This is a genomic window from Mesorhizobium opportunistum WSM2075 (assembly GCF_000176035.2).
GTDB lineage: Bacteria > Pseudomonadota > Alphaproteobacteria > Rhizobiales > Rhizobiaceae > Mesorhizobium > Mesorhizobium opportunistum.
This window is the reverse complement of sequence record NC_015675.1, coordinates 6,309,678-6,367,348: the sequence shown is the minus strand read 5'-3', so window position 1 is coordinate 6,367,348 and position 57,671 is coordinate 6,309,678. Positions and strand designations below refer to the sequence as shown.

51 protein-coding genes and 3 pseudogenes (1 of these 54 only partly in view) are annotated in these 57,671 nt (G+C 59.5%); 29 read left to right on the top strand and 25 right to left on the bottom strand.

From position 1 onward, the window contains the following. The first annotated feature begins 150 nt into the window (after positions 1-150). Complete coding sequence (locus MESOP_RS30640; protein ID WP_150111238.1) at positions 151-399, top strand: hypothetical protein; 249 nt, start codon at positions 151-153, stop codon at positions 397-399. A gap of 157 nt (positions 400-556) precedes the next feature. Here MESOP_RS30640 and MESOP_RS34280 read toward each other — a convergent pair whose 3' ends face one another. The 12 genes from MESOP_RS34280 to MESOP_RS30585 all read right to left on the bottom strand — a co-directional run bounded on the left by MESOP_RS34280 (position 557) and on the right by MESOP_RS30585 (position 14,063). Continuing rightward, positions 557-1,378, bottom strand: coding sequence for a 50S ribosomal protein L11 methyltransferase (locus MESOP_RS34280; RefSeq protein ID WP_276325707.1), 822 nt, complete (start codon positions 1,376-1,378; stop codon positions 557-559). Between the two features lie 590 nt (positions 1,379-1,968). Next, positions 1,969-2,772: a dimethylarginine dimethylaminohydrolase family protein gene (locus MESOP_RS30635; RefSeq protein ID WP_013533365.1), complete on the bottom strand. Its 804-nt coding sequence runs from the start codon at positions 2,770-2,772 to the stop codon at positions 1,969-1,971. Between the two features lie 15 nt (positions 2,773-2,787). Further along, the gene (ctlX, locus tag MESOP_RS30630) at positions 2,788-3,774 is read right to left on the bottom strand and encodes a citrulline utilization hydrolase CtlX (protein WP_013533364.1); all 987 of its coding nucleotides are present in this window, start codon (positions 3,772-3,774) and stop codon (positions 2,788-2,790) included. Then, the gene (locus MESOP_RS30625; protein ID WP_013533363.1) at positions 3,771-4,844 is read right to left on the bottom strand and encodes an ornithine cyclodeaminase; all 1,074 of its coding nucleotides are present in this window, start codon (positions 4,842-4,844) and stop codon (positions 3,771-3,773) included. The genes ctlX and MESOP_RS30625 overlap by 4 nt, the downstream gene beginning before the upstream one ends. 3 nt (positions 4,845-4,847) lie before the next feature. Further along, positions 4,848-5,768 carry an arginase gene (gene rocF / locus MESOP_RS30620; protein WP_013533362.1) on the bottom strand — a complete coding sequence of 307 codons (921 nt, stop codon included), beginning with the start codon at positions 5,766-5,768 and terminating at the stop codon, positions 4,848-4,850. A 44-nt stretch (positions 5,769-5,812) separates the two neighbouring features. Beyond that, positions 5,813-6,619 (bottom strand): ABC transporter permease, encoded by an 807-nt coding sequence (locus MESOP_RS30615; RefSeq protein WP_013533361.1) that lies wholly within the window; start codon positions 6,617-6,619, stop codon positions 5,813-5,815. Then, the gene (locus tag MESOP_RS30610) at positions 6,619-7,332 is read right to left on the bottom strand and encodes an ABC transporter permease (RefSeq protein ID WP_172832174.1); all 714 of its coding nucleotides are present in this window, start codon (positions 7,330-7,332) and stop codon (positions 6,619-6,621) included. Before MESOP_RS30610 ends, MESOP_RS30615 begins: the two co-directional genes overlap by 1 nt. A 171-nt stretch (positions 7,333-7,503) precedes the next feature. Further along, the gene (locus MESOP_RS30605) at positions 7,504-8,286 is read right to left on the bottom strand and encodes a transporter substrate-binding domain-containing protein (protein ID WP_013533359.1); all 783 of its coding nucleotides are present in this window, start codon (positions 8,284-8,286) and stop codon (positions 7,504-7,506) included. A 44-nt stretch (positions 8,287-8,330) separates the two neighbouring features. Continuing rightward, a complete protein-coding gene (locus MESOP_RS30600; protein ID WP_013533358.1) occupies positions 8,331-9,143 on the bottom strand; it encodes an ABC transporter ATP-binding protein in 813 nt (270 codons plus the stop codon). Between the two features lie 100 nt (positions 9,144-9,243). Then, positions 9,244-10,434, bottom strand: a complete 1,191-nt coding sequence (gene alr / locus MESOP_RS30595) for an alanine racemase (protein WP_245262914.1) — start codon at positions 10,432-10,434, stop codon at positions 9,244-9,246. A gap of 779 nt (positions 10,435-11,213) precedes the next feature. Further along, positions 11,214-12,659 carry a M20 family metallopeptidase gene (locus MESOP_RS30590; protein ID WP_013533356.1) on the bottom strand — a complete coding sequence of 482 codons (1,446 nt, stop codon included), beginning with the start codon at positions 12,657-12,659 and terminating at the stop codon, positions 11,214-11,216. A 132-nt stretch (positions 12,660-12,791) separates the two neighbouring features. After that, positions 12,792-14,063, bottom strand: coding sequence for a CapA family protein (locus MESOP_RS30585; RefSeq protein WP_013533354.1), 1,272 nt, complete (start codon positions 14,061-14,063; stop codon positions 12,792-12,794). 490 nt (positions 14,064-14,553) lie between these two features. On the opposite strand from MESOP_RS30585, the gene MESOP_RS30580 reads away from it, so the two are divergent. From MESOP_RS30580 to MESOP_RS36630, 13 genes and pseudogenes are all read left to right on the top strand, one after another. Then, positions 14,554-15,519, top strand: a complete 966-nt coding sequence (locus tag MESOP_RS30580; RefSeq protein WP_013533353.1) for a LysR family transcriptional regulator — start codon at positions 14,554-14,556, stop codon at positions 15,517-15,519. Positions 15,520-15,708: 189 nt separating this feature from the next. Beyond that, the gene (locus MESOP_RS30575) at positions 15,709-16,053 is read left to right on the top strand and encodes a hypothetical protein (protein ID WP_013533352.1); all 345 of its coding nucleotides are present in this window, start codon (positions 15,709-15,711) and stop codon (positions 16,051-16,053) included. Between the two features lies 1 nt (position 16,054). Next, positions 16,055-16,621 (top strand): type II toxin-antitoxin system VapC family toxin, encoded by a 567-nt coding sequence (locus MESOP_RS30570; protein ID WP_013533351.1) that lies wholly within the window; start codon positions 16,055-16,057, stop codon positions 16,619-16,621. 2,434 nt (positions 16,622-19,055) lie between these two features. After that, entirely contained in the window at positions 19,056-19,922 is an 867-nt protein-coding gene (locus MESOP_RS34270) for a hypothetical protein (protein WP_013533350.1), read from the top strand. 235 nt (positions 19,923-20,157) lie between these two features. After that, positions 20,158-21,903: a type IV secretion system ATPase VirD4 gene (gene virD4, locus MESOP_RS30560; protein ID WP_013533349.1), complete on the top strand. Its 1,746-nt coding sequence runs from the start codon at positions 20,158-20,160 to the stop codon at positions 21,901-21,903. A 99-nt stretch (positions 21,904-22,002) separates the two neighbouring features. Continuing rightward, positions 22,003-25,185 carry a C48 family peptidase gene (locus MESOP_RS30555; protein ID WP_013533348.1) on the top strand — a complete coding sequence of 1,061 codons (3,183 nt, stop codon included), beginning with the start codon at positions 22,003-22,005 and terminating at the stop codon, positions 25,183-25,185. 5 nt (positions 25,186-25,190) lie between these two features. Then, positions 25,191-25,565 carry a hypothetical protein gene (locus MESOP_RS33095; RefSeq protein ID WP_174299069.1) on the top strand — a complete coding sequence of 125 codons (375 nt, stop codon included), beginning with the start codon at positions 25,191-25,193 and terminating at the stop codon, positions 25,563-25,565. A 65-nt stretch (positions 25,566-25,630) separates the two neighbouring features. Beyond that, a pseudogene (gene tnpB, locus MESOP_RS36835) lies at positions 25,631-25,978 on the top strand (IS66 family insertion sequence element accessory protein TnpB). A gap of 55 nt (positions 25,979-26,033) precedes the next feature. Beyond that, positions 26,034-26,672 (top strand): annotated as a pseudogene (locus tag MESOP_RS36375) (transposase domain-containing protein); the annotation flags it as partial. Further along, entirely contained in the window at positions 26,629-26,820 is a 192-nt protein-coding gene (locus MESOP_RS36830; protein ID WP_420845284.1) for an IS66 family transposase, read from the top strand. The pseudogene MESOP_RS36375 and the gene MESOP_RS36830, both read left to right, overlap by 44 nt. 1 nt (position 26,821) lies before the next feature. Then, the gene (locus MESOP_RS36365) at positions 26,822-27,244 is read left to right on the top strand and encodes an IS66 family transposase (RefSeq protein WP_245262912.1); all 423 of its coding nucleotides are present in this window, start codon (positions 26,822-26,824) and stop codon (positions 27,242-27,244) included. 37 nt (positions 27,245-27,281) lie between these two features. Beyond that, positions 27,282-27,425, top strand: a complete 144-nt coding sequence (locus MESOP_RS36635; protein ID WP_245306699.1) for a transposase domain-containing protein — start codon at positions 27,282-27,284, stop codon at positions 27,423-27,425. A gap of 118 nt (positions 27,426-27,543) precedes the next feature. Continuing rightward, positions 27,544-27,678, top strand: a pseudogene (locus tag MESOP_RS36630) (hypothetical protein); the annotation flags it as partial. Between the two features lie 150 nt (positions 27,679-27,828). Here MESOP_RS36630 and virG read toward each other — a convergent pair. Further along, positions 27,829-28,554, bottom strand: coding sequence for a two-component system response regulator VirG (gene virG, locus MESOP_RS30535; protein ID WP_013533346.1), 726 nt, complete (start codon positions 28,552-28,554; stop codon positions 27,829-27,831). A 1,233-nt stretch (positions 28,555-29,787) separates the two neighbouring features. Here virG and MESOP_RS30530 point away from each other — a divergent pair. From MESOP_RS30530 to virB11, 11 genes are all read left to right on the top strand, one after another. Continuing rightward, on the top strand, positions 29,788-30,561 hold the full coding sequence (locus MESOP_RS30530; protein WP_013533344.1) for a type IV secretion system lytic transglycosylase VirB1: 774 nt from the start codon (positions 29,788-29,790) through the stop codon (positions 30,559-30,561). Positions 30,562-30,635: 74 nt separating this feature from the next. After that, entirely contained in the window at positions 30,636-30,941 is a 306-nt protein-coding gene (gene virB2 / locus MESOP_RS30525) for a pilin major subunit VirB2 (RefSeq protein WP_411908931.1), read from the top strand. Beyond that, positions 30,941-31,267 carry a type IV secretion system protein VirB3 gene (locus MESOP_RS30520; protein WP_013533342.1) on the top strand — a complete coding sequence of 109 codons (327 nt, stop codon included), beginning with the start codon at positions 30,941-30,943 and terminating at the stop codon, positions 31,265-31,267. The genes virB2 and MESOP_RS30520 overlap by 1 nt, the downstream gene beginning before the upstream one ends. Then, the gene (gene virB4 / locus MESOP_RS30515) at positions 31,267-33,636 is read left to right on the top strand and encodes a type IV secretion/conjugal transfer ATPase VirB4 (RefSeq protein ID WP_013533341.1); all 2,370 of its coding nucleotides are present in this window, start codon (positions 31,267-31,269) and stop codon (positions 33,634-33,636) included. The genes MESOP_RS30520 and virB4 overlap by 1 nt, the downstream gene beginning before the upstream one ends. A 12-nt stretch (positions 33,637-33,648) precedes the next feature. Beyond that, entirely contained in the window at positions 33,649-34,332 is a 684-nt protein-coding gene (locus MESOP_RS30510; RefSeq protein WP_013533340.1) for a type IV secretion system protein VirB5, read from the top strand. Positions 34,333-34,390: 58 nt separating this feature from the next. Next, complete coding sequence (locus tag MESOP_RS30505) at positions 34,391-35,278, top strand: type IV secretion system protein (RefSeq protein ID WP_013533339.1); 888 nt, start codon at positions 34,391-34,393, stop codon at positions 35,276-35,278. A gap of 22 nt (positions 35,279-35,300) precedes the next feature. Then, positions 35,301-35,459, top strand: coding sequence for a type IV secretion system lipoprotein VirB7 (locus MESOP_RS30500; RefSeq protein WP_013533338.1), 159 nt, complete (start codon positions 35,301-35,303; stop codon positions 35,457-35,459). Continuing rightward, positions 35,456-36,169, top strand: coding sequence for a type IV secretion system protein VirB8 (locus MESOP_RS30495; protein WP_013533337.1), 714 nt, complete (start codon positions 35,456-35,458; stop codon positions 36,167-36,169). Before MESOP_RS30500 ends, MESOP_RS30495 begins: the two co-directional genes overlap by 4 nt. Next, complete coding sequence (locus MESOP_RS30490) at positions 36,166-37,047, top strand: TrbG/VirB9 family P-type conjugative transfer protein (RefSeq protein WP_013533336.1); 882 nt, start codon at positions 36,166-36,168, stop codon at positions 37,045-37,047. The genes MESOP_RS30495 and MESOP_RS30490 overlap by 4 nt, the downstream gene beginning before the upstream one ends. Beyond that, positions 37,044-38,186: a type IV secretion system protein VirB10 gene (virB10, locus tag MESOP_RS30485; RefSeq protein ID WP_013533335.1), complete on the top strand. Its 1,143-nt coding sequence runs from the start codon at positions 37,044-37,046 to the stop codon at positions 38,184-38,186. The genes MESOP_RS30490 and virB10 overlap by 4 nt, the downstream gene beginning before the upstream one ends. Next, positions 38,170-39,210 (top strand): P-type DNA transfer ATPase VirB11, encoded by a 1,041-nt coding sequence (virB11, locus tag MESOP_RS30480; RefSeq protein WP_013533334.1) that lies wholly within the window; start codon positions 38,170-38,172, stop codon positions 39,208-39,210. The genes virB10 and virB11 overlap by 17 nt, the downstream gene beginning before the upstream one ends. 118 nt (positions 39,211-39,328) lie before the next feature. Here virB11 and MESOP_RS30475 read toward each other — a convergent pair whose 3' ends face one another. Together MESOP_RS30475 and MESOP_RS30470 are read right to left on the bottom strand one after the other, a co-directional pair. After that, positions 39,329-41,773, bottom strand: coding sequence for an ATP-binding protein (locus MESOP_RS30475; protein ID WP_013533333.1), 2,445 nt, complete (start codon positions 41,771-41,773; stop codon positions 39,329-39,331). 171 nt (positions 41,774-41,944) lie between these two features. Then, positions 41,945-42,697 (bottom strand): carbonic anhydrase, encoded by a 753-nt coding sequence (locus MESOP_RS30470; RefSeq protein ID WP_013533332.1) that lies wholly within the window; start codon positions 42,695-42,697, stop codon positions 41,945-41,947. A gap of 983 nt (positions 42,698-43,680) precedes the next feature. Here MESOP_RS30470 and MESOP_RS30465 point away from each other — a divergent pair. Together MESOP_RS30465 and MESOP_RS30460 are read left to right on the top strand one after the other, a co-directional pair. Beyond that, the gene (locus MESOP_RS30465) at positions 43,681-44,013 is read left to right on the top strand and encodes a helix-turn-helix domain-containing protein (RefSeq protein WP_013533331.1); all 333 of its coding nucleotides are present in this window, start codon (positions 43,681-43,683) and stop codon (positions 44,011-44,013) included. Then, the gene (locus MESOP_RS30460) at positions 44,010-45,296 is read left to right on the top strand and encodes a type II toxin-antitoxin system HipA family toxin (protein WP_013533330.1); all 1,287 of its coding nucleotides are present in this window, start codon (positions 44,010-44,012) and stop codon (positions 45,294-45,296) included. Before MESOP_RS30465 ends, MESOP_RS30460 begins: the two co-directional genes overlap by 4 nt. A gap of 75 nt (positions 45,297-45,371) precedes the next feature. On the opposite strand, the gene MESOP_RS30455 is transcribed toward MESOP_RS30460, so the two are convergent. Beyond that, positions 45,372-47,018 carry an MFS transporter gene (locus MESOP_RS30455; protein WP_013533329.1) on the bottom strand — a complete coding sequence of 549 codons (1,647 nt, stop codon included), beginning with the start codon at positions 47,016-47,018 and terminating at the stop codon, positions 45,372-45,374. 184 nt (positions 47,019-47,202) lie between these two features. Here MESOP_RS30455 and MESOP_RS35885 point away from each other — a divergent pair, with 184 nt between their 5' ends. Beyond that, a complete protein-coding gene (locus MESOP_RS35885; RefSeq protein ID WP_155767326.1) occupies positions 47,203-47,343 on the top strand; it encodes a hypothetical protein in 141 nt (46 codons plus the stop codon). A 10-nt stretch (positions 47,344-47,353) separates the two neighbouring features. On the opposite strand, the gene MESOP_RS30450 is transcribed toward MESOP_RS35885, so the two are convergent. The 9 genes from MESOP_RS30450 to MESOP_RS30410 all read right to left on the bottom strand — a co-directional run bounded on the left by MESOP_RS30450 (position 47,354) and on the right by MESOP_RS30410 (position 56,983). Next, on the bottom strand, positions 47,354-48,337 hold the full coding sequence (locus MESOP_RS30450; RefSeq protein ID WP_172832176.1) for a beta-ketoacyl-ACP synthase III: 984 nt from the start codon (positions 48,335-48,337) through the stop codon (positions 47,354-47,356). Continuing rightward, positions 48,334-49,599 (bottom strand): adenosylmethionine--8-amino-7-oxononanoate transaminase, encoded by a 1,266-nt coding sequence (locus MESOP_RS30445; RefSeq protein ID WP_013533327.1) that lies wholly within the window; start codon positions 49,597-49,599, stop codon positions 48,334-48,336. The genes MESOP_RS30450 and MESOP_RS30445 overlap by 4 nt, the downstream gene beginning before the upstream one ends. Further along, entirely contained in the window at positions 49,599-50,234 is a 636-nt protein-coding gene (gene bioD, locus MESOP_RS30440) for a dethiobiotin synthase (RefSeq protein ID WP_013533326.1), read from the bottom strand. Before bioD ends, MESOP_RS30445 begins: the two co-directional genes overlap by 1 nt. After that, positions 50,231-51,370 carry an 8-amino-7-oxononanoate synthase gene (locus MESOP_RS30435; RefSeq protein WP_013533325.1) on the bottom strand — a complete coding sequence of 380 codons (1,140 nt, stop codon included), beginning with the start codon at positions 51,368-51,370 and terminating at the stop codon, positions 50,231-50,233. The genes bioD and MESOP_RS30435 overlap by 4 nt, the downstream gene beginning before the upstream one ends. Beyond that, the gene (gene bioB / locus MESOP_RS30430) at positions 51,367-52,377 is read right to left on the bottom strand and encodes a biotin synthase BioB (RefSeq protein ID WP_013533324.1); all 1,011 of its coding nucleotides are present in this window, start codon (positions 52,375-52,377) and stop codon (positions 51,367-51,369) included. The genes MESOP_RS30435 and bioB overlap by 4 nt, the downstream gene beginning before the upstream one ends. Positions 52,378-52,563: 186 nt before the next feature. Beyond that, on the bottom strand, positions 52,564-53,442 hold the full coding sequence (nadC, locus tag MESOP_RS30425) for a carboxylating nicotinate-nucleotide diphosphorylase (RefSeq protein WP_013533323.1): 879 nt from the start codon (positions 53,440-53,442) through the stop codon (positions 52,564-52,566). 1 nt (position 53,443) lies between these two features. Continuing rightward, positions 53,444-54,985 carry an L-aspartate oxidase gene (locus tag MESOP_RS30420; protein ID WP_013533322.1) on the bottom strand — a complete coding sequence of 514 codons (1,542 nt, stop codon included), beginning with the start codon at positions 54,983-54,985 and terminating at the stop codon, positions 53,444-53,446. Then, positions 54,982-55,956: a quinolinate synthase NadA gene (gene nadA / locus MESOP_RS30415; RefSeq protein ID WP_013533321.1), complete on the bottom strand. Its 975-nt coding sequence runs from the start codon at positions 55,954-55,956 to the stop codon at positions 54,982-54,984. Before nadA ends, MESOP_RS30420 begins: the two co-directional genes overlap by 4 nt. 64 nt (positions 55,957-56,020) lie before the next feature. Next, positions 56,021-56,983, bottom strand: coding sequence for an NUDIX hydrolase (locus MESOP_RS30410; RefSeq protein WP_013533320.1), 963 nt, complete (start codon positions 56,981-56,983; stop codon positions 56,021-56,023). Between the two features lie 174 nt (positions 56,984-57,157). On the opposite strand from MESOP_RS30410, the gene panB reads away from it, so the two are divergent. Beyond that, positions 57,158-57,671, top strand: the 5' portion of a protein-coding gene (panB, locus tag MESOP_RS30405; protein ID WP_013533319.1) for a 3-methyl-2-oxobutanoate hydroxymethyltransferase. The gene runs 323 nt beyond the window's last position; 514 of the gene's 837 nt are visible here — the first part of the coding sequence; it begins with the start codon at positions 57,158-57,160; the stop codon falls past the right edge of the window.

Sequence of the window (57,671 nt, the reverse complement as noted above, 5' to 3'; positions counted from 1 at the left end):
TAATGTAAAAGTTAGGCTAAATCGCAAGTGTAGGCTGCACCTTGAAAATTAACACACTTTGGACATTAATTAATAAGCTGCGCAAGGAGTGTTGGACATCAGTCCACAGTCGTCTGCCCACCTTGGGTGTGCACATTAGTTGCTCACGCGTTGACCGGTGTCGCCCAGTCGAGCTTGCCTGTCCCGGGCAATGATCACATGTCGCCAAAATGGGAAGACACGTCTGTAAAGCCGGTGATCGCTTTGATCTCGCGCGTCAAGATCCCCCGGACCGAAGCCCTGATTGAGCTCGACATCGGAGAAGCGAACGGCGCCTGCATCGCCGACAATCCCAGCATGTTGACCCGTTATCAGCATGTTACCCAAACAGGCGGAGCGGTAGCCGAGTCTGCCCGGTAAAAGGTCCGGTCAGAGGTTGTATCTTCAATACTGGATCGTGATGGCCTGTGCTCACGGGGGATCAGGTAACGTTAGCATCACCAGCCCCCCTGCAGCCGCCCTGTCAGCAGAACCTTCAGCACATGAACCAAGAGCCGCTTGTCGCTTGCCCTGCACTTCATGTCGAAACCAAATCGATCGACCCAGATTTATCACCTCTCAAATAGTATCTCCGCCCAGATTCGACCGGCATAGGTACTCGTAGGGGGTGAAAAGCCGTTCGCCAATGACTCTTCCGCTCTCTAGAAGAGATGAGAAATTTCCCAAAATGGGCGTCAAAATATGAGGTCATTCCATGGCAAAGGCCAGAGCTGTGAACTGTAACTTGATGTTCTACCGGGTCCAGAGCGCTTGGATCTAAATAATCATAGCTCCTGAAAAGAACGGTTGGCGAGAGACATACCGGATCATGTAGCGTCTGGATCACCGAAAAATATGAACGTTCGGCAAACAGGTTAAATCCCGAAAGATCGAATCCGCATTGGTTAAAGACGGAATTGTCCTCAAAGGCTTGCACGTCGGTGCAGAGGAACCCGAATTGCTGAATCCGATCTGGCATCACTACTGTAGCAGGACTGGCGATTTGGCGGATGTCTTCCGCTATCGATTCATATCCCTCACCAACTACCCCAGAATCCAATGTTTCCGTAAAAATTATGTCAGGCGCCGAAGGAAGGTCGCCGTCCTGAATTGCTTGCCTTGAGGACTTTGCAATCACCACGATGCGATCCTGCAAATCGTTGTTCCGGATAATCTCCCGCGCTGCCGCAGCAATTCGCTCATCCATCTCGCATGTGAATACCTTTCGGGCGCCATGCCTGGCGAAGAGCATCGCCGGAAGGCCAGCCCCGGTCCCGATTTCCACGACGGTCTTTCCTCTGAGATTACAGGATGCTATGGCCGCCTCTATTGCTGCATTTCGTGCGGAGTCGCGCATCATTCTGAAATGCCAGTTGGGAACCTGGGAATCTGCGTGAGCGCGGGACGGGATTTTGTGCATTTAATACCCTTCTGAACCCCTGTGGCGGGTGAATAAGCCACTCATCGCGGACGGCGATCGACGACGTCGCGCGGTTTGTAGGGCTCCCTGTCAGCCTCTGAGACGAACGAATGAGTGTTGCGGTTCGCGAAGGGGAGGCAGCAAGAATGGTGCCAAGGCACGCAAGCGCTAAAGACCTCCACCTGCCATTTCCGTCGCCTGCAAGAGAGTGCTCTGATCTCGTTTTTCGGAATGCGCCGGGTACCTGAACTCAGTGCCGATTTGTCGAATCCACGACACGGTCATCTTTCGCTGTCTTACAGCTGGTGGTCGCCTCAAGCTCCAGCGTGTCGCGGAATAGGAGGTCGGCGATGCGACGAGCCGACATGAGATCGACAATTCTCTGGGTAAAATACGGTTTCTAACATAAGTCCGTCGTCGCTTTACCCGGAGAGAAAGCGTGGCGGCGCGACAATCACGATCGAGGGGAAAGCACGAGTTCTGTTTGTCGTCTGGACGTCTGGGGCGGCAACAAGGGGGGTTTGAATGACCTACCTGCAGTCCCGGTACCAGCGCAGCGACATACAGGAGAGCCCGGCATCGATCCTCTCGATCTCGGCGGTCTTCAGAGGCACGACCTTGTAATTCGCCTTTTCGAGCATCTCAATCGTGCGCGGGTAGCCCGCGCTGACCATGACGATGTCGTTGACGCGCAGCACGTTCGCCGCAGGCTCTTCGCCTTCCGGGACGATGAACTGGCGGAATTCCTTGAATACGGAAGCCTTCGCGAGGGCAGCGGTCGAAATCACGGTTTCATCGTCGAGCAGCGAGGAGGCCGTCTTGAAATGCAGAACGCCTTTCGGAGTCTCGGCAATCTGGGCCTTCCCGCCGAGTTGCTCGATACAGGAGACAAGGGCCTCTGCCCCGGCCTTGTCGGTGCGATCGGACAGGCCTATCAGGACGCTATTTGGGGTGTACATGATATCCCCGCCGTCGGCTTGTCCCGGGGTAGGGAGTTCTAGCACGGTGTCGAACATATCGCGCAGGATCGGCGCGAGCTCCGCGGTCTCGGCGACCCGGCTTGGCGCGCCGGGACGGAGCAGGATGGCGCCCCCGGTGAAAACGAGCGCCGGGTCTTCGACAAACAAAGAGTCTGGAAAGGCCTCAAGAGACGGCAGGACGCTCACTTCGACACCTGCATGCCGCAAGGACGCAACGTATGCGTCGTGCTCGCCCTTGACGCCTTCATAGGTAGGACCTCCCCGATCATCGGCGCGTAGGCCGTTGACGACCGAGATCGAGGGTTCGCGAACGATTGCGGAGTTGAACTGATAGACCGATCTGGTTTGCGACATTTCCAATCCTATTTGTCAGTAGTGTTTCGCTGTGCGGCTTGCTTGGGCGGTGAATGGCGTCTGTGCGGGCTGCGCCCTGCGCCTCGACAGGTGAATCCCTGCAAGCATGCACCGGACCGATCCACCCGCGAGTTCGATTGTCGAGACATCGAACGGCAATAGTCGCGCGGACTGCTCGATTGCCGATATCTGCTCCGCCTGCAGCGCCGCGTGTGCTCGCCCGGAAATGGCAACAATGCGACCATCCGTGCCCTCCAGTTCAATGGCATTGCCGGCGAAGTCTTCGATCTGCTCGATCGAAAGCTCCACGATCTGACGACCGGTTTCCTCCAACCTCGCGACGACTTCCCGCCGCCGCCAGGGATCAGGGATCGACTGCGCCCCTAACAACGCGAAATCGGTGCCGACGCACATCAGGACATTGGTGTGATAGATTGCCTTGCCGCTGCGATCGACTGCGTCAAAGATCATTGGCTCGAAATTGAAGTGCGTGCAGAACCGTTCGAGCGCAACCTCGTTGGCCCTGTTGGAACGCACCACGTAGGCGACACGGGCAATGTGGTCGAGCACCATCGCACCGGTCCCTTCGAGGAAGACCCCGTCTTTCTCGAGGCCGGAATAATCGATGACATCCTGAACCCGGTACTCAGCCTTGAGCATCTCGATGATGTCGGTCCGGCGCTCTTGCCTTCGATTCTCCGAGTACATCGGATAGATCGCGACATGCCCGCCAGAATGGGTCGAAAACCAGTTGTTCGGAAAGACGGAGTCGGGTGTTGCGGCCGATTCATCCTCATAGAGGTGGACAGTGATCCCGGCCTCAGCGAGGCCATCGGCCATACGCGTGGCTTCTTGATATGCCAGAGCGACCAGATCATCCGGCTTCCGCTTTTCATCGCGCACCTGGAACGTATTGTCTGCCGCAGTGACCGGATTCGGCGTGAAGTGATGAGGACGGATCATCACGACGGCCCTCGGCGCCTGCATGGATACTTTGCTCATCCCAATGCACCGCTCAGCCGCACTGGAGCCGGTTGGGCGGCGCGCAGGATCATGCCGTACAAGTCGCGGGGTTCATCCGGGTCGGCGAGGAGATCGAGTTCTTCGTAGAGTCCGGTGTCCTTGAGGCGGTCGCGCACATAGCGCAGGGCCGAAAAATCCTCGATCGCGAAGCCCACGGAATCGAACAAAGTGATTTGGCGCTCGTCGCGGCGGCCGGGCGCGTTGCCGGCGATCACCTGCCAGAGCTCGACCACCAAGTGCTCGGGCGCGAGCTGTTGGATTTCGCCTTCGATGCGGGTCTGTGGGGCGTATTCCACGAAGATGTCGGAGCGCAGAAGAATGTCGCGGTGCAGCTCGGTCTTGCCTGGACAGTCGCCGCCGACCGCGTTGATGTGGACGCCGGGGCCAACCATGTTGTCGGTAAGGATGGTGGCACACTGCTTGTCGGCGGTGACGGTGGTAATGATATCGGCGCCTTCCACGGCCTCCTGCGAGGAGGCGCAGGCGGCGATGTCCAGGCCGATGCCGGCGAGGTTCTTCGCGCAGCGGCGCGTTGCGGCAGGATCGACGTCGTAGAGGCGCAGTCGATCGACGCCGACGATGGCCTTGAAGGCGATCGCCTGGAACTCGGACTGTGCGCCGTTGCCGATGATCGCCATGGTGCGAACGCCCTTCGGCGCGAGATGCTTCGCCGCGACCGCCGACATGGCCGCGGTGCGGAGCGCGGTGAGGATGGTCATCTCCGTGAGCAGCATTGGATAGCCGCTTCCGACATCTGCCAGAACGCCGAAGGCGGTGACGGTCTGGCGGCCGGAGCGCGTGTTCTTGGGATGGCCGTTGACATATTTGAAGCCGTAGGTTTCGCCGTCGCTCGTCGGCATCAGCTCGATGACGCCGTCCACGCTGTGGGACGCCACTCGCGGCGTCTTGTCGAACAGCTCCCAGCGGCCGAAGTCTTCCTCGATATAGCCGGCGAGGTCGGTCAGGAAGCGCTCCACGCCGATCGTCAGAACCAGCTTCATCATATTGTCCACGCTCACGAAGGGAACGATGTTTAGCTTCTCGGGCATGGTTCAGTGGTTCCTTGTCGGGCGGTCCATGATGCGGCGGCCCATTAGACTGGCGGTGAGGTCGACCATCAGGATCGCGGTGCGGCCGCGCTCGTCGAGGAAGGGGTTGAGCTCGACGAGATCGAGGCTGGTGACGAGGCCGGAATCGTGCAGCATCTCCATCACCAGATGCGCCTCGCGGAAGGTCGCCCCGCCCGGCACGGTCGTGCCCACGGCCGGGGCGATTGACGGGTCTAGGAAATCGACGTCCAGGCTGACATGAAGCATGCCGTCCTCAGCCAGGATGCGCTGGAGAAAAGCGCGTAGCAGAGGAGCGATCCCGTGCTCATCGATCATGCGCATGTCGTGGACTGTCACCCCGGCGAGTTTCAGCGCCTCACGCTCGGCCGGATCGACGCTGCGGACACCAAGCGTGCAGATGCGCGCCGGATCGACCGCAGCTGGCAGGTCTGGGAAATAGCCGTGAAAGCCTTTTTGCCCGCTGGCGTAGGCGAGCGGGACGCCGTGCAAGTTGCCGCTGACCGTAGTGTCGAGCGTGTGAAAGTCCGGGTGGGCATCCAGCCAAAGCACGAAGAGCGGCCGGCCCAACTCCTTGGCACGACGGGCAACTCCGGACAGCGTGCCGGCAGAGATACTGTGATCGCCGCCGAGAAAGATCGGCATTGCTTCCCGGCTCGCCGCATAGGCAGCTTCGGCGATCGCTCCGGTCCACGCCGAGACCTGCGGCAGCGCCTTCAGGCCGAGGTTCTCATGCGCCACGGGCGGAAGCGGTCCGGGCGCGACCGCCCCTGCGTCCTCCACTTCATGGCCGAGTTCCGTCAGCGCCTGCGCGAGTCCCGCGGCGCGCAAAGCGCTCGGTCCCATATCACAGCCCATGCGTCCGGCCCCGTCCTGGACCGGCGCGCCAACGATCCTACACAGCATGTCGCCGCTCCCTATTGCTGCTGGCAGCGCGCTGGTTCGGCGCGTCACCCCACTCGAACCGGGATGCGAGCCTCGATACGGCTGAAAATCCATACGAGCAATCCCGTGAGAACCATGTATGTCAATGCAAGCAGAAGCAATGGCTCGTATATCACCAATGTATCCTGGCGAACGCGAGCTGAAACTGCATAAAGGTCGACAACCGTGATAGTAGCGACGAGCGGTGTCGATTTGAGTTGCATTACTGTTTCACCAGCCAACGTGGGCAACGCCTTGTGGATTGCCTGCGGCAACCAGACCCTGCGAAAAAGCTTCCAGCGGTTCATACCGAAAGCGCGTCCCGCCTCGAGCTGGCCGCTCGGCACGCCGGCAAAAGCACCGCGCATAACCTCGCCTACATAGCCTGCGAAGGACAGCGTTAGAGCCAGTACAGCGTATGGCCACGCCTGGCGAACGAGAGGCCAGATATCGGATTCGCGAATCCATGGATATTGCGGGAAGAGCGAGCCAAGCCCGTAATAGAGCAGCCAAATTTGCAGAAGCAACGGTGTGCCTCGAATGACGGTGCAGAAAGCTTTCGCTGGAAGACTGAGCCAACTAGGGCCCACTACTTGAGCGAGCCCAAGTGGCAATGCCAGAACGAAGCCGAAGACGCAGGTCACGATGAGGATCCAGATCGAACGCCATAAACCAGCAATCGCAAGCATGTAGTAGTCGGCCAACCAGTCCCAACGCATGAAGACGGCTGCTGCGGTGATCAAGACAAGGCCGATTACGATCAATACGACGCGGTGTGGGTCCAACCGTGCGAATGGGCGGCAGTTTGCCGCAACAGTCGTGAAATAGGCCATCAGCGGCTCTCCGCTATCGGCTGCCGGCCGCGCCTTGCCCAATGCTCGACCCGTCCGATGAGGACGTTGGAGATCAAAGTGAGCAGTAGATAAAGCACGCCAGCGGCCATGAAGAAGGTGAAATAGGCTTTTGTGGTGCCCGCAGCCTGTCGTGTTTCCAGAGTCAGTTCATTGAAGCCCACAACGGCCAGAAGTGCTGTGCCTTTGAATGCAACCAGCCAGAGATTTGCGAGACCCGGGATCGCGAAGGGCAGCATCGCCGGCATAGTAATGCGTCGCATCAGCATCGTTGGGTTCATACCAAAGGCTCGTCCGGCCTCGATTTGGCCTTGCGGCACCGCGAGGATCGCGCCGCGCAGCACCTCCGTTGCGTACGCGCCCTGTACGAAGCCGAGCGCAACGATGCCTGCCATCGGCCCGCTGACGTCGATCCGTCCGTAACCGAGAGTATCGAGGAGGCGGTTGATCAGGTCCGGAACTGCGAAATAGATAAGCAGAATTAGCACAAGTTCCGGTACCGCGCGGATGAGGGTGGTGTAGACTTGAAGCAAGTCGCGGCGCACAGGTCCGCCGTAAAGCTTGCCAAAGGCACCGCCGATGCCAATAAGCAATCCCAAGGCGAATGCGCCGACACCGATCCCAATTGAATTAATGAATCCGCGAACCAGATTTCCACCCCAGCCAGGCGGCGTAGGTGCAAGCAACTCGAACATGCTGGTCTGCGCCAGCGACAAAAAGAATGAATCGGTCAAGAACGCCTCCACCTTGAGGATTGACCCTCGCCAAGAGCCTGCCGTTCACTGGTGCGTGACGAAGGAGGCCGCCTGCCTCCGACTCAACAGGAGAAGTATTGCGAGGGTCTACGTAATAGGAGAATTTCCTCTTCATTCGCCGTAAATGTCGAAGGAGAAGTACTTTTTCGTAATTTCGTTGTACTTCCCGTTCGCGCGAATCCCCTTGATTGCGGCGTTTATCTTTTCCTTGAGCATGGTGTCTCCCTTGCGCAGACCCGCGCCCGCGCCCGGCGCGAAAATCTCGGGGTCATTGGCAACCTTGCCCTTTATCTCGCAACAGGCCTTACCCTGGTCAGTCTTCATGAATTGATCAATGGTAAGCGGGCTAGCCAGAATGGCGTCGATCCTGCCGGCGACCAAGTCCTGGTTGGCCTCATCCTGTGTCTGGTACGTCTTCATCTCGGCCAAGCTGTCTTTGAAATGCTTGCTGGCGTAGACCTCGGCATTGGTGGAGACCTGAATACCGAGAATCCTGCCCTTGAGGCCCTCAGGGGTAGGATCAATTGTAACGCCCTTGGGACCGGCAATCGTGTACCCGTTATCGCTATAGTACTTGTCGGAGAAATCGATCGTCTTCTTGCGCTTCTCTGTGATTGACATCGAACTCATGATGACATCGATTTTCTTGGAAGTTAGGGAAGGAATGATCCCGTCCCAGGCGACCGGAGTGATGACACAATCGAGTTTTGCCTCGGCGCAGATCGCATCGATGATCTCAATCTCCCAGCCGACCCATTTTCCAGAGGCGTCCAGGGACGAGAATGGAGGGTAGGGCTCGGCCGCGATTCCGACCTTCACCTGTTCAGCTTGCGCCATCAAAGTAGATGCGCAGAAGATTGCCGCTGCGGCCGTCAGTTTCGAAAGTATTCTCATTGTTTTCCCCTATAAGTCAGATGGTTTACTCTGTTTTCCCGGCGCTAGCCCACTCTGCGGATGAATTGTTGAAGCCGCTCTGATTTCGGAGATCCGAAGATTGCGTCTGGTGACCCTTCTTCCTCGACGCGGCCCTCGTGGAGAAAAACCACGCGGGTCGCGACCTCGCGGGCAAATTTCATTTCATGCGTGACCAGGATCATGGTGCGACCTTCGCGGGCCAAATCGCCGATTACGCCCAGAACCTCACCGATGAGTTCGGGATCGAGTGATGAAGTCGGTTCGTCAAAGAGCATGACGCGTGGCTGGACCGCGAGAGCGCGTGCGATCGCGCCGCGCTGCTGCTGTCCGCCGGATAGAAATGCCGGGTATACGTGCCGTTTTTCCAGAAGCCCCACTCTTGCAAGCAGTTTCTCGGCTTCGATGATCGCCATTTCACGCTTGACGCCAAGCACATGGACCGGAACCTCGATCACATTTTCGATCAAGGTCATGTGGGTCCAGAGATTGAAGCTCTGAAAGACCATGCCGAGCCGGGAACGTACACGTTCAATCTGCTTTCGGTCCGCCGGGAGGGTGCTGCCATTTCCGTCAGGCTTGAGACGTATTTCCTCGCCGTTCACCCTGATAACGCCGCTGGTGGGGTTTTCCAGGCAGTTGATGCAGCGAAGTAAAGTGGATTTGCCGGAGCCGCTGCCCCCGATAATCGCCACCACATCGCCGTCGCGTGCAGATAGCGAGACCCCCTTCAACACATGAAGGGCGCCAAATTTCTTGTGCAAGTCCTGGACATGGATCGCCTCCGCGGCCGTGTCCGTCACCGCGTGGCGAGGAATTGCCATGATCGTGGCCGTCATTGCTGTGCGCCCGTATTGCCGAGCACAACATGAAAGGGCGAGAGCAACAGCACTGTTCTGGGCGCCTTCATTTCGTTTCCTCTATTTCTGCGCCAATGTCTCAGACATAGACGCGCGGGATGTGGTCGCGGAGCTGGGCATAGAGACCGATGAGGTCTGTGCCCCATTGAGCGGCGACTTCCTCGTGACTGATGGTCTGGTGCGCTTGCTGTCCGAGCAGGAGCACTTGGTCGCCAAATCTCGCATCAGGCACGTCCGTCAGATCAATGCGCAGGTGCTCGAGATGCGCGGGAGGGAGCAGGCGCGCGCGCTGCCCCCTCACCAGCGCCTCGGCCTGGGCTGGCACGTGACGCGGAAGGCCATCCCCCCATCCCATACCTAGGACGCCGATGGTCATTCCCGACCGAAAACCGGGTATGTCTGGTATAGGGCCGAGAGAAGCATCGATCCGCTTGACGGAAACGAGGCATGTCGAAATGGCCTTGAGCGCCGGCCGCAGAGTGACGGCCCGCATGGGTCGATCCGTCTCGGGAAGACCGATAAACAGGGCCCCGGGATCGACGGCATCGAGATCCATCGCGGGATGCCGAAGCACACCTGCAGTACTCGACATCATAATGATCGGGGGACGGGTGCCGGACGCCTCGGCATCCTGTAGAATCCGCTGCAGGCGGGAAAATTGCTCGCTAGCATCCGAAGTTACTGATGTGGGCAGCTCGCTGAGATGGGCGTAGAGCCCCTGTACTTCAACGTCGCTGCAGACGTGCGCGGCTGCGAGAAGCCGGCCTATCTCCTGCGGCGTGGCCCCAGCCCTGAAGAACCCGAGATCCGCCTTGACGAAAATACGGGTGACGCTCATGGCGGCGCGCCAGGACTCCAGCTCATCGAGGCTGGAAACGGTAACGGTGAGTCCGAGCGCTTCAATTGTTTTCGCCGATGTCGGTAGAGGACCGGGATAAAGCAAAACCGGGAGATCGATGCCCATTTCCCGGATGGCCATAGCATCGGGCAAGGTTGCGACAGCAAAGCCGTCAGCCCCCTCTGTTGCCAGTGTGCGGGCGACAGGTCCCGCTCCACAGCCATATGCATTGCGCTTTAAGCAGGCGAAAATCTTCACTGTCCGGGGAAGATGCCTACGCAGCTGACGGTAATTGTGCCTGATCGCGCCGAGGTCGATCTCGTACCAGGCCTCCCGGGACGCCGCCTTTTTGCTCTGCACCGGCGCAATAGACGTTAACGCGCACATAGGTTCTGACGTTTTTCCCAACCGCTTTTTATTGCTTGTTTGCATGCGAAACGATGGGAGGAATCGCCAAAACCGTCAATTTATTAAGTTTTTGTGACACCCTATTAATTTTACTGATATGGCCACACACACGAGGCAGGCAAATGGCTGGATGACGAACCGCGATGCAGGGCTGCTGCCTGGCAGGCCTGATCAGCAGCCTGCAAGCATCTTTGAGCGACGGCTTGCCGACATCTTGCTTGGTTCCTCATTATGGACGCGGCGCTTCGGACCCGCCTGGCCGGGTCATCCAGCCAGGCGGTGCTGTGGGCGATCAGAATGGACTGGGGCCTGCGCTAGGTGCTGGTGGTCGAGCTGGCTATGGGAGTGGCAGCACCATTACTGGCGAGCGTTCGCGACAGGGCTCAAGCAGCGCGGACTTGCCAATGTCGAGTTCGCGGTCTCCGACGGCCATCCGGCCGTCAGGGCAGGTTTAGGACGTGCGCCCCACGACTTAGCCTAGCGCTGTGATCGCCAAGCGGAGGACCAAAAACTCGAAGCTTGGCGCAGAGCTGGGGTGAGAAATTCATGAGAGGTGGCCGAGGCGAACCGCTGGCTCAATGCAGACCATTTGCGCGAGCGCAGAGAAGGAGGGTCTGGGGACATTCATCGCTGAACGCGCTGCGTTTTCCCTGCTCTGCTAACCCCCGGGGCGCGGCAGACAGTCGATGTCATTGCGACGCTATTCGCGGAACTTGATGAACGCAACTGTGATCGAGCGTTGTCCGCCATAAATATAGTGAAACTCTGCAAGCGAGGCCGCCGAGCGTAAGGACTTCTTGCACCTATGCAAAAGCCGCTGCCTTAGCGCGCAGGTTGTCGACCGTGATCTCGGGCGGAATTGGGCAAGTGTAGCGCCGCCCGCCAGTACGCTCCTTCAATTCCGCTTTCGCCCGGGCGATAAGATCGGGATTGCGCAGGCAATCTGCCGCGGTGGTCGCCATTGCTTTCGCCGCGAGCACCATTCCCTTATGGGCTGCAGGCAGATTCCCTTGCGTGACGAGCTGCCAAGTGTGGAACGGCGTACCTATAGCGAAGCAGGCAGTGCTGCACTGAACCGTGGGCACGATCCAGCTCACGTCGCCGACGTCAGTGCTGCCCATCATCATCCCTTCGCGCGCAGGCATGGGAAGTAGCCCGTCATGCAGCACCTGGCTCGCCAGCGAACGGTCGTAGAGCGCAACGCTCGCCACAATCTCCTCGTTCGTAAACGCGTTCTTCCGCAGTTGTTCGGCGAAGGCATAATCCGTATCGTCGAAGCCCGGGCCGCCCAGGCGACTCATGTTTTCGTACATAACCTCCTGCAGCACTTTGTTAGGCAGAACGTTCGAGTTTGCATCCATGATCTGCACCTCAACGGTGGTTTCCGTCATCAGCGCGGCGCCATCGGCGATCTTCTTGACGCGCTGGAAGAGGTGCTCCGCATCCGGCAAATGCGGCGAACGCACCAGGTAGAGTGATTCCGCAAAAGCCTGTACCACGTTTGGCGCATCGCCACCCGTATTCGTAATGGCATAGTGGACGCGCGCATCCGACGCCATGTGCTCGCGCATGTAATTTACGCCCACATTCATCAGCTCCACCGCGTCGAGCGCGCTGCGGCCAAGATGGGGAGAAACCGCCGCATGCGACGCCTGACCCGTGAAGCGGAAGCTAGCCTGAATGCACGCGAGAAACGAGGTGGACTGCACCTCGTTGACGACGTTTGGATGCCAGCAGAAGGCGGCATCGAGATCATCGAAGAGACCGGCCCGTGCCATGAAAGTCTTGCCCGATCCGCTCTCCTCCGCCGGGCAGCCGTAATAGCGCACCGTGCCCGCGATGGCGCCCGATGCAAGCGCATCCTTCAAGGCCACGGCTGCGAGCGCAGATCCGGAACCGAGAAGATTGTGCCCGCAACCATGCCCAGATGCGCCCTCCGCGGTAGGCATGCGCTCGGTTATGCCCGAAACTTGCCCGAGAGCCGGCAGCGCATCGAACTCCCCCAGAAAACCGACTGTTGGGCTACCGCTTCCATGTTCCGCCACGAAGGCAGTTGCCATGCCGCAGAGCTTTTTGGTGATGCGAAAGCCTTCGTGCTCCAGCAAGGCGATCTGCTCAGCGACCGCGCGATGCTCCTCGAAGGCGAGTTCCGGCATGGCCCAGATGCGGTCGCTGAGCGCACAGTAGTCGGCGCTCTTGGTGTCCACGCGCCGGGCGATTTCATAGACGCCCAGCCCATCGTTATGCATGTTCGGTTCTCCTCATTGTCCAAGTGCGCATTTGGATCCGTTCGGCTGTAAGGGGGCGCCCGGTCATCAGTGCATTGGCACTATACGACACGATCATCAGGATGCGGGCCAGGTTGACGTGCATGGACGACGTTACCTGCTGGCGGCGACCTCGACGCTGCGGGAATTAGCTTTTGGCAGAAGAACGCGAGCATCTTCCAGCACTATTTCGGTTCCATACTTTTGCGAGCGTCGAGATAGGTCTTCGAGCATTGAACCGGCCAGCTCTTTTGATGCGGGCACGGGCACAAGACGCTCATGATACCTGTTGCTGCTCAGCCGCTGCTCCCCTCCAATCACGATTGGAGCGAGGTAGATCGACTCCAAGTGGTTGTTGCCATCGAAGCTGCACGTCGCGACGATACTTTTCCAGATATCCGGTGAGCTCCATTCGTCCTCACCTTCGGGTAGATGAAACAGGAAATTTCCCAATCCGTAGAAGATCGGAGCCCCGCGGTAGATTTCGATCGGCTGCAGCACCGGTGCGCCGTGGCTGGCGAACGCATTCGCTCCCGCATCAATGCAGGATCGCGCGAAGAATTGAACCCATTCGGGAACCTCGCGCCAATCTGGTTCCCAATGATGATGATGAAGATAGGCGATGACAAAGGCACCGGCCAACGAGGCCTTCCGGATTGCGGCGAGCTGACCTCGTAAACTTTGCTCGTTGAAGATGATCCTTCGGCAGTTCTCGGAGGATCGGCGAAAAATGGTTCCGTAAAAGTCGATTTCATCGGACGATGTCAGTTCGCGAGGATCGTCCGGCTGCGTGTAGGTTCCGCGCTCCATAGAGTTGCTTAAAAACGTTTCCTGAATGGAACGCAGGTTCGCGAATTTCTCATCGTCAACCTCGAATACCCGCGAGACATCGAGTTTGTTCACCCCCGGTCGAGCGGGACGGGTACCTGCCGCATTTTCAGCGTACATTGTGGCTGGCCCTGGTCCGGCATCCATCGCGATGAGGGCGACCTTCCTCTTGCCGAGTTGCTTGATGCCGGCTTTGCTCGCGTCACTGGCGTCAACGCCAATTCCTGCACGCAGAAACTCACGCTCGTCTACTTCCTCAAGTGTCGAAAGCACTCCTGCGGGCCCAAGATCGAACGCATGATTATTGGAAAGAGCCAGTGCGCTAAAGCCAATATCCTTCAAATTATCTAACACGACAGGTGGAGAGCACTGGAAATAGGTGCCTTTCATCGGCCACCCACCATGCCGGCCGAGTATCGTGGTTTCTAAATTCGTGAATGAGGCATCGGCTTGCCGGATCAGTTCTTTGATCGTGGCGAAGCCGTCGTCCGATACATGCCGAATATCGTGGTAGATGAGGGACTGTCCGGTGAGGGCGAGGGTGAACGGCGAAGGCATGATTGAGTATCAACCCCTGTATAGGCAAATGTCATTAGCGGCCACTTTTTGTGGCAACCGATCGACTGCGGAGAAAGTGTTGGCTAGTTCCTTGATCCGGTAAGGATCGGCCGTACGGATTTACGACAAGCGCGGGTAGTTGGTTGCGGGTGCGCAACGTCCGAGCTGGGGTCGGTACAGTTCCTGCCAGAGGCACGGAAATACGAATGCCGCATATGTGCTTTTCTAACGTTATAGTGCGCAATTTTTAGAGCTGTGTCCCCTGTGTTCGATTGTGAACTATCCGCTCTGCCAGGGGATAGGTGTTGCTGCATGCGTCACGTCAGCGTTCTCTCTGATGCGTCTGATCCACTGGTTTTGTTACGCCAGACGATGGGGAGAATCGGGAAAACGGTCAATTTATTAAGTTTTTGTGACACCCTATTAATTTTACTGATATAGCGGCCAAACGGAGCCTCTGGCTCCGCGGCCACCAATTCGGACAAAGGCAATGGAAGAGATTTCCGGCCGAAACAGCAAGGCTGGGTTCAGGTCCGCTCAGATTTTTCGGGAGATCATGAGGACCGGTTCTACGAGGCGGGCCGCCCGAGAACTCGGGATTACCCAGTCGGCCGTAAGCCAGCATCTCAAGCTGTTTGAAGAAGCTGTTGGTGAGAAGCTTTTTGCGCGAGATCCCCGCGGCCTTGTTCCAACCACGCGAGCCATCGAAATTTACAACCGCATAGACAGATATTTTGAGACGCTAGGGCACATCGAGAGGGAAATCACCGACTCTTTCAGCGCCAAGAGAAACCTCCTGACGATTGCCGCACCGCATATATTCTCGTTGAGACTCATCCCCAAAATAATTCTTGCGCTAAATAGTCTAGATTCGACTCTAGAATTTCATTATAGGGCGCAGCGATACGACGAGATAGCACAAAGCGTTGTGACGGGAGCGGCCGATATCGGGATTTCCCGGCTGCCGTTAGATGAACGCTTCTTTGAGTGGAAGATAGTCGCCGAAAGCAAGAGTGTCTGCGTGTTGCAACCCGACCATCGCCTTGCTGAAAAGGACATCATAACTGTTGACGACCTCTCAGGGGAGCCCCTTATCGTTCTAGAGAGAGAATACACTTCTAACAAATTGGGTCTATTGACATACGGGCGGAGAGAACTTCCTTTATTGCCGAAGGTTCATTCGGACACAATAGGATTGGATGCTTCTTTTGTCGCATATGGTTTAGGCATTGCAATAGATAATGAATTTGTTGCACAGCAATATCAAATGTTTGATGTGAAAGTCGTGCCTTTTGAGCCGTCAGCGAGATACAATTACGTGGTATTTTGGCGCCGCGGCAGCGATAATATTTCGCAAACGTCGCCAATTGTGGATACTTTCGTGGAGGTGATCCACCGTGAACAATCGTTCGGGCGCGAAGGGCCCAAGGCGGCTTTCCACCCCCATAGCATCTAATGCCGGAAAAATTGTACCTGAGTTGCTTTCGGTCGATTGCAGCCGTGACATCCCTCCTTTTGGAGAGCTTCAGCACGCAACGTCCGGGTGCCAACAACCGCCCTTTGTCTTGGGGTATTTGAAAAATTCACCTTGCCTGCTATGTTGTCTAGAATCCATTTTTGTTAAACGGATCTGCGGGGAACCCCGATGACGAAGACAGCTGTACGGATGCGTCGCGGCCAAGGGCCAGTGGGCAAGCGGACGAGAACCCATCCCAAACTGGCTGAGAAATTGCAGATGCGTAGATTGGCCAGGATTAACGCCGTCCTGCAGAGGGCGGAAGAATCCGGCCTGCGCGCTGAGAAGGACGGCAGGATTGCGGGGCGGGTGAGTGCTGATCTAATCAAGAGGGCCAAGGCTCGAACCGGATTGACGTCTGATACCGAGCTCGTCGAATTTGCATTGGCCAATGTGGCTCTGGAAGACAACTTCGCCGAGACCTTCAGGAAAACACGGGGGACTGTGGATCCGACGCTGAAGCTCGGATTCTGAATTGGCCGATTTCGACTTTGGTGCGGCCTTAAGGTGGTCGCGATTTGATCCTCAAAAAACCTTGAGCCGCCGCCCCGACACGGAGCTGCCGATCATCGGCAACCTCGTCGGGGCGGGGCAAGAACTGCTGCTGGACACCTGCGTCTATATCGACGGTTTGCAAGGCCGGGCGCCTGACGCAGTTGCCGACCTCCTCGATGTCAGGCAGGTCAACCATAGCACCGTAGCGATCCAGGAGCTGGTGCACACTGTAGGCGTGCTTGATCCGAAACACTCGGGCACGAGTAAAGCTGTCAAGCAGATCGGGAGCATGATCAAGGACATGCCGTCCCATCGGGTTTTTGCACCAGATCCCGATGTCTTGGGCCGAGCCGCCCTTCTCTCAGGAATGCTGTGTCGCCTCCAGGGCTACAAGCACGATTCCAAGCTTCGGGCGCTTCAGGACTGCGTGCTGTTCCTGCATGCGCAGAAAATGGGATTTTCCGTTCTAACGGGCAACGTCAGTGATTTCGACTATTTGCTGCAGTTAATTCCGACGGGTCGGGTTTTGATGTATCGGCCAATCTGAGTATAGCCGCCTTCCGCGCTTCTGGGCGAAGGCGGCAATGACTTGGCCATCTTCCGCAGTCGCCTGACCCGGGACTCCTATTCGCCATGCAGGACGGCTCGAAGACCTGCGGAAGCCCTGGTCCGTTCCAAAAGCTCAATGCCAGACTTTCGTTATCGACAGGCAGGCCGCGCCATGATTTGGATGGGTCAAAGCGTCCAGATTGTCCATAGCCGATCTTAACTGTTCTTCCCAATCAATGTGACGAGAGACAATTCGGTCAGAAACTCCAATCCTCTCGCTGACAGGAGCTAGTGCCATCGAACTGGTCACACAACGCGGCCTTGGCCCGGTGATGAAAATCGCCGGGCGTGTTGCATAAGGCTGCAAGATTGGAGCGCATGACTTCTGCTTCGGATCCGCATGTCCTGATAGACGTGTGTTGTTCGGTCGAGCCGCGCCGGCTGGCTTGCTGTGGCGTCTCCCCCTTCACCACGCGGAATCGACATTGCGCGTTTTCCCCTCCTGCACCCGGCGCCTAATCAGGCGACTATTTTCACAGCCAGGATAGCCTCCCATCTGCAGAGCTCCCGCCAGGCCCGGCAGCGCTAGGCGCTTTCCGAAACGTCCAGTCACGTTTTCAACGCGCGTGTTGGAAACGGTGAATCGGCGACACATTTCCGCCACGGTTTAGCCGCGCCGAAGCCACAATTTCCCACGACATAGCCGGCGTTGCCCTAGACGGTTCGGTCCGGCACCGGCTCAACAAGCCCCCCCGCCCTAGGGTCAGTGCCGGATCGAACCACCCTCTTCTTGAGGGACACAGGTCCGAGCCTGAATGTGCTCAGCAGAAGTAAGCTGGTCCACTTCATGGCGAGGCGGTCTCCCAATCGCACAGGGCTGCAAACACCTGCACAGCAATAATGGTTTGCGGCGCGCGTCGGCTTGAGGCGACTTAGGCCAGCTCTACGATGCCTTAGTGTGAGCGACTCATTCAAAGTAGCAAAACTGACGCTAGTCACCAAGCAAGCTTGCATGCCGGTCGCCGCTGTCGATGCTGCCATAATATTTGGTGCCCTCAACCGTGCCTGATGATCCTACGATCTCGTAATGTTGCAGTGATCTGTTAGATCTCGTCACTGCGACTTGGCTGTGGCTGCAGATCCGCTCACTGTTGCCATAGGCTGCGGCCGAAATAACGTTGGAACCGCGTTCGCGACTTCCCCACGTGAAAACACGCTGACCGTCTATGTTGCTCTCTGCGTCGGGTCGCCCGCCCAGGATGTGAAATGCAGCTTTGCAGGATCGAAGGCGCGGGCCACGCAATGTATCCCTCTCATGTTCGTCCCTGCGATTGCTCTCCCTAAGTGTGCGTGCTCAGAGCGTAATAGCGCCCCGATCGCGACGGTAACCTGAAAACTCCTTGAGCCTTGATAAGGCGCTCAATTCGAGCTTGTGCCCAAGAACAGGCCTGGCGTCGGCCAGGATGGCTGCGTGCGCGAGTCATGCCATCGCGTCTGCGCTTCGGCGCCACTTGAACCCTCCTTTATCCCCTTGCATCCGATCGAGGTGCAGCTGAAGAAACTGACCGTCTTTGCGTAGTTGAAGTTTTCCTGAGCCCTGCACCGTCGTGGGGCGGGGAAGGAGAGGGGATGTTGCAGCCAAGCAAGTAATGTCGATGGCGCGCCTGCATCATGGCGTTGGAGCGGAAGGCTGCGTGGCCATTGCAGCCGGTCATGTTGCTGCGGAGCTGGCGCTGAATAGGCCGTCCGTTCCGGGGTGACTGCGCCAGGCGACCTCCCGTTGAGAAACCCCCGGGCACTAAGGCGTTGAACATGTCGCTGTCGCCCAGCTGACGGTTGGCTCGCCAGCGGCTGGGGCTAACGACCGGGCACTCATAGGCGACAGGCGGCCGGGCCGAGGACGGGGCGGCATTGCGCGATGCCGTGCTGCCCGCCAGCGCGATCTTTCCCGCCCGTCCTTTGCACCTCGCCTGTCACCGGCCCCGTGGCGAGATTACCATGAGTCTGCAGCAGGAAGTCCCTGGATGGTGGCAAGGCACGGTGGTGCTATTGGCGGCCGCGCAAATTGCCGGTCAGGTCGGACTGATTTCCCTGCCAGGCAGGCATGAGAGCTCGGCCGCGGCTGATCAGCCGGAGCGGGCGATGGTCGTCGTAGCAACCCTCGATCATCCCCCCCCTGCGCTCAAAGGAGAAGCTGCCGCGAGGATATCATCCCGGGCTCTTACAACGACCGGAAGGAGGAGGCGACAGAGCCGGGGCGTACCATTCATGCGCTTTGGCAGAAGTCACTCACAGCATTTGATGCCAGCCTCGTCATCTTGGCTGGGACGGGACCGGAACCTTCTGCCAGACTACAACTGTAACACCATATCGGTTCAGCAGGTCAGGCTTGGGTGATAACCTCATAGAATAACGACTTTGGAGACCGAGCAATGGATCGCGATAACAAACGGGCACGCGCAGCTGCAAGTTCATCCCAAGCCAGGGAACAAGCCAGGGAACCCTCTACCATCCTGTCCCTTACAGAGGGGCCATTAACGCAGGTGGCAGAACGGCTGGTAACCGCTAACCCGCGCGATACAGCGCGAAATCTTGCAGGCTTCAAAGGCCTCGGGAAGGAAGCGCGAACAGCCATTCGGGGCAGTCAACCCGGGCAAGAAACTGAACTCGCAAAATTTGAAAGGCGCGGCAATCAGCTCGGACGATCAGCCGTCGAGCTGACCTGGAAGCTGACATCCGAATTGGGGTACCAGCCGGACAACGTTGCATTGGAGCAAGTCAGAGCGGTCAGCAATATAGCCAATTACCTAACGCCACACATGCAAGATGCTGTTGTCAATCGCATTGGCAACATGGATCCGGCCTCGCAAGCTCTCGGAGCTCTTAACGTTGCGCCCAATTTCGGCAAGTTCAATAACGAAAACCAATCTCGCATTCTTGATCAAGCCGTTGAATTGATGTCTGATCCGAACGGCAACATCAGGATGGTGGCACAGAATGCTATTTTTCAGGCGTATCACCAGATGGATCCAAATCAACAGGCCCAAGCTCACGCAGTTCCCGGCCTGGAACCCATCTTGCGGCAAATGCCTCCGCCGCAGCATGCACAGGAACGGCATGCGGATCTGGACGCCCACATAGCAGGGCTTGAGGCTGCGGTTCATGCGACAGGCACGCAAATCTCCTATGAACAGCTGCAGCGGGGTGGTCTAATAGGGCAGGCCATAAACCGCAGCTACAGTCAGGCCCGAGCGGACCTGCAGGAGTCCACCAGAAACAGGGATCGCGGGGGTCGTTGAGGTCTCGGCAACGGTATAGACGCTTTGTCTCCCGAATTCCGTTCACGGCCTGGCTGTTTCCAAGTCGCTGGCCGTTGACGCACTAACTTGTGTAACTTTCAAAAAACCACGTCTGCCGGGTGGTGCGATGCAGCCATTGCGCCACCTGCCTCGGCATCGATCTGTCGAGCGGCGACATCGCGACGTCGGTTCGGTGTCTGAGGCCGCACCATGAGCTGCGGCAGGCAATGGAACAATGCCTTCAACCAAAACGACGACCCCCAACCTAGCCGTTAGCATCGCCTGCTCGCTCGCCGTGGGCTTCTGTGCGGCAAGTCTGTACGCAACCTTCCGCCACGGCGGTGGCGGCGAGGCCTTGATGGCGTTTGATGTCCGTGCCTTTTGGTTTGAGACGCCCTTCTATCTGGGTTTCGCAACCCCCGTCTTCTATCGGGGCGCGGCTATCGTGCTCTCGACATCCGTGGTCGTCTTGCTGATTCAGCAGGTCGTGTTGCGCCGCAAGCTCGAACACCACGGGACGGCTCGTTGGGCTCGAGTGGATGAAATGCGACGCACCGGATATCTGCGACGATACCGTGGCGTGAAAGGACCGGTATTTGGGAAGACGAGTGGCCCTTTCTGGCCTGGCTACTACCTGACCAATGGCGAGCAGCCTCACAGCCTCATCGTTGCACCGACCCGCGCTGGCAAGGGCGTCGGCGTAGTCATTCCAACGCTACTTACATTCAAAGGCTCAGTGATAGCTCTGGACGTCAAGGGGGAGCTCTTTGAGCTCACCTCGAGGGCGCGCAAAGCCGCAGGCGATGACGTGTTCAAATTCGCGCCGCTGGATTCGGAGCGGCGCACGAACTGCTACAATCCACTGTTGGACCTTATAGCGCTGCCTCCACAGCTCCAATTCACGGAAGCCCGCCGCTTGGCCGCAAACCTGATTACGGCCAAGGGGGAAGGCGCGGAAGGTTTCATCAGCGGCGCGCGAGATATCTTTGTCGCGGGGATCCTTGCCTGCATCGAGCGGGGTACGCCGACAATCGGCGCCGTCTATGATCTCTTCGCCCAGCCGGGGGAGAAGTTTAAGCTCTTCGCGCAACTCGCGATGGAGACCCGGAACAAAGAGGCTCAACGCATCTTCGACGACATGGCGGGGAACGACACAAAAATACTGACCTCCTACACGTCAGTGCTCGGCGATGGCGGGCTCAATCTCTGGGCGGATCCCGCTGTTAAGGCGGCCACAAGTCGCTCGGACTTTTCGGTGTATGATCTTCGCCGTCGCAGAACGTGCATCTATCTTTGCGTTGGTCCGAACGACCTTGAGGTGATCGCGCCTTTGATACGCTTGTTTTTTCAGCAGATCGTTTCAATTCTACAGCGGTCGCTGCCCCGCCCGGAGGAAAAGCACGAGGTTCTCTTCCTGCTCGATGAGTTCAAGCACTTGGGTAAGCTGGAGGCGATCGAGACCGCAATTACGACTATCGCGGGCTACAAGGGGCGTTTCATGCTCATCATCCAAAGCCTTTCGGCACTGACAGGGGCTTATGGAGAGGCTGGCAAGCAGAATTTTCTCAGCAATACCGGCCTGCAAGTGTTCATGGCAACGGCCGATGACGAGACCCCAAATTACATTTCCAAAGCCATCGGTGAATACACGTTTGAAGCCAAATCGATTTCCTACAGCCAGGCGCGAAGATTCGATTGGAACATTCAGAATTCGCATCAAGGTGCACCGCTGTTGCGTCCCGAACAGGTTCGGCTGCTCGACGACGACTACGAGATCGTTCTCATCAAAGGTCTGCCACCATTGCAATTGAGGAAGGTGCGATATTTTTCGGACCGCATTCTGAAACGCATCTTTGAAGGCCAGACAGGCGCCCTCCCGGAGCCGGCACCGTTGACGGAAGCAGAGGAGGAACTCTCCACAGACTTTCGACTCGATGAGCCGCCGCGTGGATTGGCGCAGGAATTTAACGATACCGTTTGATGTGAGGCTAGTGTGGACCCGCGAAAAAATCCATCCCGTGCAACAGCTTTGCCGCAGGACGCCGGCTTGGAAGGGCGGCAAGCGGGCGAGGCCCGGCGAGTGAGCGTGGAGCAGCAAGTGGCCGAGGCGTTCCGGCCGATGTTCGATGATCGAGCCGACGAGGCGCACAATGAAGGGGCCGTTCTGCGAGTGGAACAGGGGCTCCGCGACGTGCTTCACCAAGAGCAGAATGATCAAGCCGCTCAGCCAATCGTAGCTGCCAGCCAACAGCAGATCCGACCCTTGTCGGATGCGCTTGACCAGGGCAACCACCGGCCACAGTTGGTCATCGTCAATGGTGAACATTTCACAGCGCTGTGGCCAGCGGAGAGGCTGGCGGCCCTGAATGCGCGGCAAGCCGTCGCCCTTCACCAGCAGCCGAGCCAAATCGGCCATTCGGGCGGCCGCGTGCCGATGCAGCCCCTCATGCAGCGGTTGGCTGAATTGCCATTGGCAGGGCTACCAGTTCAAGGCGCAAGGGCCGAACACATCAGAAGGATGCATGTGCAGGCCGCGCCCTCCGCAAAATTTGAAGCGCCCTCCGCTGCTATCGGGAGCTCCATTACCGTCTCGTTCGCCCTCCCCAAAGGCGTCTCCCATGGAACTCAACGCGTCCCACAGGCGATGCTCTCTTCCTCGGACCGCGATGGCCGCTTGCCTGATGCGGGTCCGGCCCGGCAAGTGGGCATTGAGCAGCACGTGGCCGCGCCGCGCCGCTCCAATCCGGCTCCTGTCGCGCCTCGAGTACGTCGTGACCCCAGCTATCGCCATGTGTCCGACGAACACTGGAACGTTATTGATAAGGCGATCGCCCAGGCTGCGGATTCTCAGCAAGGCTATAGCAAGAGTAGGCTTCAAGCTTACACTTATTCGCTTCGCCGATTGGCGAATCATTTCGGCGAGCGCGGCCAAGCGAATGATCTAACAAATCACCAATCCCTGGTCGACCACCTCGATACTTTCTTTTCGGACTACCCTGATATGAAGCCGGCGTTGAACGTCCTGCGTGCGTATCATGAGCCGGACTATTCAGTTGCTGACCGGCCGGTGCCCGCAAAGGCAGACGCGCACCTCCTGGAACAAGCGGCCGGTGACAGCGGGTTGGCTTCAGGCACCCGTGTTATCTATAGTCGTAGTCTTCGCAAATTTTCTGCGGCGCTTGACAAACAGGGTCAGACGATCACTGGGCTGGATCACGATGAGCGGGCGAAAATCGCCGAGAGCTTGTACCCAGACGATCGCTATCTCAGCTACGCGCTAGAGCGGATTCGCAAAGCGGACTCATACGCGCTTGCCAAGGCGAACCTATCGCTGTTCGTTGATCGAGCCGACGTGGTGCCAACCAATACAGAGGCGCTTGTGCGAATCGAGCAGGGGTTGCTCGACGCGCTTCAGGAAGGGCAGAATGATCAAGCCGCCTCGTCTTTTTTCAACAATCAAAGCATGCCCGCTGGACGGGATAACCTCAACACAAGCATGTCGGACGCTTTCGCAAGCTCTGGATGGGCCGGAGTTCAGGCCGCCGCTCCGCCAGTCCTAGCTGCCAGCCAACAGCAGATACAGCCCTTGCCGGATGCGCTTGATCAGGGCGCCCACCGGGCACCCCGGGGGGTCGTCACCAACAATGAACATTCCACAGCGCTGTGGCCAGCGGAGAGGCTGACGGCCCTGAATACGCCGCAAGTCGTCGCCTTTCAGCAGCAGCCGAGCCAAATCGGCAATTCAGGCGGCCGCGTGCCAATGCAGCCCCCCATGCAGCAGTTCGGTGAATTGCCCTTGGCTGGGGTACCCGTTCCAGGCACAGGGGCCGAGCCCATCAGAAGGATGCAGCGGGCCGCGCCCTCCGCAAGGTCTGAGGCGCCCCCCGCGGCGATCGAGGACCTTATAGACCTTTCGTCCGCCGTCCCCAACGGCTTCTCCCATGGGACTCAACGCGTCCCAGAGGCGATGCTCCCTTTTCTCAATCACCATGGCCTCTTGCCGGATGCCGACAAGCCGGAATGGAACTTCGATATCAAAGGTCACGGCTACACCGCCCTGATGCCGGAGGGCGGCAACGCCGTTTGGCTCGTCCATCGCGGTGCGATCAGGGAAGCTGCAGCGGCAGCAGTACCGGCAAGGGCTCCAGAACCCGCCTTGCCAGCGACGCAGTCAGACACCTATCGCGGTGTTCCGTTGGTCGATCTGACCACCTCCTCCGAGGCTCACATCGCAGCCCTTCCGTCAGGCTCGTTCAACCTCCCCGAAGGGGCGGTGCTCGGCCCCGACCTGCTGGGTGACGCCCATATCAGCAGGGATTACCAGTTGCTGGCGCAGAGCCTGCAGATGCACCACCCAGCACTCGCCGCCCGAACGCGGCTAGTGGATTCCTTGGTCTCCCAGCAACTGCGCCGTCACGACCGGGACCCGAACCCTATAGTGCTGTCCATCTATCATCAAAACGACGTCGCAGCCGACTTCGTGTTCCTGCCTGTGAACAGTGGCGATCCCATCGCTACGGCGGAGAATGATGGACGCAACGAGCATTGGTCGCTGCTGCTCGTAGATCGCAGCGATCCGGATAAAGCGGTTGCCTATCACTACGACTCCATCCGTCGTGGCGATGGACTGCCATACAATGACGCGCCTGCACGAGAGCTCGCAGCCAGACTGGAAGTGACCACCGTGGTGACACCCGCCATGGCCCTGCAGAACAACGGTGTTGATTGCGGCGTGTTCGTGGTGGACGGCACGCGCTCGCTGGTTGAGAGATTGGCGAACCAAGACTTGCCAGACCCGCAGCGGCCGCTGCACCTCGAGGCCCTCGTCCCCGATCGGCAGGCGCTGCAAAACCGACTGTGGCAGGGGCGCTTGCCCCACGAGCTTGCAAGCCCCGCGGAAGCGTTTGGAGCAGCCGGGTCGCAGGTGCGACACGCGGTGTTGCAAGCGCAGCAAGCCCGACAAGTCGCGCCAGCCTCGTTTGAACGGCACGTGAGCAGGACTCGCCACGCCCAGGCCGAGCTGACGAGTGCACTTGAAAGGAGCAACCGCGTGAACAGCGGGGGCGTCATCATAAACAATGAACACTACACAGCGCTGTTGACACCGGCGAAGAGGCAGAGGACTGAAAATCCGCAAATCCTCAGCACGGGGCCGCAAGCGAGTGCAGCAAACACGTCGTCCATCAGGCAAGACCCCGATCAAGCCCGAGCGGACCTCATGACTTCCTACAGAAGCAGAGAGCGCTCCGACGCGGGGCGTTGAGCTCGATGGCCGCGATGAAGCAGAACAGCTCTTTTGGCGACCACGTCCCAACAGCTGGCTGCGCAGGCCGGCTCGAGGTTCTGGACGGTCCGACGGGACGGCGGGTTCGCTCGGAGGCCGACAGAGCCCGGATTGCCGCCGAGAGCCTGATGCCGGAGGTGCAGGTGGCGGCGGTCGCCCGCAAGCATGGCGCGACCCGCCGATTGGCGGCGTCGCCTTCGTCAGGGACAACTGGCACTGCAGAAAGCATGGCGCCGATGTTCGCGCCGCTGATGGTGGACGAATCGTCGGCGCCTCAGCGGACGATGAGGCCACCGAATCGGCGCAAGCGCGAGGGTGGAAATTGTGATCGACGACATGGTGATCCGAACGACGGTTGACCTCGAGCAGCTGTCGCAAGTGATCCGAGCGGTTCGGGCCTCGCGATGATTGCACGGGCGCCGAACTGAAGATCTACGTGGCGACCCGGCCGGTTGACTTCCGGCGCGCCATGGACGGATTGGCATTGGCTGTGCAGGAGATGCTAGGCCTCGACCCCTACTGCGGGGGCGGCCTTCGTCTTCCGGGCCAAAAGGGCTGACAGGATCAAGATTTTGGTCTGGGATCGCACCGGCCTTGTGCTCATTCACAAGCGGCTCGAGGCTCGAAGTTCGTCTGGCCGCAGGTTCGCGACGGGGTGATGCGCATGTCGCCGGCGATGTCCCCGGCATTGTTAGAAGGGCTGGACTGGAGACTGGTTCGGCCCCGAGCGGGCACGGCGTCCGCAATTGGCCGGATGAGTGTGGCACGGTGACTCAGCTGCGTTGTCTCCGTGGCGTTCTCGGAGATCACGTGGTTGATTTCAGTGCATGAATCTGACGGTTCTCCAGGAAGAGAACGAGCGTTTGAAGGCGCTCCTGGCCCAGACGCAAGCGACCCTGGCCGAGCACCAGGCTGCCTTGGCTGAATCCGAAGAGGCGCGGCGTCGCCTGGAGACCATCGTCGGTCAACTCAATCACGAGAAGTTCGGCGCCAGGTCCGAGAAGCTGCATCCCGATCAATACCACCTGCCGCTCGAAGACGTGGAGATCGCGCAGGGCGTGCTCGACGCCGCGCAGGAAAGGGCGCAGCGGGTCATCCAGGGTCGTTCGGACGGCGCGTCCGGTTCACGCCCGCGCAACCGTGGTCACTTGCCGGCTCATCTGCCGCGAGTGGAACGGATCATCGAGCCCACAGCACGCTGTGCCCCTGCGGCTGCGGCGAGATGGCTAAGGATCGGCGAGGATGTCAGCGAGCGGCTCGACGCGATCCCGGCGCAGTTGCGCGTGCTGGTCACGCGCCGCCCGAAATACGCTTGCCGGCGCTGCTCGAGCGCGGTCGTGCAGGCGCATGCGCCCGAGCATATCGTGCCCGGCGGTCTGCCGACCGAGGCGCTAATCGCCCAGGTCATCGTCGCCAAGGTCGGTGATCATTTGCCGTTCTACCGGCAGGCCGAAATCTACGCCCGCCAGGGGCATCCAACTGGATCGCGCCACACTGGGCAATTGGGCAGGCCGGGCCTGCTTCGATCTCAAGCCGATAGCCGAGCACATGCGCCGGCGTCTGGCTGACGCGGATCGCCTGTTCATTGACCCTGTGAGGGCTATGACCGGCTGACATGCCTGGAACGGCCGCAAGGACCGTGACTGCTCGTCCATTGCTGGAGCCGCCTGCGCCGACGGTTTGCGAGCTGGCGCGTAACACCAAGTCCCCGATCGCCGAAGCGGCGATACGCCGGATCGCGGCGTTCCACGCTATCGAGGCAACAGTGCGCGGCGCATCGCCTCAAGCCCGGCTTGCCGCTCGACAGGATTATTCCGCGCCGATCATCGCCGCCCTGAAACCATGGTTGGACAAGCAACTGTCGATGATCTCCTCCGGCTCCAGGTTGGCCGAAGACATCCGCTATGGGCTCGCTCACTGGGAGGGGCTCACCCGCTTCCTCGACGACGGCTGGCTCGAGCTCGACATCAACCCAGTCGAAAACGCCATCCGTCCAGTATGCTTTGATCAGAAAAAATGCTCTGTTTGCTGGCCATGAATTTGCGCCCGAAAACTGGGCACTGCTCGCATCCGTCGTGGCCACCTGCAGGCTCAACGACGTCAATCCCGTTGCCTACCTCGCCGAAACTCTCGACGCCATCATCAACGGCCATCCGCAGAGCCAGATCGAGGAACTCATGCCCTGGCGATTCCGGAAAACGTCAAGCCCAAATCCATAGGCGATCGGCGAGGCGCTTACGCTCGACAAGGCGATTCACACTTCTCAAATTGGGTCTCTCGCGCTTCGTTGGGAGGGTCGCATCGCGATCGGCAGCAACACCGTCGAGCGCTCAATCCGTGCGATCGGGCTCAAACGACAAGAACGCGCTCTTCGCTGGCTCGAACTGCGGTGCCCAAACAAGGGGCGATGATTGCATCGCTGAGACCCGCAAGCTCAATGGTGTCCAGCCACTCGGCTATCTCGCCGCCGTCCTCACCAGCATCGTCAACAGCCATCCCAACAGCCAGATCGACGACCTACGCCTTTGGCCTGTACCCCGGCGCCGAGCTAAAGGCCGTGGCCTGAGAACACCGCTTTGGCTTGATCACCCTCCTCGTCAGCAATTGCCAGAATCGCCCCTGTCACGCGGCCAAGGTGCCTCCGTAGCTAACGTCCACGTCAGCGTTGAAGAAGTACCCCGCACCACGACTCGTCTTGACCAGGCGAGGATTGGCCGCATCAGCCTCGAGCTTCCGGCGCAAGCGCAAGATCAGGACATCGATACTTCGATCGTAGACCTCTTCACCACGCACACGGCTCGCGAGCAAAAGCCGTTCTCTGGATAGTACACTGCGGGGGTTCTCCAGGAACGCGATCAGGAGATTGAACTCACATGCGGTAAGCTTGACCTCGCCACGCTCTGCACAGATCAGCCGCCGCTGTTTGACGCTGAGCTTCCAAGCTCCAAACCGGAATGAGCGATGATCTTTCGTTCGCGGACTGGAAATGCGCTGGCGTAGCGCTACGCGAATGCGGGCCAGGAACTCGCGCAGGCCGAAAGGCTTGGGAATGAAATCGGTTGCGCCGAGCTCCAGTGCAACGACTTTTTCGGCCTCATCGAGCCGGTCGCCGCTGATCACTATGATAGGCAAATCCGATTTTGTCGCCAGCTTGCGGACGATCGCAAGCCCATCCTCACGGCCCAGGTTGAGGTCAACGACCACGAGGTCGACCGGCTCATGAGATAGAACGTGGTTGAACTGCTTGCTATCGTTGACTGCAGTCACCTTCAACGCATGCATCATGAGATACTCGGCGATGAGGCGTCGCATTGCGGCATCATCGTCAATGACAAGAACATGTTTCAACGGCTCACCTTCAATCTTGAATCCCCTTGATTCCAAAGCTGTTGCCCGGCAACCTTCTGGACCAACCCACCACAGCTGCCCCTGCTGCCACGCGCCGTTGCGTGCGGCCAATGTGAGGCCGTTGCTCGTCCTGGTCTTTCATCCACAGCCAAATGACCGCATCAAGTCAGTCCGTGACCAGGAGACCAGGTCCAGTCGCCGGCATGACCCTGCCGTGCGATCCTTCAGCTCTAGCTCGAGCTCACCTGCTGGCCCGGCAACAGCACTCGACTTCGACGGCACGGACGCCCAGTTTCCTGCCGTGTCCTTGAGTCGCCGCGGTTCTGGCGATGGCGGAGCTGCATCAACTCGAAATCCTGCCGCTCGTGCGTCCGGCTCCGAAGCGGTGGCGGAGCGCGGCGTTTGATTGATCGCAGAGGCGGTGGGCGCAAGAGCGGCCGTGTCGCTGCTGTAGCCTTGGGCCATGGTATGTCTCCTTCCAAGCGAGTTCTTCCCGGGGGGAGGGGCCGGCGTTCCAAACCCTGGTCCGCGCGACCGGCAGGTCGGTTGCGGTTACGGTTCCGAGCTAGCATTATCAGTTGAACGCGACACCTCCCTTTGAGCTGGTCACTATTCTTGTCGGCAGCGGCCTCGGACGCCGCCAAATGGGGTGCGGCTCGCCGAACAGCTGAATCAGGCTCGCACCAAGATGGGCTGCGCTGCTGCGTTTCCGCGCCCCGCGGACGGCCCCCTCCAGCCAGCGCAGACGAGCTCGCGATGTCAACCGATGGACCTGCCCGTGCAGGGCCACGCATGGCTGTCTCTTAAAGAACTGGCAGCATACCGCAACGTGGGGACTGGCGCCTTCTTCGGCCCTCTCGCTGGACCGACCCACGGCATCCGCAGCCTGGACTAGCCTCGATGCTCTCCTTGATTCGACCTTGGCAGAAGATTCCATCACCATCCTGCCGCCGAAGCCGCGGCTTACAGTCCAAAAGCAACAGGCGACCGGGACGGGCAATCCCGCACAGGACTCGTCGCACCAAGATCCTTTGCATGTCGCTGCTGGCTAATCGGATCCGCCAACCCGCGCTTGCGCAAGATGCTCACCCACACTGCCACGATCAAGGTCTTTGTTTCAGTTGAAGCCGAAAAGCTGAACTTGAACATCACACAGTAACAAACCGCCCCGATAAGCGTGTTCCGGACAGGGCCAGAACCCGTCGGGCAGCTTGGAAAGGTAGGTGATAGGGAATGTTTATTGCAGTTTGGCCGCTGGCCATCGTTCTGTTGACATCCATGTCACTCCCAGCCGAGCCCGCCCCACTTTCGCCCCGTGAGTTCCACCGCCTGTCACGCAAATGCGCTCCCTGGGTCGCGCCGTCCACCCTTGCCGCGATTGCCAAGATTGAAAGTGGCTTTGAAACGCTGGTGGCTCATGACAACACCACAGGTGAGCAGCTTCGCTGGATAGACCACCTGCAAGCCACGCGGGGCATCAAGGACCGACTCGAAGCACAACATTCCGTCGATGTTGGATTGATGCAGATAAACAGCAACAACTTTCCCACGCTCAATCTCACGCCGGAAAAGGCTTTCGAGCCCTGCGCCTCGCTTTCGGCCGCCGCCCACTTGCTTGAAAGCCGGTATGCCGGCGGCGCGACTGCCCCGGCGCAGCAACTGGCGCTTCGCCGTGCCATCTCGGCCTATAACACGGGTGACGTCACGCGTGGCTTTGCCAACGGTTATGTACGCAAGGTCGAGTTGGCCGCAAAGGACATGTCAGAGACAACGCAGGAGCCGACCGCCCAAGATGCGCCACACCTTGAGGCACCGGGTCGGAAAGCAGTGCCGCCTCTGCTCCAACTGAACCAAAAGGCCAACCAAAAGCAGCCCCGCCAAAATTCCTGGGCCATCTGGGGCTCCTATCAGACAAACCGCTCCGGGGCCGATCCCTCCGGTCCGACAGACAGCCAGGCTGCCGATGAGCGGGAACCCTCGAATCCGAACAAACTCGTATTCGATTGAAACATGGAGATACAATGATCAAGCCACTCAAAATACTTCGTGCGCTTAAAACGCGTGTTCCTTCGCCTTTTTCCATGCTGCGAATGGCGGCTGAATACGCGCCGGCCGCTGCTGCGGGCGTGGCGTGGACGGTCTTCTCCAGCGGGCCGGCCGCGGCACAGGTGACCGGAGGGACGGATCCCGCCAAGATGGTCCAGAATATCTGCACCTTCATACTTGGTCCCTTCGGACAATCACTGGCCGTGCTCGGACTCGTGGCCATCGGGATCTCCTGGATGTTCGGTCGTGCTTCACTTGGCCTGGTTGCGGGTGTCGTTGGAGGAATCGTCATCATGTTTGGCGCCAGCTTCCTGGGCAAGGCGCTGATAGGCGCTGGCTGATGAGCGACCGGCTGGAAGTGAGCACCCTCTATGTGGCGGCGACACGCCCCGCACTGTTTTTGGGGGTGCCGCTGACGCTGGCCGGAGCGCTCATGATGTTGGCGGGACTCGTCATCATCATCCTTAAGAACCCGCTCTATGAAGTCGTGCTCGTGCCACTCTGGTTCGGAGCACGGCTGATTGTTGAGCGCGACTATAACGCCGCAAGCGTGGCGTTTCTCTATTTGCAGACCGCCGGCAGAAGCGTGGATGGGTCGGTCTGGGGCGGGGCGAGCGTCAGCGCCAATCCGATCAGAGTGCCGAAGCGCGGAAGAGGAATGGTGTGATGTTTGGCGCCAGTGGCAGGACCGAGAGATCTGGCGAGATCTACCTTCCGTATGTCGGTCATCTGAGCGACCAGGTTGTCCTTCTGGAAGATGGATCGATTATGGCCATGGCACATCTGAACGGGCTGCCATTTGATTTGGAAGACGCTGAGATGCGCAACTCGCGCTGCCGCGCGTTCAACACTCTCTTGCGCAACATCGCCGACGACAATGTCACGCTGTACGCCCATCTTGTGCGAAACAACGATGTGCCGGAGCCGGCATCGCGCCAGTTTCAAAGTGCATTCGCTGGCAGTCTGAGCGAGGCGTATGAGAGCCGTGTGCTGTCGGGCAAGCTATTTCGCAACGACCATTTCCTCACTGTCGTCGTGTTCCCCCGCACCGCAATCGGCAAGATCGGCTGGCGTAGCGCCAAATCGTCCAGAGGCAATGACAACGATCTGGCCACACAAATGCGAAGCTTGGAGGACCTCTGGCAGATCATTGCTGGCTCACTGGGCGGTTACGGTCTGCGCCGGTTGGGCATTCGTGAGAAAGGCGACGTGCTCTTCACGGAAATCGGTGAGGCGCTTCGGTTGATAATGACGTGCCGGTTTCTTCCGGTTCCGATGGTTAGCGGCTCACTCGGCGCCTCGATCTACACTGACCAGGTCATCTGCGGGAAGCGGGCGCTTGAGATTCGACGGCCCGGGGGCAGCTCGGTGGGGTCATTGTTTTCGTTCCGTGAATATCCGGCGACGACGCGGCCCGGCATGCTAAATCCCTTGCTGTCGGCCAACTTCCCGCTTGTGCTCAGCCAGAGCTTTTCCTTCCTCACTCGGCCCCAAGCTCATGCGAAGCTTAGCCTTAAGTCCAGCCAGATGACGAGCGCCGGCGACAAGGCTCTCACCCAGATCAATGAACTTGCCGAAGCAGAGGACGCACTGGCAAGCAACCAGTTCGTCATGGGTTCGCATCATCTGAGCCTGTGCGTCTATGCCGAGAGCCTCAACAGCCTTGCAGATCGCGCAGCAAATGCCCGCGGAAGGCTGGCCGATGCGGGCGCCGTTATCGTCCAAGAGGGTATCGGTATGGAGGCCGCGTACTGGTCCCAACTTCCGGGGAACAACAGGTGGCGCACACGCCCCGGGGCGATCACCTCGCACAATTTTGCCGGGCTCGTGTCATTTGAGAACTTCCCAAACGGTTCCGCATCCGGCCACTGGGGCAAAGCTGTTGCGCGCTTTCGCACGAACGGTGGAACTTCTTTCGACTACATCCCCCATGAGAATGACGTTGGCATGACGGCGATATTCGGGCCCGTCGGCAAAGGCAAGACGACGCTGATGACCTTTATCCTCGCGATGCTTGAGCAAAGCGTGGTCGATCGCGATGGTGCCATCGTCTTTTTCGATAAGGACCGGGGTGGTGAACTGCTGGTGCGGGCCACGGGGGGGACATATCTAGCCTTGCGCAGAGGCGCTCCGAGCGGCTTGGCCCCTCTGCGTGGACTGGACAACACCTCCGCCTCGTTGGACTTTCTGCGCGAATGGTTGATGGCCCTTATCGAGAGTGACGGCCGCGGTCCGATCTCGCCGGAGGAAAGCCGCCGACTAGAACGTGGCATTGTTCGTCAACTTTCGTTCGAACCCGTGATGCGCTCAATTGCGGGCCTGCGCGAATTCCTGCTGCACGGCCCCTCCGAGGGCGCAGGAGCACGGCTGCAGCGGTGGTGTAGAGGGAATGCGCTTGGATGGGCCTTTGACGGCGATGTCGACGAAGTAAGGCTTGATGCCTCCATCACCGGCTTCGACATGACGCAGCTCCTGGAATATGAGGAGGTCTGTGCGCCGGCCGCCGCATATCTTCTGCACCGCGTGGGCGCCGTTGTCGATGGCCGTCGGTTCGTCATGAGCTGCGACGAATTTCGCTTCTATCTGCTCAACCCGCAGTTCTCGGCTGTTATCGACAAGTTCTTGCTCACCGTCCGCAAGAACAACGGGATGTTGATACTTGCAACGCAGCAGCCCGAACACGTGCTGGAATCGCCGCTGGGAGCCAGTCTCGTTGCACAATGCATGACGAAGATTTTCTACCCGTCACCGACTGCGGACCGGGCCGCGTATGTCGATGGCTTGAAGTGCACCACGCAGGAGTTCGAGGCGATCCGCCACGGAATGGCAATTGGCAGCCGCAAGTTTTTGCTCAAGCGCGACAGCGGGAGTGTTGTTTGCGAATTCGACCTTGGCCAGATGCGCGAGTACGTAGCCGTACTCTCGGGGCGGGCCAACACCGTGCGCTTTGCCGACCAGCTTCGTGACCAGCACGGAGATGCCCCAAGCGGGTGGCTCGACGAGTTCATGGCTCGTTACCACGAAGTTCAAGACTGAAGGAGCATATTCATGAGATTTGCCAAACTTGTAGTGACGACGTTTGCTGTTTCCTTTCTGCTTAGCACACAGGCCAGGTCGCAATTAATCGTCACCGACCCGGCAGTGACAGTACAAGCGGGCCTAACAGCGGGTTCCACAGCGGCGATGCTTATAAAGTCAGCTCAGACGCTCGCTACCACGATCGAAATGGTAGAGATACTGAAGTCGTCATTTGCTGTCACGGGTCTGCTGGGCGCACTGAACCAGGGAAACCACTACCCATCGAGCAATAAGCTGGAGGGGCAGATGTTTGATGCTCGGGCGCCGGTTTCGACCATGGCGCGTACCATTGTGCAAGACCCAACCCGGAGAGTCACCGGCACCGATTCAGAAGCGAAACTGTTAGAGGGGCAAATCACTGGTGCCGCCAATGCGGCAGCTCTTGCAGCCGACACTCTGGACACAATGGACAAGCGCCTTAAGGCTAACGACAACACGCCTGGTCAGCTTTCGCGCTCGCGAAATATTGTGCAGGCCACCGTGACCAACGGTCTGGTCCTCAAGCAGATTCACGATGCGGTCATCCAAAATGTCGAGGCCACGAGTCTGCTGACGATGACCACTGCACAAGGCAGCCTTCACGCCGTGGAGGAGGCCGCCACGCAGCGTCGCGAGCGCCAGGACACCGCCAAGATGTTTGGCACACTGCCGTGAACCACGCAGAGTTCGTCCGGCTCAACTGGGCTGATCAGGGACAAATCAGGCTCAGGCCATGAATTTCAAGATTGCCGCGCCATTCACGGCCATACACACGATCTTTGATCTGGCCTTTACCTCAGGGCTGCACAACGTGCTTGAAAAGATCCAAGAGGCGGTCAGCGCACCTCTGGTTGCGTGTGTAACGCTTTGGATAATAATACAAGGCTGTCTGGTCATGCGTGGTCAAGTCGATGCGCGCGGGAGTATCTCGCGCGTAATCATGGTGTCGATTGTCGTTGCCCTGATCTTGGACCAGTCTAACTACCAGCAGTACATTGAAGCGTTCTTCGACGACACGATTCCAAGATTTGCTCACAAGATAAGTAGCAGCGACTTGCCATTCGTCGATATTCCTCGGAAGCTAGACTTTATGTTTGCTGCAAGCCAGTATGCTTTTCAGATGATTGCTTCCGAAATTGGGACAATGAATGGCCAGGACATACTTGCCTTCCAGGGAGCGCAATGGATTTTCTACGGCTCGCTGTGGACGGCGTTCGAGATCTACGATGCCGTTGGAATTCTGACGAAGCTGCTCTTGGCGATCGGCCCCCTGGTCCTTGTCGGCTACCTTTTTGATCGCACGCGAGACATGGCCACCAGATGGATCGGCCAACTGCTCTCGTACGGGCTGCTGCTTCTCCTTCTCAACATCGTTGCGACGATAGTTATTGCGGCCGAAGCAGTCTCGCTGACAGCAATGCTTATCATAATCAAAATGTCGGGCACGACAGCAGCCAAGATCATCGGGCTTTACGAGCTCGATATGCTCTTCCTCGCTGGCGACGCTCTGATCATCGCGCTTCCGACGATCGCCAGCAGCATCGCCGGCGGCTCTTTGGCAGGCGAGAACCGACCTCTTAGCAACCTCAACCGCTACTTTGCCAAAACGGCGGGTGGTTAATCAATCAACCGGTGCCAAAAACATGAAACGCTATCTACTGTTGCTAATCCTCGCTTTGGCGGCCTGCAAGACAACCGATCGGCTTGCGACCTGCACGGGTACGCCATTCCAACTGAACGCGGGACAATGGGAAACCACTCCTGAGGATCTTCAGGTCGAGTGCGCGGAAGAGCCCAAGTGAAATTTCCTGAACATGCCCTTCTGGTGGAGAGAGAAACGCTAGCCGCTCACTATAAGAAGGTGGAAGCGTTTCAAACTTCTCGAGCGAAGTCTGCGCGGCGCTTGTCAAAGGCGCTTATAGCCTTTGCCGCAGCGGCGGTCCTGGGAAATGTCGCCCAGGCATTTACCATCGCTGCCATGGTCCCGTTGGCCAAGCTCGTACCTGTGTTCCTCTGGGTGCGGCCGGACGGTACCGTTGACAGCGAAGTGTCAATCTCTCGACTGCCGGCAACCCAAGACCGAGCCGTCATAAACGCTTCGCTATGGGAATATGTACGCCTTCGCGAGGGCTACACGGCAGATACAGCCCAATACGCCTATGACCTCGTCTCCAGTTTCAGCGCACCTTCTGTGCAACAGCAATATCAAGATTTCTTCAACTATCCCAACCCCACCTCGCCGCAGGTCACGGTTGGGAAGCGCGGCAAGCTCGAGGTCGGGCATATTTCATCAAATGACATCAGTCCCGACGTTCAGCAGATCCGATACAAACGTACGCTTGTTATCGATGGGCAGACGCCGATAGTGACCTCCTGGACTGCTACCATCCGCTACGAGCGCTTGACGGGTCTGCCTGGGCAATCGAGGCTCACCAATCCGGGAGGTCTACTCGTCACATCCTATCAAGCCTCGCAAGACACCGTATCGAACCTGGGCTTCGTGCAGCCATGACAAAAAGAGCATTTCTGGCGCTGGCCTGTTCACTCTTCCTGACGATGGAAGCGTGCGCCGAAGACACGCCACTTGCCGGCAAGCATGATGCTCGGATGCGCTACCTGGCTTACCGCCCCGACGAAGTGGTGCGCCTATCGACCGCAGTTGGGGCAACGCTGGTTGTCACATTCGCGGCCAACGAGACCGTCGCAGCCGTGGCCGTTTCCAATAGCAAAGACCTGGCTGCGCTCCCGCGCGCCAATTATCTCTTTTTCAAGGCTAGCCGGATGCTGTCGCCGCAGCCGGTCGTCGTGCTGGCCGAGAGCGAGTCCGGTACCCGCAGATACGTCTTCAGCATTTCAACGAAAGCGATGCCAAAACTCGATGAGAAGCAACCAGATCTATACTACAGTGTGCAGTTCACCTATCCTGCTGATGAGGCTGCTGCTCGGAGAAAGGAAGCAGAAAGGCGCTCAATTCTTGGCCAGGCCCGGGCGAGAGTGCTGCAAGACGAAAGAGTTCGGGATTTGTTGAATCGGCCCGCCGCAGCTGCCAGTCCGGACGACAGCAATTTTCACTACGTCGCAAAGGGCGATCGGTCGCTCGCGCCGTTGGAAGTCTTCGATAATGGCTTTACGACCGTATTTGGATTCGCAAGCAATTCCCGCATACCCTCCCTCTACGTTATCAATCCCGACGGCAAGGAAGCCGCTGCCAATTACACGGTCAAAGGCGACTATGTTGAAGTATCCGCCGTCGCCCGGGAATGGCGTCTGAGAGATGGCAACACGGTCTTGTCCATTTTCAACAGAGCTTATGACCCTGTGGGACGAGCGCCAGCGACCGGTACAGTGACACCCGACGTGTGGCGTGTTTTGAAAGGCTCGGGACGATGAATGAAACCGGTCCACAGGCGGGACATGATGTCCATGCATCCGGATCGATGGTCTCGGAGCCGGCCCGCCGGCATGTTTCGGGATCGCAGAAGTTGGCCGTCGCTGCTCTTGTTCTCATCTCGTCTCTATCGCTCATCTGGCTCGGAGGTCGTTCCAGCACACAAGACGAACCATCTCAGCCAAAACCGCCAATTGACGCCAACGTCGAGCCATTCCGTCCCGTGCCAATCGAGGTTGCTCCCGAACCTCCAGCACCCGCAGAGGCGGCCAAGGCGGCAGAGCCTGCGCCATCCACGCCGCCCCTACCAGCGGCAGATGATCCGCCGCCGGAGGAATCACCAATTTTCGCCTACAGCGGCAGCGGTCAAATGCCCAATGACGATCAGCGGAGCGAAGACAAGCAAAATGATGCTCCGGCGACCGCAGATGAGATTTCAAACGGTGGCGATCTGTCAGGCCGATTGAAGCCAGATATACAGGAGCCGAGCCGGGCCACACTTTTGCCGCACCCTGATCTCGTGATTACTCAAGGAACGATCATTCCCTGCATTTTGCAAACTGCGGTCGACACAAATTTACCCGGCTATGTGAAGTGCGTCTTACCTAAAGCCGTCCGAGGCGCCACCAACAACGTCGTGCTCTTGGATCGCGGGACAACCGTGATTGGCGAGATCCAGCGCGGTCTCCAGCAGGGGGATGCGCGTGTATTCGTGCTGTGGACGCGCATCGAAACACCCGACCATGCCCTCGTTTCGATAGCATCGCCGGGGGCTGACGAGCTCGGCCGCTCCGGAATGCCTGGCACGGTGGACAATCACTTCCGGGAACGCTTTGGCGGAGCGATTCTGATGAGCGTCATCCAAGGCGCGTTTCAGGCGGCTGGTCAATATGCGGCCAGCTCTGGCGGAGGAAGCGGCACCAACAGCTTCCAGAGCAATGGTGGACAAGCCGTCGAGACGACATTGAGAGCGACGATCAACCTTCCCCCAACCCTGAAGAAAAACCAAGGAGACGCCGTATCCATCTTTGTGGCTCGGGACCTCGACTTCTCGGATGTATACGATCTTAGAGCGACTGCCGCAGCGCCATCCCCCCAACATCGCGAACGCCGGAGAAACAACAATGCAATCGGAGGCTGATCCTCAATTGCGTTTGCTTCTCGATCCCGTTCTGAAATGGCTTGAGGAGCCAAGAACCGAAGAGGTCGCTATCAACCGGCCTGGGGAAGCCTTTGTCCGACAGGCCGGCGTTTTCACGAAACATCCACTGCCGCTGTCTTATGACGATCTGGAGGACATCGCGATCCTCGCCGGAGCGCTGCGCAAGCAAGATGTCGGACCGCAAAGCCCCCTCTGCGCGACTGAGTTGCCGAACGGAGAGCGGCTGCAGATCTGTTTGCCCCCCGCAGTACCCTCAGGAACAATAAGCCTGACGATACGGCGTCCCTCAAGTCGTGTGACCGAACTCAAGGAAGTTTCTTCTCGCTACGAGTATTCGCGTTGGAATCAATGGCGGTCACGAAAAGAGCGCCAAGAGCGGCAGGACGAAACGATTCTTCAGCACTACGACCATGGTGACTTGGAGCAATTTTTGCGAGCCTGCGTCTGCGGGCGGCTCACAATGCTGCTTTGCGGACCTACTGGAAGCGGCAAAACGACAATGAGCAAGACTTTGATCAACGCTATACCCCCGCATGAGAGGTTGATCAGCATCGAGGACACGCTCGAACTTGCAATCCCGCACGAGAACCATGTCCGCTTACTCTATCCAAAGGACCGAGCAGGCGCAGGGGCGGTGACGGCCGAGCAACTGTTGCAAGCCAGCTTGCGCATGCGCCCTGATCGAATATTGCTTGGCGAGATGCGCGATGACGCCGCTTGGGCCTACCTTAGTGAAGTCGTCTCCGGCCATGCGGGATCGATATCAACGATTCATGGGGCTGATCCGGTACAAGGTTTCAAGAAGCTCTTTTCACTCGTCAAGAGCAGCGCGCAAGGAGCCGCTGTCGAAGACCGCACGCTTCTTGACATGCTGTCGGCCGCCATTGACGTCATCATACCGTTCCGTACCCAAGGCGACGTGTATGAGGTAGGAGAGGTATGGCTCGCCGCCGATGCCCGGCGACGGGGAGAGACAGTAGCCGACCTTCTCAACAAGCACTAAGGCTGGAACAACGTCTCGGGATCGGTAAGCCGGTGTCGACGCGTCATTCTGTTCTGCTTCGATATCTTTTTGACGGGCCTTCTCGCAGTGGTTGGATAGGCTGAGCGATTCGGCGGTATCATGCCATCATCATTGTACGAACCGCATGCGCCATTGTCCGGGACGAGACCGGCTTCGCTAGCCAAAGGACGAGGGCCTGATTAGCGGATATGACCGGCATGGAGTCGATTTGGCCGACGACTATGACAGGCACCGTCATGAGGGTGGGGCATACGGATTCGGCCTGTCCTCGCTCCAGGAAAGGCGTTCTACCTAAAATCACCAGGTCTGCTGCCTTCCCGCTTTCGGTCCACTCGCAAAGACCTTCGAGGGTCGCGAAGCCGACCGGCTCATAACCCAGCGCGGCGATCTGGTCCCTGTAGATCTCCAACTCTGCTGGATCGGGCTCCACGACTGCAACGATTTCTCCGTTGCCAAGTGATCCGTCGTACCGACCGAAAGCGATGTCAGCGCTGACTGGCTCCTCGTCGGAGGCCGGTAGGTAGATATCAAACCGCGTCCCTCGGCCAACAGCCGACGTGACATCAAGGCATCCTGCGAGCGCGCTCACGTGCCTGTCAACCGCAGCAAGACCCAGCCCGGTCCCGCCGACGACAGAGCGCGTGGTAAAAAAGGGCTCAAAGACATGCGGAAGTATCGAACTTGCGATTCCTGGGCCATCGTCGCTGATGGAGAGGAGAACGTAATCTCCAGGTCTCAGGGTGCCCTGAGCCAGCGACTTGGTTTGGCGCACCTGGGCGCGAGAAACGCTGACCTCGACACGGCCCTCGTTCAAGACAGCCTCCGACGCGTTCTTGCATAGATTCATGAGGATCTGCTGTATCTCGGTTGGGCTGCCCTCGACCACGGTTTGCCACTCGTTGACCTTGAAGTTCAACTGAACATCCGACCGAACTGTGACCCGCAGCAATGGCGCAAGATCCATGACAATTTCGGAGACGTTGAATGGCACTGCCACGCGCTGTCGGTTTCGGCTTAGTGACAGAATCTGGTCGACGATCAGCTTGGCTCGGTGTCCAGCTAAAATGATCTGGTCGATGTGATTACGGATTCTGGAGGGGCGACGCACAAGGCTTTGGGCAATCTCTGAATAGCCGATTATTGCCCCTAAAATGTTGTTGAACTCATGTGTAACGCCGCTTGCGATCGTGCCCACGGTCCTCAGCCTTTCCACATGCTCCCATCGACTCACCAGAAGGTCGCGTTCCGTATTTATACGTTGCAGTTCAAGATGGTTGCTCAAACGCACAATGGCGCTGGCAAGAACCCGCAGGTCGTCTGCTGAGGGGAGTGAGCGATCTCCTTCAAAAACAAGGATGCAAACCACAACCTGCTGATCGGAAGCCCTGCAGGCAACAATTTGAAAAACACCGGAAAGCCCTAGGGCGGTCCGAACGACGCGAAACACTGGCCGTCCGGCTCGGACAAGTGAAACGACTTCATCAATAAGCGCCACGTTCCAGACGGGTGTGTACGTGTTCGCCACAAAGCACTCGGTATGCCTGCTGAGACTCGGATCCACCAGTGCGAGCGCGCATTGATCCGCATCGAAAACGCGTTGAACGACTCTGAGCGCTTCTTCGGTGGAAAAGCGCGCCGAGGCGTCCTTTGCTTTACTTTCGTTGAGCCGAGTTTCGATCTCACTCATTGCCTCTTCAAGCTCCAACCGCCTTTTCAGCCGGTTCGTCCGCAGAGGCTGCCTGGAGAACCGAATGATCGCAAATATGCAGAGGCACATGGACACCAAACCGAAGAAAAGTCGCGTGCGCTGCGCTTGCGCGCTGGCCAAGCTGTAGCCTTCCAGGTGCTCTCGCTCCAGTTCGGCGGCCTTGGAGAACGTGTCCGGAGATGCGATCTGATCGGCAGCTTCGTCCAACCTCCATGAAGAAGATAAGGCAGCTCCAGCCTTGCTCAGAACGAGCCTCGGTTCAGCCGAAAGCACGATCAGCATCGAAAGTTCAACCATGCTCGACGGTGCCCCCCCAAGGCGACCAATCGAGCGAGCTAGCTGCGCAAGACAGCTTTGCATGAGCTGATTTTGTTCGACCAAGACTGAGACGGCAGCCTTTTTGCTTTCGATCGAGTTTATGAGCTGCGCGAGCAATCTGGATTGCTCTGATCTCTCATCGGAGGAAATCTCGAAAGAACGTTGCAAGTTTTCACGAGTCTTTTGCAATGCCTGTCCGGTAGAAGCAACCGAACGGTAGTCCAATGTCATATCCGTCCCAGCGCGGACGACGTCGCGCCGGAGCAATGCGTCATTGATCTGAATCGTTCGCAGCTGGCTTAGAACCGCGTGATCGATCTGCGGGGGCTGGCCCTGCGTCCCGACCAAGAGCGCAATCGAGGTGGCTAGGGCGATCATAATTGCTTTGTCGGAACTGAGCCATGTTTCCCAGGGAAACGGCGTTTGATCCGCGATGGACCCCTTGCGAAGGTCTGACATGAATTCCAGTTCATGGGCTCGGTATGCGGCCGGATGCTGCTGGAACAGGAAAGCCACGCCTACCTCTCCCCCTTATGAGAATGGCTTAACACCGTTACCGAACTTGGTCCTGGTCCGCTTCCAGCGCGAAATAAGCGCCCAAAGCGCCTACGCGACGCGGAGCACATCCTTATGATCTTGAAAGCAGATCAACATGACGCGCAGGCGGTGCTTCGACCTGTTACGGCGTCAGCTTAGGCCCAGGATGAAGCGCCGATTGGGCGCGCGGATAGGGCGCGTGTTTCCGGGATATAGCGAGGTAAATCGCTCTATATCTGCTGGGTCGACATCAACCGGTTCCGTCGCCACCATCCAGTCGACGTTTTCCGTGCATGGCGGCGTCGTCAAAGATCCTTCATATGTCCAGTAGCCAAGAGAAGCCGGCAGAAGCTCGTTGGGGTCGACGTCATCGACGGCTGCCTCTTCGCCTGACGTTGCAGGAAATGCGGCAGCAAGCCTGGCAAAGCTGGCATTTGTGGCGCCTGGCTTCAGAAACACGCCCAAAACACCCACAGTATCGCTGTTGCGGTCCTTATGGACAAAATGCGCTTCCATCGGGAAACTCTTACCTGCGACGTGGTGCTCGCTTGGTGCATGGAAATGGAACTCTAGCAGCTCATAGACACGATCCCCCCGAGTGAGCGTGCTGCCTTGCGGCAGGTTGATCTGAATGGTGTGGCCGTTGTTCACCATTCTGCCGCCGCCCCGGTGCCAACCTATGGCGATGTGCGGAATATCCGCTTTGACCGCGCCCCTGATATCGACCGGCGATTGCTGCATGCCCGCCGAGCAGACCAAATTCGTCTGGTCCAGATGCCCCCATTGTTCGGGGCCGACCGGGCCGGCATATCCCCATTCGGTGCTGGCCGCCCGCGCGGCTTCAGCGCAAATGGGACAAGCGCCGAGTGCAACGAATCCTTTGATCAGATTACGACGGTGCATATTGCTGTGGCTCCTACTGAACACTTCAATTTGGCGTGGCATGGGAACTGCGGGCGCAGCTGTAATGTGGGCGACAGGGCCGAACAGTTCGGCACGCCACCATCGCGGCCTCAGGGGCGACCGACGGTCCCGCGCACGGCCGTGCTCGCCGGCTACATGCGGTTGTCGCAGCTATTTTCCCCCGGTAGAGGATAGTCCCAGCTACCCGGCTGTATCCATGCTCATTGTCTCCACGACCGCCTTTTGCCGTTCGGCTGCAGATCACATTGGCAACTCCACCGAAGATGGCAGCACCCGGGCCGCACTGGGCAAGCGATTCCACTCAACAACTCCGATGGCCCCACCAGGCCAACTGACGCTTCATATTCATCATCGAACAGCCAGAGAAATCGATTGCTTAGATAAAGAAGCATCCATGACGTGGATGCATACATTGCCATTGCCCAATTTGCGGTGCTGCTTGGGACGCGCCGGCTACGGAAAGGAGGGTCCGCCATTTCCCGACGACAACAACGCGGCTGAGAACTGGGCGAGGTGGAAAGAAATTTGAGTAGACCTTATGAGGTCTTAAGTGGTCCGATTTCGGTCTCCTGGCCCGTCCAAGTCTTAAACGTGACACGCGTGTTGCTCTGCCAGGTCGGCCGAACTTCCGCGGTTCGTCTAGTCGCATAAGGGGTCGACATCTTCGATGCCGACAGCTTTTGTTCGCGATGAAAGGTCACGACAGCGTGCCCGCTCAGGGCGAGCAATCTGGAATTGAGCCAAGCATGGCCCGCTCGGTTCGCACCGGCACATGCGCATCGTCCGCAGCTCACCTAACGCCGAATGGGGATCGGGTGATGTATGCTCACGAGATTGGCGCATCTGGTGCAGGACGATATCTTTTGGGGGGCGGGTACAGTCTGGCCAACTCTCGACAAATCCCGAATTCGGACTTATATAAAAGACCTAAAACTAGTTAAGGTCGTTTTTATGAGACAAAAATGCGCTCGACGGTGACCGACACATTGCCTCCCAAAGTCAAGCGGGCGCTCGGCAAGCTGGGCGCCGACATCGCGCTCGCCCGTAAAAAGCGCAGTTTGACCGTAATGATGATGGCGGAACGACTCGGCATCGCAAAGAGCACCTATCTGAAGATCGAAAAAGGAGACCCGACAGTTGCTATGGGGGCTTATGCCATGTCCTTTTTTGTTCTGGGTTTTGACGACGCTCTGACTAAAATCGTCGACACCCAGCGCGACGAACAAGGCCTGCTCCTCGACGCCGAACGTTTGCCCAAAAGGGTAAGGGTGCGGAAGTCGACCGGTGCAACATGAGACGTTCTATTGCTGTTCACCTCGACGAGGAAGCGACGCCACTGGGCACGTTGCGCTATGATCAGCAGGGTTCGCGCGAGAGCGCTGCTTTTGAATACGATGCGAGCTGGCTGAAAGCAGCGGACGGATTCTCGATCGAACCCGGTCTGCCACTCGTCACTGGCCCTCAATTCCATCGAAAGAGCGGCGACGGATCCGTGTTCCACAACGCGATCGCCGACACTGAGCCGGACGGATGGGGTCGGCGTGTCATCCAGCGCGACCACGCCAAGCGTCGCCAAGAGGCGCGCCGGGCGGGAAATGTCGCGGAAACTCGGCCTCTGAATGCGATGGATTACCTCTTGGCGGTGGACGACATGAGCCGCATTGGTGCGTTGCGGTTGAAGGACGAAGAAGGGCGCTACCAAAGAGCGGCGGAAGAGGGTCGACGCACCACGCCGCCCCTCATCGAGATCGGTCAACTCCTCGCAGCTACGCACGCCGTCGAGACCAACACCGAGACGGCGACGGATCTCGCCTATTTGCGTGGACGTGGCACGTCCCTAGGGGGCCTTCGCCCGAAATGCTGTGTCGTCGACGATGACGGACGCCTCGCTATCGGTAAGTTTCCGAGCGTTGCCGATGATCGATCTGTCACAAAAGGCGAGGTGCTCGCCATGATTCTGGCCAGAAAAGCCGGCGTAGAGGCTGCTGAAACACGTTTGATCGACAGCGACGGCGCTCCTGTCGCGCTCATCCGGCGCTTCGACCGGACCCCGAACGGAAATCGACTCATGTATGTCTCCGCCGCCACCATGATCGGCGCGGAGTCAGGGGACGCTGGCGAGCATAGCTATACTGAACTCGTCGATATGCTTCGTCGGCACGGCAGCCAGCCAGCCGCCGACATAGAAGAGCTTTGGCGGCGTATCGCCTTCTCAATCCTTATCACCAATGTCGATGACCACCTCCACAATCACGGCTTTATCCATGTGGATCGCGGGCAATGGCGCTTGGCGCCTGCCTTCGACATCAACCCATTCCCCGAGCGTGTGCGAGACCTGAAAACCTGGATATCGGAGGAAACCGGGCCTGAAGCGAAGATCGACGCGTTGATGTCCGTCATTGCTTATTTCCGGATCAAGACCGATCGAGCAAAGACCATCCTCGCAGAAGTCGAGAGGGCGGTCTCCACATGGCGTGAGGAGGGGCGGGCGCTTGGGATGACCCACCAAGAACTCGATAGCTTCGCTGACGCGTTCGAACATCGCGAAAGGCAAGCCGCCCAAAGGGCGCTGCAATAACGGGTGAATGCGCCCTTGTTCCTCGGGAACTGTGCCTCAAGTCGTCTGCTCCGATCCGCTCGTTTTGTGCTCACGTCACCTCGGAGGGCGAGAAAAGAGTGTTGGGGAACGGGTACGCGCGGCCTCAGTCGTGCGTTCGATGGAAAGCACTGTGTGAGGAGAATCCTCCCCATCATGCAGTGACAGGAGATGATCACCGATTTCCTTATCCGCTGCCGTGAGCCGATGATTCAGGCGTAGAAAGTCCATCCAGGTTGGCGTGCGGAATGTCTCTGTCCAAATCGAAGGCGTTTGAAGATTGCGCTGCAGTGTCCAGTTTCGCGCACCGGCACGGCTCTGAACATGCCGCCTGGCGCGCATGTAGCCCAGAAAGGTCTCGATATTCTCTTCGGGTATCCGATACTCCACCTTGACCACTATGGGTCCACTTCTGGGCTTCAAGTCGAGTGCCAGCTCCGGCGGGCGAAAATCCGAACTTTCCTGATCCGTTTCCTCCCATGGACCGACGGGAAACAGCATTCCCGCAGCCGCAACCAGCAACAGAGCGCCTGCGGCGCCCTCCAAAGCCCAGCCTAAGGAGTAGTTCTGTGCGACAGTACCCCAGATCCAGCTGCCAGCCGCCATCCCGCCTGCGCTCAAGGCGTAGTAGATCGACAATGTGCGGCCGACCACCCATCTGGGGCTTGCCAGTTGCACCGACACGTCGATCCCAGTCCAGGTGATGAGCCAACCCGCGCCGCCAAGTGCCAGCGAAACGGCCGCCACGGGGACCGATGATGTGAGTGCAAGCGAAAGGCAACATGCCGCACAAGCGACGGAGGCGAAGGACACCAGCCTGTTTTGAGACGTGATCCGCCTTAGAAAGCTATTGCTCATGCCCGCAATGAAAGCACCCATCCCGAAGCCGGCCAGCAAGATGCCGTAGATAATCGGGCCGCTCTTCAGCTGGTCCCGGACAAATAGAGGCAGCAATGCAAGGATGGAGATGCTTGCCAGGCCGAAAAGGGTTGCACGGGCAATCGCTGCCCTGATCTCCAGGGACATCACAGTGAAGCGCACTCCGTCGTGAATTGCCATCGTCATGCGTTCACGAGGGAGAGGGGAAGTGCGAACGTTCCATCGTGTGCGCCATATCGCGGTTAGCGGCGCCAGATCACTCAGCGCTGCCAAGGCGAAAGCGGCAAGCGGTCCAAGAAATGCCAAGACCACGCCCCCCAAAGCCGGACCAACGCTGCGCACAATGTTGTATCCTACGGACATCAGGGTGACCGCGGCCGGGATGTCCCTTTTGTGAAGGATATCGCCAACAGATGCGTGCCAGGCCGGATCATTCAAGGCAAAGCCGCAGCCGGCCAGGAAACCCAATGCGAGAATTAGCCATGGACTGGCAAATCCCAGACCCACGGATATCATCAGCGTCGTTGAAGCCAATGCTATCAGGCAGTGCCCCGCAAACATCACCCATCGGCGGCTGAAATTGTCGGCAATGGCTCCGGCAACGATTGAGAGGAGGAACACCGGCAAGGTGGATGCAGCCTGCACGAGCGCAACCATCAGGTCCGAAGCGGAAATAGTGGCCATCAGCCAACTGATGGCCACCGTTTGCACGAGCCAGCCCAGGCTGGAAATTTGTGTGGCGGTCCAGATCGAGCGAAACACCGGGTTTCGAAAGGGAGCGAGCGTTGCTGAGGCAGGCAGATGGGTATTGTTTTCGGACTGCATGATCATTGCCTTCGAGGGGCCGCTTGTTCAATTCTCGGCTGCCGGTGCTGCCGCTACAATATTGATCTATGGACCAGAAGGGCCGGACTTATCGACCAGGAGGACTTCGTCGAGGTGAGGAGGGGTGATGAACTCTGCTGGCTCCGCTCTCCCATGCTGGCGCCGACAACCCGGAAAGACAGCATTGCCGATCGTGCTGATCGACAGAATCGTCTGCAACTTTGATCGCTCTGGCCTGACCACGCCAGCGCCCATGAAGCTTGCCGGCGACCATTTTTTCGTGCGCCCGTTCGTTCGTGTCATCGGTGACGGATCCTGTGCATGACCGCGTACGGCTAAATTCCTATGACGAGTGCGCCTCCGCTGAGACCGGCACCGGCCGCCGCAAGAAGAATCTTTTCGCCTGGCCGAAACGGCTGCACCCGATGCGAAAGCGAGAGCGAGAGCGGGATCGTCGCGGCCGAAGAGTTGCCGTAGTCGGCAATCGTCTTGATAATTGCATCATCCGCTATGCCCAGATTCCTGCCGACCGCATCGAAGATGCGGGCATTGGCCTGGTGCGGCACGAAACGATCGATCTGGTGCGGCGGCATTTGGGCGGCCCCGAGCGCACCTCTCGAGCAGTCAGTCATCATCTCTACAGCCCTGGCGAACACTTCACGCCCGTCACTGATGGTCATCCGGGTTTGCTCGAGGTCCAGCTCGCCATGAAACGGCGTGTTGCTTCCGCCGGCGGGAATCTGGATCAGCCCGTAGCGCGAGCCGTCCGAGGCCAGCGCCGCGCCGAGAATGCCTCGGTCCGGCTCTTTGCACGGGGCAACCACCACCGCGCCGGCGGCATCCGCAAACAGCACCGCGCTTGCGCGCTCGGCCGGATTGATCCGGCGGCTGAGGATATTGGCGGCAATCACCAAGCTCGCTTTGCCATGGAGGCGGGTGAACCCATCCGCCAACATCAAGGCATAGATGAAGCCGGCGCAGGCGCCCGTCAGGTCAACCGCACCGGCGCGGTCGAGTCCCAGCCGGTGGGCCACCAGCGGCGCGCTCGGCGGCAGTAGATGGTCGGGCGTGGACGTCGCCAGCAACAGCAGGCCGATATCGTCACGCTCGACACCGGCATTCGCCAGCGCCATGTCGCCGGCGCGCGCGGCAAGGCTCGATAATGTGTCTTCGCCCGTTGCCCAGAAGCGCGACCGTATCCCGGTGCGCCGCTCGATCCAGCCGGGTTCGAGCCCGAGACGACCTTCGATTTCCGCGTTCTCGACCTTGCGCGCCGGCGCGTGATGACCGAAGCCGACGATGCGCGACGACCGGTTCATGATCGCGAACCGAAGCATTCGCCGGCCTCCTCTATGGCGTCATAGAGCCCGTCCAGTTCGTCGCCGGTGATGCAATAGGGCGGCAAAAGATAGAGGACATTTCCGAGCGGGCGCACCAGCATGCCACGCTCGAGGAAAAAAGCGCGCAGTTTCGGCCCGATCTCCGCCAGATATCCGGCCGAGCCGGTGCGCAGATCGAGAGCTAGGATCGTGCCGTTCGCTCGGCTCTCGGTGAAGAAGGGATTGTTTTGGAAGCGTTGCAGGCCAGCGGCCTGTCTCGCACTTAAGGCCGCAATCCGCTCGGCGACCGGCTCGCATCGCCAGACCTCGACATTGGCAAGTGCGGCCGCGCAGGCGATCGGATTGGCGGTGTAGGAACTTGAGTGGAAAAAGGTCTTCTTTCGGTCCACGCAATAGTGGGCCTGGAAGATGGCATCGCTGGCGAGCGTGGCTGCCAGCGGGACGGCGCCGCCAGTCAAGCCCTTCGAGGTGCACAATATGTCCGGTGAGATCGATGCCTGCTCGCAGGCGAATATGGTTCCGGTGCGCCCCCAGCCGGTCATCACTTCGTCGGCGATCAAGAGCGTGCCGGACGCTTCAGCGATCCGCTTCAATTCCGCCAGCACCCAGGCCGGATACATCAGCATGCCGCCGGCGCCAAGCACGAGCGGCTCGATGATGAGCGCGGCGGCGCGGCGGTCAAGAGACAGGGTCTCGAAACGATCCAGCGTTTCCTGCTCGCGCCCCGCGGCCGGAAAAGGAATGGTGTCGACCTCGAACAATAGCGGTTCGTAGGCGGCATTGAACACGCCCCGGGCGCCGACGCTCATCGTGCCGATCGTGTCGCCATGATAGCTGTGTTCCATGGCGATGATGCGCGAGCGCGGCGCGCCTATGTTGCGGAAATAGCCGAGTGCCATCTTCAGCGCGACTTCAACGCTCGTGGAGCCGCTGTCGGAATAAAAGACCCAGTCGAGGCCTGGCGGTACCATTTCGATCAGCGCCGAGGCCAATTGCTCTGCCGGCTGATGGGTGAGGCCGGCGAAGATCACCTGGTCAAGCATCCCGGTCGCGATCCGGATCGCTTCCATGATCCGTGGCTGGCGGTGGCCGTGTGTGACCACCCACCAGGAGGAGATTGCATCAAGGATACGCCGTCCGTCATTCGTCTGTAGCCAAGCTCCGTCGGTGCTGACGATCGACGGGATGGGCGGCTCGATCGCATGCTGGGTGAATGGATGCCAGACGCGCGACCGCGACATCATTCGCCTCCGGCAATCTGGGCGAGGTCGAAGCCGGCAACCATCGCCTCTCGCAGAGTTTCGCGCGTGAGTGGAGCCAGGTGCGGCAGTCTGCCGAGCCGACGCACCGCGCCGAACTCGGTGATTGTCCTTTGCGTATCGGCCGCCTCTTCACCGATGAAGACAACGCCGATCAGCGGGATGGAGCGAGCCCGCAGGGCTTCGATGGACAGCAGAGTGTGGTTGATGGTGCCGAGCTCGGTGCGGGCGCACAGGATCACCGGCAGCCGCCATTCAGCGAAGATGTCAATGAATCTTGTCTGTCGGTTGATCGGCACCATCAGTCCGCCGGCGCCTTCGATCACCAGCGGTGTGGGCAGGACCGGAAATGCAAGATCGGCAGCCTCGATCGAGACACCGTCGATCTCGGCTGAACGGTGCGGCGACAGCGGGCTCTTCAAGCGGTGGGCTTCCGGCAGCACGCGCCCAGATGGCAGGCCCGCGAGCCGTTCGACCACCTCACTGTCGGTCTCCTCATCGAGACCCGATTGCACCGGCTTCCAGTAGAAGCCGTCGAGCAGACCTGCGAGCCCCGCGGCGAAAACCGTTTTGCCAATTCCGGTATCGGTTCCGGTGACGACGATGCGTTTGCTCATGCCGTGGCCAACACTTCGGCAAGCGTCTCGACCATCGCCGCAATGTCAGCCTCGCCGACATTGAGCGTCAGCGAAATGCGCAGCCGCGAGGTACCCTCCGGCACCGTCGGCGGACGAATGCCGCGTAAGTCGAAGCCGCGAGCCTGCAGAGCCGCCGCGATCGCCATGGTGCGCGCCACGTCTCCAATGACAAATGGCTGTATCTGCGAACCGCTGGGCTTGGCTCCGCAATGCTCGGCCAGTTGCCGGCTTGCAAAAGCAACGTGCTCGTGCAACTCAACGCGGCGCATCGGCTCGTCGACCAGCATTGCGAGCGCTTCGCGCGCAGCCACTGCCATCAGCGGCGATGGTGCGGTGGCATAGATGAACGGCCGGCAGCGATTGACAATATACTCACACAGCACTCGCGGCCCGGTGACGAGCGCGCCCGATGCACCGAGTGCCTTGCCGCATGTATGGAGAGCCATGATGTTGTCGCGGCCCTCGAACGACGCGGCCAGCCCGCGGCCCCCCGGTCCCCAGACCCCGGTGGCATGTGCCTCGTCGACCAGTATGAAGGCCTCGTGCCGATCGGCAAGCTCAATCAGGCTCTCCATCGGCGCACAGTCGCCGTCCATGCTGTAGAGGCTTTCGACCGCGATCCAGATACGGCCAATGCCGCCCTCGGCGCGCCAGCGCCGGATCGCATCCTCAAAAGCATCAATGTCATTGTGCGCCACCAGCCTGAACTCGGCGCGTCCGGCCCGCGCCCCTTCATGCATGCTGGCGTGCGCGAGTTCATCGAGGATCAAGAGGTCGCCCTTTTTCACCAGGGTGCTTAGCAGGGCGAAGTTGGCGATGTAGCCGCTGCCGAAGAACAGCGCCCGCTCGGCACCGAAGAAGGCGGCAGCGTCTGACTCCAACGCCTCATGCTCCGGCGCGTTGCCGCGTAGAAGCCGCGATCCGGTAGCGCCGACCGGGGTGCCCCGCTGGATTGCCGCCGCGACTGCATCGCCAAGCCTCTTTGAGGCGGCAAGCCCGAGATAATCGTTGGACGAGAAGTCGAACCCGACCCGCGGCGCCATTGCGCGCAGCCGGTCCTTGCGTGCCAGCCTCTGCAAGGTGGCTTCATAGCGGGCGAGCGGTGGCTCGTTCATTTCGCCTCGCATTGCATCGGTTCGATGCCCAGACGCTTAAATAGACGCGTATCCTTGTCCTCTCCGGGATTGTCTGCAGTCAGCAGCGTGTCACCGACAAAAATGGAATTGGCGCCGGCAAAGAAACACAGCGCCTGGGTCTCGTCGCTCATACTTGTCCTGCCGGCGGAGAGCCTTACATAGGACTTCGGCATCATGACGCGGGCGAGCGCAATCGTGCGGATGAAATCGATCGGATCGATGGGGTCGGCATCGGCAAGCGGTGTCCCCCTGATGGGGATCAGCATGTTGATTGGTACGCTTTCCGGCGGCTCGGGTAGGTTCGCCAGCGTTACCAGCATGTCGATGCGATCGGCCCTTTCCTCTCCCATCCCGACAATGCCGCCGCAGCAGACCTTGATCCCAGCCTCGCGCACGCGCCCAAGCGTTTCCAGACGGTCGGCAAAGGTCCTGGTCGAAACGACCTTGCCGTAATAGCGCGCGGACGTGTCGATGTTGTGGTTGTAGTAGTCGAGACCGGCCGCTTTCAGGCGCTGCGCCTGGCTGAAGTCGAGCATGCCGAGCGTCATGCAGGTCTCCATGCCGAGCGCCTTCACGCCTTCGATCATGGCGAGCACGGCGTCCATGTCGCGGTCTTTAGGACTGCGCCAGGCAGCGCCCATGCAATAGCGGGTTGCTCCAGCATCTCGTGCCTTGGTCGCCTCCTCGATCACATGATTGACCTCCATCAGCTTCGATGCCTTCAGGCCGGTTTGGTGATGCGCAGACTGGCTGCAATAGCCGCAATCCTCCGGGCATCCGCCGGTCTTGATGCTGAGCAGCCGCGACAGCTGCACCCGGTTGCGATCGAAGTTCTGGCGATGGATGGTCTGGGCCAGGAAGAGCAGATCGTTGAACGGCATGCCGTATATAGCCTCGGCCTCTTTGCGGCTCCATCGGGCTAGTGCTTCCTGCATCGACTGCGTGGCATAGTCCGAGTCGCATTCCTCGTTCATTCCCGTCATCATCGTCAAAGCCTCTATTGCTGATCAGCGATCGCACTCACCAGTCCGCCAGTGGCGAGCCCCTTCCGAAAGGCTGTCGGCGCAACATTCGGACACCGGAAATATTGAAGGGTGACCCATGTAGCGTGCTCTTTCGCGCCTCTTTGATACGCGTGTAGCCCGAGCGCGTTGCTCCTCATTGTGTCTCCGTTAGTTCAAATGGGTGCTGATATTACCGCGAGCCGGCATATCCAGGCCGATGTCGAGAATGGGCGCGCTGTGTGTCAGCCAACCGACCGAGATGAGGTCAACACCCGTGGCAGCAATCGCCGGAGCCATTTTCGGTGTCACCCGACCGGAAGCCTCGGTGATGGCGCGGCCGCCGACCATTGCCACGGCGCGGGCAAGGTCCTCAACCGACATATTGTCGAGCAGCACCGCGTCGACTCCCAGCGTGAGCGCTGTATCGAGCTGCTCAAGGGTCTCGACCTCGACCTCGATCTTCACCATGTGCCCCGCGGCGGCGCGCGCCCGCTCTATTGTCGTGCGAATGTCGCCGGCGATCGCGATGTGGTTGTCCTTGATCAGGAAGGCGTCGTCGAGCCCGAAGCGGTGATTGGCGCCGCCGCCGACGCGTACCGCATATTTCTCCAGCGCGCGCAGGCCGGGCGTCGTCTTTCGCGTGCACACGATCCTCGCCTTGTGGCCGCGCACGGCTTCGACCATCGCTGCCGTGGCAGTGGCAATGCCGCTCAGATGACACAGAAAATTGAGCGCCGTACGCTCGGCGGTGAGCAGGCCCCGCGCCGGTCCGCACAGCATGGCGATGATTTCGCCCCCCGCGACATCGCTGCCGTCAACTCGCCAGATTTGCATGTCGATCGCAGGTTCGACGAGCATGAAGGCGAAGGCGGCCAGATCGAGGCCGGCAACGATCCCCGTTTGTCGCGACTTCAGCACTAATGTGGCGGTGCGATCGCGCGGGATCACGGCGTCGCTGGTCAGATCGCCGCATCTGCCCAGGTCTTCGAGAAGAGCGCCGCGCACGATCGGTTCGATCAGGGTTGAGGGAAGCGGTGAGAACTTCATGTCAGGTGCTCCGCATCGGTGCTCGCCAGCTGAGTGCGACGGCGGTCTGTATTGCGCTGCGCAGTGTCAGCCGCGACAGGCGCACGTCCGCATCGCGTCCGGCGAAATCGGAACGATAGTGCGAGCCGCGGCTCTCTTCGCGCCGCAGAGCCGCAAGGGCGATCATCAGCGCGACCATGGCGGGGTCGGAGGCGGCGCTGTCGTGAGCTGCAATCGGCAACAGGGTCGCCACCCCGTCGCGTAGCGTCTCGCCATCGCGGACGATGCCGAGCGCGGCGGAGACGATTGGACGGATGCCGGAGGCGTCCGGCCGTTGAGGCACGAATGCCGAACACACGCGCGGTCGGCGGGTGTGTGACACGTCGGCGACGCTTTCAGCAACCCAGCTCGCCGTCACCATCGCTTCGATAAGCGAGTTGCTGGCGAGCCGGTTCGCGCCGTGCAGACCCGTGCAAGCGACCTCGCCGCATGCCCACAGTCCGTCGATGGAGCTCCGGCCCGCAGCGTCTACTGCAACACCGCCCATGTGGTAATGTGCGGCCGGGCGCACCGGGATCGGTTCGGTCGCGGGATCGATGCCGGCCTCGCGGCACAAATCGGCGATCGCCGGAAAGCGCTTGTCAAATCTGAGGCCAAGACATTGCCTGGCGTCAAGGAACACACGGCGTCCGAGAGCGAGCTGGCGCCAAACCGCGCGGGCAACCACGTCGCGAGGCGCAAGCTCGCCCCCTGGGGTATCAGCCAGGAAACGCTCTCCCCGCTCGTCGACGAGCACAGCACCCTCGCCACGCACCGCTTCGCTCACCAGCGGCATCGGCCGCCGCGGGCCCTCAAGAGCGGTCGGGTGGAACTGCACGAATTCCAGGTCGGCGAACTCCGCCCCGGCACAAGCGGCGAGCGCGAGCCCCTGTCCGCATGAGCCGGGCGGGTTTGTCGTATCGCTGAACAAGGCGCCGATGCCGCCGGTCGCCAGCACCGCGCGGCGCGTTGGCAAGGCGATTGCGCCCGTGCACCCGGCCGCCACCACGGCGATGATCGCCCCGTCTTCAACGACAAGCCGGCGGGCCTCGACGTTCTCCAGGACAGTGATGGAGGCTGTGCGCCGTGCTGCCGCGACCAGCGCGCGCACCAGTTCGCGACCGGTGGCATCGCCCGCCGCATGCACGATCCGCCGCTGCGAGTGCGCCGCCTCAAGCCCGAGCCGCAACGCACCGTCAGCGCGTCGGTCGAATGCGACTCCAAACCGCTCTAGAGTCCTGATCGCTTCAGGTGCAGCTCGGACCACCCGCCGCACCGTCGCCTCGTCGCAGAGGCCGTCACCGGCCGCCAGGGTGTCACAAAGATGAAGTTCGGGACTGTCCTCGCCGCCGACACTTGCCGCAAGACCGCCTTGGGCGAGCTCGCTGCAGGCTCCGGTTCCCAGCTCCGCATTGGATAGAAGCACAACCGGTTCCGGCGCCAGATGGAGCGCTGTCATCAGACCTGCCAAACCAGAGCCGATGATCACCGGTGCCCCGCCAATGTCACGAACGTCGAGGCTCATAGGGAAAGCATTCGCTCGACTGAGCGGCGCGCGCGCCCTGCAATCCCGGCAGCGATCCGAACCTCATGCCGGTTCTCCTCGAGCGCGGCGCGGATGTTGGCCAAGGTGATGCGCTTCATGTGCGGGCAAAGATTGCAAGGCCGAATGAACTCGATTTCGGGATGCGCGACCGCGACATTGTCGCTCATCGAACATTCGGTTAGCAGGACGACGCGCACCGGTTTCTCCCGCTCGACATAATCCAACATGGCCGCAGTCGAGCCGGAGAATTCCGCCTGTGCGACAATCTCGGGCGGGCATTCGGGATGGGCGAGAATGATGACCCCAGGATGTGCATCGCGCAATTCCCGGATGTCGGCCGACGTGAAGCGCTCATGCACTTCGCAGTGGCCCCTCCAGGCGATGATCTCGACATCCGTGTCCGCCGCAACGTTTATCGCCAGATATTCATCGGGCACCATGATCACACGCGGCACGCCGAGCGATTCCACCACCGCCCGGGCGTTGCCCGACGTGCAGCAGATGTCCGACTCCGCTTTTACGGCCGCGGAAGTGTTGACGTAGGTGACAACCGGAACCCCCGGATAGCGCTGCCGTAGCAGCCGCACGTCCTCTGCCGTGATCGAATCAGCGAGCGAGCAACCGGCGCCGAGGTCCGGAATGAGGACCATCTTGTTCGGATTGAGCAGCTTGGCCGTCTCAGCCATGAAATGCACGCCGGCAACCACGATGACCTGCGCCTCGACCGTGGCCGCCTTGCGGGCCAGTGCGAGGCTGTCGCCGACGATGTCGGCCACGCAATGGAAGATCTCCGGCGTTTGGTAGTTGTGCGCAAGGATCACCGCGTTTCGATCGCGCTTCAGCGCTAGGATGGCTTCAATGTCGTTGGTAAACGCCGGCCATTCGACTGGCGGAATCACCCGCCGGACGCGCTCGTACAGGGACGCAGCCGTAGGTAACGCCCCAGTCATCAGCGCCTCCGCTTATATTCGATCTGACAATAAGGGGAATATGTCTACCTTGACTATAAGTATGTCAAGCCCGCGCGAGCGGCAATTTTGTCCCAGCCACAGCCCTGTCGTCGAGGACGGCATGCCGGAACCGATAGAGCTTTGCCGGTCGCCCGCCCGTCTCGAGAGAGGTCTCGCCAGTTTCCTCGACCAACTCTTGCTGCTCAACAAGCCTGCGGAAATTCGGCTTGTTGATAAGCCTCCCGGCGAGGGCCTCCACGGTCCGCTGCAGCTGAAGCAGCGTGAAGGACGGCCTCATGAGCTCGAACACTACCGGCCGGTACTTGATCTTGGAACGCAGCCGCGCAATGCCCGTCGCCAGGATTCGTCGATGGTCAGCGATCATCGCCTTGCCAGATGTCACCGCGGGCGCGACGTCCCGCCCGCGGCCAGCCTCTTCGATCAGGGCAGATTCGTAGAGCAACTCGTAACGTTGTAGCGTGAGTTCCTCATTCCAGTTGCGGTGGTCGAAACCGAAGGCAATCGCGGCGCGCTGCAGGCGTTCGCGTCGCGTGGTGGGGTCGCTGGCGCCCTCAGCCCACTCACTCAGGCGTGGTCGTAAGATATCGAGCACGACCGGCGTGCCGGAGCGATGGTCCTCCCAAGGCAAATACTCGTACCAACTGCGCCACCCACAATTACCGGAGCCCGCTGCCTGTTCCTTGCGAGTGAGTGCGAGATAACTGATTGAGATGGCGCGTTCCTGGCGCTCGGCACCTATGCGGTCCCGATCGGCGAAGGTGTAGAGCTGCTCGATGTAGCCGAGCGGGTGGCCGGTCTGTTGCTCGACCCAACCCCTCAGACCGGATTGCAGCGATCGATGCTCCAGCGCATATGGGCCGGACGGAAGGGTATCCGCGTTCCCGATGGTGAGAAGACAGGGATCACTGTCGGTTACGGCGACGACAACGGCGATCAGGTCCACTTTTGCTTCGTCGGCCTTGACCGCGGCTCTGCGTTTTCTGGTTCCTTTTGCCTGATGGTTCATGTTTGCGAAGGTGAGTTGTTCCCGAATTCGGGGTTATCAATCGATTGAATTTAAGCGTTGCTGCACGAAGGTCAACACCGGACAGTTGGACGCTCTTTTTTGCACTTCGCACTCGCATAAAAATATGCCAAACGCGACACCCGCGGCGGGTAACGCCAGGGAAGGACGTATCGGTTGAGCGCAACGGGTGAGACAAAGGCGATCACACCGCCGGATATCCGAGCGCGGAAGGGCCGGGCTCCACTCGTCTGCCTGACGGCATACACCACGCCGATAGCCAGATTGGTTGATCCACACTGCGACGTCGTTCTCGTTGGCGACAGCGTTGGCATGGTATTGCACGGCCTCTCATCGACGCTGGGCGTCACTCTCGACATGATGATCATGCACGGCCAGGCGGTGCGCCGCGGTCTGGTGCGATCATTGATGGTCGTTGACCTGCCATTCGGCTCCTATGAAGAGAGCCCCGTGCAGGCCTTCGGCAACGCTGCGCGCCTGATGGCGCAGACCGGTTGTGCGGCTGTCAAGCTCGAAGGCGGTGAGAAAATGGCCGAGACCATCCGCTTCCTCTGCGCCCGCGGCATCCCTGTCATGGCGCATGTCGGTTTAACGCCTCAGGCGGTCAATACGTTCGGTGGCTACCGCGTCCAGGGGCGGGGAGAAGATGCCGAGCGCATCAGGCGCGATG

Coding starts and splice junctions, on each gene's coding strand:
- MESOP_RS34280 (WP_276325707.1), bottom strand. CDS start 1,378: ATGATGCGCGACTCCGCACGAAATGCAGCAATAGAGGCGGCCATAGCA.
- MESOP_RS30635 (WP_013533365.1), bottom strand. CDS start 2,772: ATGTCGCAAACCAGATCGGTCTATCAGTTCAACTCCGCAATCGTTCGC.
- ctlX (WP_013533364.1), bottom strand. CDS start 3,774: ATGAGCAAAGTATCCATGCAGGCGCCGAGGGCCGTCGTGATGATCCGT.
- MESOP_RS30625 (WP_013533363.1), bottom strand. CDS start 4,844: ATGCCCGAGAAGCTAAACATCGTTCCCTTCGTGAGCGTGGACAATATG.
- rocF (WP_013533362.1), bottom strand. CDS start 5,768: ATGCTGTGTAGGATCGTTGGCGCGCCGGTCCAGGACGGGGCCGGACGC.
- MESOP_RS30615 (WP_013533361.1), bottom strand. CDS start 6,619: ATGGCCTATTTCACGACTGTTGCGGCAAACTGCCGCCCATTCGCACGG.
- MESOP_RS30610 (WP_172832174.1), bottom strand. CDS start 7,332: ATGTTCGAGTTGCTTGCACCTACGCCGCCTGGCTGGGGTGGAAATCTG.
- MESOP_RS30605 (WP_013533359.1), bottom strand. CDS start 8,286: ATGAGAATACTTTCGAAACTGACGGCCGCAGCGGCAATCTTCTGCGCA.
- MESOP_RS30600 (WP_013533358.1), bottom strand. CDS start 9,143: ATGACGGCCACGATCATGGCAATTCCTCGCCACGCGGTGACGGACACG.
- alr (WP_245262914.1), bottom strand. CDS start 10,434: ATGCAAACAAGCAATAAAAAGCGGTTGGGAAAAACGTCAGAACCTATG.
- MESOP_RS30590 (WP_013533356.1), bottom strand. CDS start 12,659: ATGCATAACGATGGGCTGGGCGTCTATGAAATCGCCCGGCGCGTGGAC.
- MESOP_RS30585 (WP_013533354.1), bottom strand. CDS start 14,063: ATGCCTTCGCCGTTCACCCTCGCCCTCACCGGACAGTCCCTCATCTAC.
- MESOP_RS30580 (WP_013533353.1), top strand. CDS start 14,554: ATGGAAGAGATTTCCGGCCGAAACAGCAAGGCTGGGTTCAGGTCCGCT.
- MESOP_RS30575 (WP_013533352.1), top strand. CDS start 15,709: ATGACGAAGACAGCTGTACGGATGCGTCGCGGCCAAGGGCCAGTGGGC.
- MESOP_RS34270 (WP_013533350.1), top strand. CDS start 19,056: ATGGATCGCGATAACAAACGGGCACGCGCAGCTGCAAGTTCATCCCAA.
- virD4 (WP_013533349.1), top strand. CDS start 20,158: ATGCCTTCAACCAAAACGACGACCCCCAACCTAGCCGTTAGCATCGCC.
- MESOP_RS33095 (WP_174299069.1), top strand. CDS start 25,191: ATGGCCGCGATGAAGCAGAACAGCTCTTTTGGCGACCACGTCCCAACA.
- MESOP_RS36365 (WP_245262912.1), top strand. CDS start 26,822: ATGCCTGGAACGGCCGCAAGGACCGTGACTGCTCGTCCATTGCTGGAG.
- MESOP_RS30530 (WP_013533344.1), top strand. CDS start 29,788: ATGTTTATTGCAGTTTGGCCGCTGGCCATCGTTCTGTTGACATCCATG.
- virB2 (WP_411908931.1), top strand. CDS start 30,636: ATGCTGCGAATGGCGGCTGAATACGCGCCGGCCGCTGCTGCGGGCGTG.
- MESOP_RS30520 (WP_013533342.1), top strand. CDS start 30,941: ATGAGCGACCGGCTGGAAGTGAGCACCCTCTATGTGGCGGCGACACGC.
- virB4 (WP_013533341.1), top strand. CDS start 31,267: ATGTTTGGCGCCAGTGGCAGGACCGAGAGATCTGGCGAGATCTACCTT.
- MESOP_RS30510 (WP_013533340.1), top strand. CDS start 33,649: ATGAGATTTGCCAAACTTGTAGTGACGACGTTTGCTGTTTCCTTTCTG.
- MESOP_RS30505 (WP_013533339.1), top strand. CDS start 34,391: ATGAATTTCAAGATTGCCGCGCCATTCACGGCCATACACACGATCTTT.
- MESOP_RS30500 (WP_013533338.1), top strand. CDS start 35,301: ATGAAACGCTATCTACTGTTGCTAATCCTCGCTTTGGCGGCCTGCAAG.
- MESOP_RS30490 (WP_013533336.1), top strand. CDS start 36,166: ATGACAAAAAGAGCATTTCTGGCGCTGGCCTGTTCACTCTTCCTGACG.
- virB10 (WP_013533335.1), top strand. CDS start 37,044: ATGAATGAAACCGGTCCACAGGCGGGACATGATGTCCATGCATCCGGA.
- virB11 (WP_013533334.1), top strand. CDS start 38,170: ATGCAATCGGAGGCTGATCCTCAATTGCGTTTGCTTCTCGATCCCGTT.
- MESOP_RS30470 (WP_013533332.1), bottom strand. CDS start 42,697: ATGCACCGTCGTAATCTGATCAAAGGATTCGTTGCACTCGGCGCTTGT.
- MESOP_RS30465 (WP_013533331.1), top strand. CDS start 43,681: ATGCGCTCGACGGTGACCGACACATTGCCTCCCAAAGTCAAGCGGGCG.
- MESOP_RS30460 (WP_013533330.1), top strand. CDS start 44,010: ATGAGACGTTCTATTGCTGTTCACCTCGACGAGGAAGCGACGCCACTG.
- MESOP_RS30455 (WP_013533329.1), bottom strand. CDS start 47,018: ATGCAGTCCGAAAACAATACCCATCTGCCTGCCTCAGCAACGCTCGCT.
- MESOP_RS30450 (WP_172832176.1), bottom strand. CDS start 48,337: ATGAACCGGTCGTCGCGCATCGTCGGCTTCGGTCATCACGCGCCGGCG.
- MESOP_RS30445 (WP_013533327.1), bottom strand. CDS start 49,599: ATGTCGCGGTCGCGCGTCTGGCATCCATTCACCCAGCATGCGATCGAG.
- bioD (WP_013533326.1), bottom strand. CDS start 50,234: ATGAGCAAACGCATCGTCGTCACCGGAACCGATACCGGAATTGGCAAA.
- MESOP_RS30435 (WP_013533325.1), bottom strand. CDS start 51,370: ATGAACGAGCCACCGCTCGCCCGCTATGAAGCCACCTTGCAGAGGCTG.
- bioB (WP_013533324.1), bottom strand. CDS start 52,377: ATGATGACGGGAATGAACGAGGAATGCGACTCGGACTATGCCACGCAG.
- nadC (WP_013533323.1), bottom strand. CDS start 53,442: ATGAAGTTCTCACCGCTTCCCTCAACCCTGATCGAACCGATCGTGCGC.
- MESOP_RS30420 (WP_013533322.1), bottom strand. CDS start 54,985: ATGAGCCTCGACGTTCGTGACATTGGCGGGGCACCGGTGATCATCGGC.
- nadA (WP_013533321.1), bottom strand. CDS start 55,956: ATGACTGGGGCGTTACCTACGGCTGCGTCCCTGTACGAGCGCGTCCGG.
- MESOP_RS30410 (WP_013533320.1), bottom strand. CDS start 56,983: ATGAACCATCAGGCAAAAGGAACCAGAAAACGCAGAGCCGCGGTCAAG.